The following is a 55,426-nucleotide window of genomic DNA, read 5'->3' as shown; positions in this document are numbered from 1 at the left end:
CCGCCATCACCTCGTCAAATGCCTCTCCCATGACCTCGGTCGATGGGGCAAGGCCGGTGAACAATTCGAAGGCGTCAGCGGCCTGGTAGATCGCGAGCTCCCGCCCGGTCATGATCCGCGCGCCCTTGGCCTGTGCCGCCGCCAGCAGCGGCGTGATCAGCGGCGAATAGACGGCGTCCGCGACCCACATTTTCTCGTGCAGCAAGGCCGCCGGGACCGGCATGCCCCGGTTCGGCAGCATGCCGACCGGCGTGCCGTTGACGAGGCCGGTTGCGCCATCGAGCGCGTCCTCGACGCTTTTCGCCACCGTGGCGCCGCCGTGCCTGGCAAGCAATGAAGCGAGCTTTTCGGCGCGCGCCGTCTCGCTGTCGAAAATGCGGAGGCCGGAGACCTTCAGGCTCGCCAGCGCAAAGGCGATTGCCTTGCCGACGCCGCCCGTTCCGATCACGGCGACTGCATTTCCGGACGGTGCCAACAGCGGCGCGACCGCGCGCGCAAACCCGGTCGTGTCGGTGTTGTGGCCGATCAGCCGGCCGTCCCTGACGACGACGGTGTTGACCGCGCCCATGGCGGCCGCGCCCGGCGCCAGCTCGTCGAGCAGCGGGACCACCGCTTCCTTGTAAGGGTAAGTCACGTTGACGCCGGCAAAGCCGAGCCGCCGCACGCCCTCGAGCATCATGCGGAGCCCGGCCGCATCGGCGCCGGCGACCTCGATGAGCTGGTAGTGACCGCGCAGGCCGAGCGCCTCGGCGGCCCGCTCGTGCATGGCAGGGGAGGCGGAATGCGCGATCGGCGCCCCGATTAGGCCGGTGAGAAGCTTCTTGCTGGCGGCGTATCCGCGCTTGGACATGGTTGGCTATCGTCTCGTTGGGAGCGTTGGGTCCTGGCCATTAGCGGGGAAATCCGCACAATTCCAAGGGGGCTTCCAGTTGCGACGATAGCCTTTCCCGTGCCTAACACAATTACCCATTTATTGGGCAAACCTAACATAATGTTATTTCTTCCGCGCGCGTGCCGGGGCGGCGTTGCCCTCGCTGCGGGACGGCTCCACCGCGCGCATCTCGGCGCGCAGGGACTCGATGAAATACTCGACATGGAGCGACAGCGGCGCGCCGCGCTTCACCGCGATATAGGTCTCGAACCGCGTCGGCTCGGTGATCTTCAACAGCTCGATTCCCGGATAGCCGCCATGGGCCACCGTGAACTGGTCGATGATGGCGATGCCGAGCCCCGCCTTCACCAGCGCACACACCGTGGTGCCGAAGCGCGCGCGGATCGTGATGTTGTAGTCGAGCCGGTGGCGCGCAAAGATCCCGGCCATGATCCGGCCGTAGGGATCGTTGGGATCGATGCCGATCAGCGGATAGCGGGTGATCTCGGCGGCCGAGACCTGCTTGCGGCCGGCAAGCTCGTGACCCGGCGGCACGATGCAATAGAGCTCACCCGAGGCGAGCGGCATGAAGTCGAGCCCGGAATGCTCGAGCCGGTAGCTCATCGCCACGCACTCGCCGCGGCCGAGCAGGAGGTAGTCGATGGCTTCCTCGAGCTTGAGGATGTTGATGTCGATGCCGAGATCGGGATAGCGGCGCCGGACGCGCTCGATCGCGCGCGGCACCATCACCTGGGAGATGCTCGGCACCGAGCCGATGCGCAATTCCGACAAACCGCCGCGGCCGATCTTGGAGATGAGCTCGGAGAGGTCGTCGACCTTCTTGTAGACGCCGTTGATCTGCTCAAAGATGTTCTCGGCTTCCGGCGTCGGGAAATAGCGCCCGTTCTGGCGCTGGAAGAAGCGGATGCCGAGCGTGCGCTCGGTGTATTTGACCAGCCGGCTGATCCCCGGCGCCGACACGTTGAGCAGCTTCGCCGCGCCGCCGATGGTACCCGTCACCATCACGGCACGGATCACTTCAACCTGGCGCAGCGTCATCATGTCGTGGGCATCCCAAAGAGGATCGTGGTGGCGATCATCTCACGAGAGCCGTGATGTCATCCAGCGGCAAGTGTGCGACGGAGCGGGCGGCGCTTCACCCTCCCCCTCCAGGGGAGGGTAAGAGCGCAGCTCGCTCACCGGCAACAATTGCTGATTAACTTCGCAGTCAGAATGTTTCGGCCAAAATCGGCACGTTCGAATGGAAGGGCGCCGCTCGCGCAGAACGTATGCCTCACCTGTAACCGCGTTCTAGCTCGCCGGGCTCTCGGGCGACGCGCTGCCGGGCCGCTCCGCGCGTTCGCGCTGCAGCACTTCGCGCGCGTACTCGATGATCTTCTGCTTGTTTGCCGTTTCGCGGACGGCGAAAAACACGCGGTTGAGTTCCAGGCCGAGCACGCTGTTGAGGGCGATGTCCTCGTCTTCCATCGTGATTTTCCCGCTTCAGACGCCATAGGTGTAACTTGACGTCACTTCCTCCACAAGTAGATTAAATCTCGGGTGCAGACGAGGGCCGGTAAACTACGGAAGCAGCGAATTGAGGCAGCTCCCAAATACGTGCTATACCGACGGCGAGGCTCAGGAAACGCACCGATGTCCGCCGTAGACGCCGTAGATTATGGCCGGGAAGCGCTCGACTTCATCGAAGGCCTGGGGACCTATCGCAAGGTACCGGACGCCATGAATGCGCTTGAGGCGGCGTTCGGTCGCTTCGGCTTCGAGACCATCATCGTGACGGGGTTGCCGAATCCCGATCAGCGGTTCGCGCAGATGGTGCTCGCCAAGCGCTGGCCGGCAGGATGGTTCAATCTCTACACCCAGAACAATTACGACCGCGTCGACCCCGTGGTGCGGCTGTGCCGGCAATCGGTCAATCCGTTCGAGTGGTCGGAAGCGCCCTATGATGCCGAGCTCGAGCCGAGCGCGGCCGAGGTGATGAACCGCGCCGGCGATTTTCGCATGTCGCGCGGCTTCATCGTGCCGATCCACGGGCTCACCGGCTACGAGGCGGCGGTGTCGCTCGGCGGCGTCCATCTCGACCTCAATCCCCGCAGCAAGCCGGCACTGCACCTGATGGCAATGTATGGCTTCGACCATATTCGCCGCCTGCTGGATCCGGCGCCGCATCTGTCGACGCGTCTCACCCCGCGAGAGCGCGAGGTGATCGCCTGGGCCTCGCAGGGCAAGTCGGCCTGGGAGATCGGCGAGATCCTGCACATCACGCAGCGCACCGCAGAAGAGCATCTTGCAACCGCCGCGCGCAAACTCGGCGCCGTCAACCGTACGCATGCGGTTGCACTGGCGATTCGCAACAAGCTCATCAATCCCTAAGCGACGTACTGGGAAATTTCCCAATATCGAACCTGCCTCTTTTCGCAGAGGCTGCCCCTCATTCCGGCTGAATGGGGGTTTTCATGATTCACGCAATTTCTTCGGTCAATCGCCACCTTTACGAAGACGTACTCGAGCAGCACTTCCGACTACGCCACGACATCTTCGTCGAGGAGCGGCACTGGGAGACGCTGCGCCGGCCTGATTGCCGCGAGGTCGATTCCTACGACGACGAGGACACCGTCTATCTGCTCGCGCTGGAAGGCCGGCGCGTCGTCGGCGGTCACCGGCTCTACCCCACCACCAAACCCTCGATGATGAGCGAGGTCTTCCCGCATCTGGCATCGGTTCGCGGCTGCCCTGCGAATCCGCTGGTCTGGGAATGGTCGCGCTACTTTGTCGTGCGCGATCGCCGCGACGGCACTCTCAACCTGCAACTGATGGCAGCGGTGCAGGAGTTCTGCCTCGATCAGGGAATCGCGCAGGTCAGCGCGATCATGGAGACCTGGTGGCTGCCGCGCTTCCATGAGGCCGGCTTCGTCGTGACGCCGCTTGGTCTGCCCGCGCTGGTGGAGAACGCCTGGACCATGGCGGCGACCATCGACATTCGCCGCGAGACCCTCGATGCCCTGCATGATCGCATCGGCATGGATTCGATCGTACAACAAGACGGCCCGCGTCTGGACGCCGTCGCCCGTGCCAACCTCTGCGGCCTTGCTGCCGCACAACGAAAGAGCGCCTGAAATGTCGAACATGATGCGGGACAGCCAGATCATGGCGCAGACCAAGGACGAGAATCTCGGCTACATGTCCGACATGGCGCTCGAGCTGGCGCAGATGGCGGAAGACACCGGATTGGCAACGCTCGCCTATCTGTTCCGTATGGCGGCGCTGGAAGCCTCGACGGCCAACAGCGTGCTGGCCGAGCCGGATGATCTCCCCCGGCAGATGACGTCGCACTAGACGCCTTCTCCTACTTCCGTCGACCTTCGCGCCCTCTCCCAGGCATGCCTGGGGGAGGGCGATCGTTTGGGTGCGGCAGGTTGACCCATCCTGTGCGGCAGCCTTCTTGCAAGGCCAATTTCGATCGCATGCACCGGCATGCAACAAAGTGCATGTCTGGTGTTGAATCGCTCTTGCCTCGGAACGATACTGCCATTACCCATTTTTCCGCCTTGAAGAGGCAGGGGGAGCTCTTTCACTGATGGCGACCGTGTTCGAACATCGGCGCGACACCGCGTGCGCCTGAAAGAGTTTTGATGCTGCTCGTCGTCGAACAGTTCTTGAACGGATTGCAGTTCGGCCTGCTCCTGTTCCTGCTCGCCGCCGGCCTGACGCTGGTGTTCGGGATCATGGATCTCGTCAACCTCGCGCACGGCTCGCTCTACATGATGGGCGCCTATTTCGCCGCGACCTTTGCGGCCTGGACCGGCAGCTTCCTGCTCGGTGCGCTGCTGGCGCTCGGCGCGACTCTGGTGCTCGGCATCGTGCTGGAGATGTCGGCGCTGCGGCATCTCTACGGGCGCGACCATCTCGACCACGTGCTCGCGACCTTCGGCCTGATCCTGTTCTTCAATGAAGCCGTGCGGCTGATCTGGGGTCCGGCCGGGCTTGCGCTGCCGCTGCCGGCCTGGCTCACGGTGCCGGTGCCGATCCTGCCCGGCATCCACTATCCCGCTTATCGTCTCGCCATCATCGTGGTGGCGCTGCTGGTCGCGCTGCTGCTCTATCTCGGCGTGATGCGCACCCGCATCGGCATGCTGATCCGCGCCGGCGCCTCCAACCGCGAGATGATCGGTGCGCTCGGCATCAACATCAAGCTGCTCTATACGCTGGTGTTCGGCCTGGGCGCCGCGCTCGCCGGCCTCGCCGGCCTGATGCAGGCGCCGATCCTCACCGTGCAGATCGGCATGGGCGAGAACATCCTGATCCTCGCCTTCGTCATCATCGTGATCGGCGGCATCGGCTCGATCCGTGGCGCGTTCCTCGCCGCGATCTTCGTCGGCATGATCGACACGCTCGGCCGCGCCTTCCTGCCCAACCTGTTGCGGCAGGTGCTGAGCGGCGCCGCCGCCTCCACCGCCGCGCCCGCACTGTCGTCCATGCTGATCTATCTGCTGATGGCGATCGTGCTGGTGGTGCGCCCGGAGGGGCTGTTTCCGGCCAACCGTCGATGAAGGCTTTCACTGTGAGCAAGGCCGTCACGGCCCTGATGCTGGCGGGCCTCGTGCTGCTGCCGCTCTATTCGCAGCTGTCCGGCAACATCTTCATCCTGACGCTGTTTACCCGCATCGTCATCCTGGCGCTGGCGGCCGCGAGCCTCAACCTCATCATGGGTTTTGGCGGCATGATGAGCTTCGGCCACGCCGCCTATCTCGGCATCGGCGGCTACGCGGTCGGCATGCTCGCGCAGGAAGGCGTCGGAAGCGGCTTCATCCAGTTCCCGGTCGCACTCGCAGCTTCCGCGATCTACGCCCTGGTGATCGGCGCGCTCTCCCTTCGTACGCGTGGCGTCTACTTCATCATGATCACGCTGGCCTTCGCGCAGATGGCCTATTATGTCGCCTCGGGCCTCGCGCGTTACGGCGGCGACGACGGTCTCACCGTCTACAAGCGCAGCGACTTCTCCGGCCTGATCAACCTGTCGAACCGCACGCAGTTCTATTATCTCTGCCTCGCCTGCCTGTTCGCCGTGATCGTCCTGATCTGGCGCATCACCAATTCGCGCTTCGGGCTCGTCTTGCAGGGCCTGCGCTCCAACGAGCAGCGGATGCAGGCGATCGGCTTTCCGGCAAAACGCTACCAGCTCGTCTGCTTCGTCATCTCCGGTATGATGTGCGGCCTTGCCGGCGCACTGCTCGCCAACAACACCGATTTCATCAGCCCGGCCGTGATGTACTGGACCCGCTCCGGCGACCTCATGGTGATGGTGATCCTGGGGGGCATGGGCACGCTGTTCGGCCCGGTGATGGGCGCGGTGGTGTTTTTGCTGCTGGAAGAATTCCTGTCGCAGATCACCGAATACTGGGCGCTGATCATGGGCCCGCTCTTGCTGCTGATCGTGCTGTTCGGCCGCGGCGGCATCATGGGCCTGCTCGGGAGGCTCAATCGTGGCTGAACCGCTGCTCCGCGTCGAAAAACTGGTGCGCCGCTTCGGCGGCATCGTTGCGACGGACAACGTCTCGCTCGACGTAGCTAGCGGCGAGTTGCACGCCATCATCGGCCCGAACGGTGCCGGCAAGACCACGCTGATTAGTCAGCTCACAGGGCACCTCGAACCGCATTCCGGCAGCGTCTCGCTCGGCGGTCGCGACATCACCTATCTGCCGGCCTATCGCCGCTGCGCGCTGGGGCTCGCCCGTTCGTTCCAGATCACCTCGCTGCTGCTCGACTTCACCGCCGCCGACAATGTCGCGCTGGCGGCGCAGGCGCATGCAGGCCACTCGTTCCGCTTCTTCGCCAATGCGCGCAAGGAGAAGGGCCTGCGCGATGCCGCCCATGCCGCGCTCGACCGCGTCGGGCTCGGCCATCGCGCCGATGTCCTGGTGTCCAGGCTCAGCCATGGCGAGCGCCGCCAGATCGAACTCGCGGTCGCGCTCGCGAGCAAGCCGAAGCTGCTGCTGCTGGACGAGCCGATGGCGGGTCTTGGCGTCACCGAATCCCAGCGCATGGTGCAACTGCTTCAGGAGCTGCGGAAGGAAGTCTCGATCGTGCTGGTCGAGCACGATATGCCGGCGGTGTTCGCGCTGGCCGACCGCATCTCGGTGCTGGTCTATGGCCGCGTCATCGCCTCGGGCGATCCGGCCGCGATCCGCGCCAACGAGGACGTCAAGCGCGCCTATCTCGGCGACCAGCACGTGGTGACGCACCATGTCTGAAAAGGCGATGGCTGACACGCTGCTCAACGTCGACGGCATCGAGACCTGCTACGGCCTCTCCCAGGTGCTGTTCGGCCTGTCGCTGTCGATCAAGCCGGGCGAGATGGTCTCGCTGATGGGCCGCAACGGCATGGGCAAGACGACCACCATCCGCTCCATCATGGGCCTGACACCGGCACGATCAGGCACGATCCGCTTCGCCGGCGCAGAAGTGCGGCAGCTTCCATCCTACAGAATTGCAAAACTCGGCGTCGGTCTCGTTCCTGAGGGGCGCCAGATCTTCCCGAACCTCACCGTGCGCGAAAACCTGGTGGCGGCCGCGGCCGATCGCTTCGCTAGCCCCAATCCCTGGACGCTCGCCGCGATCTACGTGATGTTTCCGCGCCTCGCCGAACGTGCCTCCAACATGGGCAACCAGCTCTCCGGCGGCGAGCAGCAGATGCTCGCGATTGGCCGCGCGTTGATGACGAATCCGAAACTGCTGATCCTGGACGAAGCGACCGAAGGCCTTGCGCCGCTGATCCGCGAAGAAATCTGGAATTGCCTGTCGCTGCTGAAGAGCCGGGGACAGTCGATCCTGGTCGTCGACAAGAACGTCGACCACCTCGCCCGCATCTGCGACCGCCACTACATCATCGAGCGCGGCAAGACGGTGTGGAGCGGCACGTCCGTCGAGCTGATGGCCGAGCCGGATCTCCAGCACAAATATCTGGGCATCTGACGCGCTCCTGGATCTGACTGCCGTGCAGGATCGCCGCGCGCGCAGAACCTCGTCGAGGACGTCAGTTTCGAAGCTCTCCAAACTGCGCGCAGAGGTCTTGAGTGCGTTGCCGCCAGCCGCCAATGTCGCGGCGTAGCGGATTCGATGCAGGACTTTTACAATCAAATTGCCGGACGGCCTGACGACGACATCATCGGCTCCGCACAGCGAGGCGCTTCGACAGCGCCTCAGTGGCTGGATTTCCCGGGCTGTGTGTTCATCAGAGGTGAGTTTCGCGCCGATCCCGATCGGCCAGCGATCGTAGGGCCGGGCTTGTTCATCTCCGTTGCGCTCGATGAAGGCGCAGGCCGCGGCATTCTGACGCGCACAACCGGTGCAGGGCAGATGACGGCGATTGCCGTGCGCGAATCCGTCGCCGTAGGAGGCTCGGTTCGCTGCGGCGAACGTCCCGCGATCGGCCTGGCGCTTCCGCAAGCCTCCATCGACGGGCTTGGACTCGGCGACGAGGTTCGGGCGCTGTTCAAGACCGACGCGTTGGGCACGGCCATCGTCTCTGTCACGGCGTCTCCGCGTGTGCAGGCCCTCGCGGCAGAAATGTTCTCGCCACCGGTGGCCGGAAACGCGACGCAATTGCTGCTGTCGGCGCATGCCGCCGAGATCGTGGTCCACGCCTTGTTCGGCAAGCGCGGGATCGCGCTCGATCCTGCAGCCGACCTCCAGCGGGTGCGGTTGCAATCGGTCAAGGCGCGCATGGATGCCGATCTCGCTTATCCCTGGAGCATCGACGAACTGGCGCGGAATGCGGGGCTGAGCCGCCGGTCCTTCAACCAGAAATTCCAGATGGCGTATGGCGAGAGCGCGATCGACTATTTGCGGGCCCGCCGACTCGATGCCGCACGTGACCTTCTGATTCATCAACGGTTGTCGGTCACCGAGGCGGCCTTTCGGGTCGGCTATGCCCATCCGGCCAATTTCGCGACGGCATTCCGCAGGCACTTCGGCTATTCGCCGAGCCACTGTCAGTAAACTTGAACGCCTCCACGTGCGATCAAAGGTGATTTGCGCGCGCGCAAAGGCGGTGTGCGCCTCGATCTGGTTACTCCCGGGTTGTTCGAACACGGAACTCGGGGAAGACAATGACGCGCAACGACGGGCGGATGCTCGGCTGGGAACGGATGGCGAGAACTGGTCTGGGAGCGGCCGGCCTGGGAATAGTCCTGCACGCAACGCCGTCGGTCGCACAGACCTCCGGGACCAATGCAACGTCGACGGCGGCGACATTGCCTCCCGTCACGGTGGAGGCACCGATCCAGGCGCGTCCGCGCACCCAGCCCGCTCAGCGAGCTTCGCAGTCGTCGCGCGGCCGCATCGCGACGCAACGCAATGCCGGGCCCGCGCCAGCCAGAAATTCGGGCGCGCGCGAGGCCGGTGCCGGTCGCGCCAACGCGTCGAGCGAGAGCAGCTATGTTGCAGACAGCAGCTCGGCGGGTACCAAGACCAACACGCCGTTGCTCGAGACGCCGCAGTCGATCTCGGTCGTGACGCGCAAGGAACTCAACGACCGCGCCGTCCAGACGCTGACGGAGGCAGTTGGCTATGAACCCGGCGTCCGCATCGATGCTTCAGGCTACGATCCGCGTTTCGACGCGATCGCGATCCGCGGCTTCGACATCACTTATAACGGCGTTTATCTCGACGGATTGCGCCTCGTCGGAGCAGGTCTCAGCGTGTTCAAGACCGAGCCTTATGGGGTCGACAGCATCACCGTGGTCCGTGGGCCGAGCTCGGCACTCTACGGGCTCGGCTCGCCGGGCGGACTGATCGATCTGTCGAGCAAGCTGCCGACCAGCCAGCCGTTTCACGAGGTGCAAACGGTGTTTGGCGACCGCGATCGCGTCCAGGGCAATTTCGATCTTTCGGGTCCGGTCGATGCCAACGGTCAGTTTTCGTATCGGCTGACCGGCGTGATGCGTGACGCGAACGTGTTCGTGCCCGGCGGCAAGGATAACAGGACCTACATCGCGCCCGCCGTCACCTGGAAGCCGGATCAATCGACGACCCTGACGATTCTCGGGTCCTATCAGAAGTCGAAGACGCCCGGATCCATGTTCACCTACTCCACGGGCACCGGCACCGCCACGGACATCTTCACGGGCAGCCCGTCCTACAATTCGCTCGACCAGGAGCAGGGACGCGTGGGCTATCTGTTCGAGCATGCGTTCAACAACGCCGTGACCGTCCGCCAGAAATTCCGCTACGTCGATGTCGACGCGGTCACCCGCTATGTGGGCTTTCTCGGCGCGCCGGTGGGCAATGTCGTCTCACGCTACACCGGCTACGTCCACGACACGCTGCAATCGGCCATTATGGACAACCAGGTCGAGGCCAGGCTATCGACCGGGCCCGTGCAGCACACGCTCCTGGTCGGCACCGACTACACCGCGTCGAAGTTCAACGACAAGCAGGGATTCGGCTTCGGCGTCTCCGATCTCAACCTGGCCGCGCCGGTCTACGCGCCGGAATCCATTCCCGATCCCGCGATCTCGTCCTCGACGGCCCAGCGGCAAACCCAGTCCGGCGTGTATGTTCAGGACCAGGCCAGGCTCGATCACTGGATCCTGACATTGAGCGGCCGCAGCGACTGGGTCAGCACCACGGGCGAGGATCTGTTCGCGCTGACGCGGCAGACGCAGTCCGATCAGGCCTATAGCGGGCGAGCCGGGCTGACCTATGTGTTCGATTCCGGTGTTGCGCCTTACGTTGCCTATTCGACCTCGTTCTTTCCCAATCTCGGCGTCGATCCGTCGGGCGCCTTCTTCAAGCCGACCACCGGCAAGCAGACCGAAGTCGGTGTGAAGTACCAGCCGCAGGGCACGAGGAGCTTCATTGCCGCGGCGGTGTTCGATTTGACCCAGGACGGCGGCCTGGTCACGACGGGGACGGGCGTGACGGTCCAGCGTGGCGAGATTCAAAGCCGCGGCTTCGAATTGCAGGCGCTTGCCAGCCTGGGCGGTGGTTTCGACATCACCTCGTCGTACACCTATCTCGACATGGTGACCAAGCAGGCCGCTGACGACTCGCTGATTGGCAAGTTTCCCTCGGGCAATCCCCCGCATACCGCGACGCTGTGGGCGAACTACGCCCTGCCGCTGGCCGGACCGTTTGCAGGATTGAGCGTCGGTGGCGGCGCGCGTTACATGTCCTGGAGCTACGGCGATGATGCGAACACGTTCAAGAACAGCTCGGTAACCCTGATCGACGCGGCGCTGAAATATGATTTTGGCCAGGCGATGAAGGAGCTGAAGGGCCTCCAGTTCCAGGTCAATGCCAAGAACCTGTTCAATCTGCACTACACCACGTGCCAGGTCGGTTACTGCTACCGCGGCGCGCCGCTGACCGTCATCGCAACGCTCGGCTATCGCTGGTGAACCAGCTTGCGCCTGAGAAGCCCGGTTATCCGGTCAATATGTCTTACCCAAATCGCTGGCGCCGGCGACTAACGCGCCAGGTGGTGGGTGCCGATTTCAACCAAGGTGGTCCGGCAGGACAGGCGGTAGATCAGGCTGAACAATTGAACCCACATGATCGAACTCCACTGTTGATCATATGCAGGATATTAGGCCCCCAGTCTTTCCGGCCGTTTTCGAGGGACAGGGAAAATGGCTTCGTCGGCGAGCGCCGTGATGTCGTCGGAACAGACCGGACGAAGTTGCCTCACGCGGGCGTGAGACGTATCTCCCTCAAAACACCTCGAAATATTCGCGGTGCTCCCAGTCGGTCACCTCTGACAGGAAGCGGTCGATCTCGGCATTCTTGATGTGGGTGTAGTAGTCGACGAACTCAGGCCCGAACTTCTCGCGGAAGAACGGATCGTCCTTCAGCGCGGCGACCGCATCGCGCAAGCTCTTCGGCAACGGCGGCGCCTTGGTCTCGTAGGGCGTGTCGGCGGACGGGCCGGGGTCGAGCTTGCGGTCGACGCCGTCGAGGCCCGAGAGAATCTGGGAGGCCATGTAGAGATAGGGATTGGCGGCGGGCTCGCCGATGCGGTTCTCCAAGCGCGTTGCGGCATCATTGGCGCCGCCGAGCACGCGGATCATCACGCCGCGATTGTCGCGGCCCCAGATCGCCCGGTCCGGCGCCAGCGAATAGGAGCGGTAGCGCTTGTAGCCGTTGATGGTCGGGGTGGTGAACACGGTCGAGGCGCGGGCGTGGTCGAGCAGGCCGGCAAGGTACGCCCGGCCGAACGCGCTGAGCGGCTCGCTGCCGTCCTTCGTCATGAACTGATTTTCGCCAGACGCGCGCGAGACGATCGACTGGTGCAGGTGCCAGCCGCTCGCGAACATATTCGGCAGTTTCGGCCGACACATGAAGGTGGCGTGATAGCCGTGGCGGCGCGCGATCTGCTTCACGGCAGAGCGGAACAGCACCATGTTGTCGGCGGGCTCCAGCCCCTTCTTCGGCGCGAAGGTGAATTCGCACTGGCTCGGCCCGAACTCGACCTCGACCGAGCGCAAGGGCAGTCCGAGCGCGACGATATCGCGGCGCAGGATCTCCAGCACCGGCTCCATCTGATCGAAGCGCTGCTCGGTGAGGTATTGATAGCCGTGGCTGAGCAGGCTCACCGACGGCGGCGTGCCGGGCTGGCCGGCATCCTCGGGCCGCATATGCGCGTCGTCGAGCTTGAAGATGTGGAATTCAACCTCGAGGCCGGCGACGAAATCGTGGCCGCGGCCGCTGAGATCATCGAGCACCTTGCGATAGAGGCCGCGGGTCGCGAACGGCACGGGACGGCCGTCGCCAAAATAGAGATCGCAGAGCACCCAGCCCGTCGCGGGCGCCCATGGCAGCACGCGGAACGTGGTTGGGTCGGCGACCATCAACACGTCGGCCGCGCCCTCCATCTCCTTCATGCCGAATCCGCCGCCTGACGTGAACACCGGAAACACCGTGCGGTGCGAGGTGTCCTTGGCGAGCATGGTCGTGGTGATGGAGCAGCCGCTCTCCAGCGAGGCGATCGCCTCGGCGGCGATGATGGTCTTGCCGCGCAAAATGCCGTGCTGGTCCGGGAAGGCGAGGCGGATGACCTCGAGGTTCTTTTCCTCGACGATGCGGCGCAGGCGCGCTGCGGCGTCCCTCTGCTCATCCGACCACAGCGCATGACGCGCGACGAAAGTCACTCGGTTGCTCCTTCAGTCCGTGCTGTCATCGCCCGCGAAGGCGGGCGATCCAGTATTCCAGAGACGGCGACGTGTCCACGAGAGGCCGCGGCGTACTGGATGCCCCGCCTTCGCGGGGCATGACAGTGAAGTATGTGGCGCCCGCCGCTGATTGACGGCATTATCACTCCGCCGCCGTCAGCCGGTGCACGTTGTCCGCGATCTCCTTCGGCACCGGCGCGGCCCAAGGTGCGCCGCGGCGGCGCTTGACGTCGACCTCCATCCAGTAGAGCTCCCAACCCTGGGTCGGCCCGATGCCGTCCATGGTGGCCGGTCCCTGGATGCTGCGCGCCCTGCTCTCGTCCAGGAACAGCATCGGCTTTTCGCCGCCGCCGACCTTTTCGATCTCAGCCCGTAGCAGGCGGCGGTACTGCACGATCGCCTTGTCGCTGGAGCCGAGATGCTCCTTGGTGCGGTCCTGGATCGCGCCCATCGATTCCACCGCCCACTGGTCGTGCACGTTGATGTCGTTGCCCATGCCGGTGTAGGTCGCGGTCGCCTGCTCGTGCGGATCGAAGCCGTAATCGTTGCCGCGGTTCTTGCGCGACTTGTAGTCGGGCAGCTCATAGAGCTCGAGCCGCTGATCGCGCATCTTCTGCTTGTCGACCGGGTTGGTGTAGCTGGTGAAGATCGCGTACCAGTAGCAGTTCTCGTCGTCGACCGGCACGTGCCACTGCGTGATCGTCATTTCCGTGCTCATGGGGATGACGAAGCCGTGCGGGAAGAGCTGGTTGGTGACGCGCACATGGGTGCGCTCCTCGTCGATCTCGCGCAGCGCGATCAGCCGCAGGCCATATTCGGTGTGTTCGACATTGATGATCGGCCGGTCGTATTCGCGCAGGATCTTTGTCATCGGCAGATCAGAGCCGGCGGAGGCGCCGCGGAACTGCTTGCCATAAGCCGTCGACGTATCCTCGTCCTCGAAGAAGCGGTGCAGATAGGAGGCGTGCGCGGGATCGATGCCGACCTCCAGCGCCTGAAGCCAGTTGCAGGCCATGTGGCCCTTGAACGCAAAAGTGTGCGTGCCGGGCGCGACAAAGCAGTCGAGCTCCGGAAACGCCGGCGGCTCACCCTCGCCGAGATAAGCCCAGAGGATGCCGCTCTTCTCGACCACGGGATAGGAGCGCTGGCGGATGTTCTGGCAGAGTTTTGAATCCTTCGGTTCGGCCGGCGTCTCGATGCACTGGCCGGTGGCGTCGAACAGCCAGCCATGGAAGGCGCAGCGCAGGCCGTCATGTTCGAGACGTCCGAAGGCGAGGTCGGCGCCGCGATGGGCGCAGTGACGGTCGATCAGGCCGTAGCGTCCGCTCTCGTCGCGGAACAGCACCAGATTCTCGCCGAGCAGTTTGACGGGACGGATCGGGCGCGCGCCCTCCAGCTCGTCGACCAGCGCCGCCGGCTGCCAGTAGCTCCGCATCAGCTTGCCGCAGGGGTCCTTCGGACCGGTACGGGTGATCAGGTCGTTCTGCTCCTGGCTCATCATGGCGGGTGCGTCCTTTGTCGGAGAGGCGTTTGTTCGCCTATTGAACGAATGGGCGAATTATGCCATGCCTTGGTCCGGCGGCAAGCAATATTTTGCAGGATGTTCCCGGACCTATGCCCAAGCTGAAGCGAAGCGAAAGCGAAGAGCGGGCGACGGATTTCGTCGAGAGCCTCGATCGCGGCCTGCGCCTGCTGCAATGTTTCGGCACGACCACCGGCCCGATGACGCTGAGCGATCTCGCCCGGGCGGCAGAGCTGCCGCGCGCCACCGCGCGCCGCATGCTGTTCACGCTCCAGCGCGGCGGCTTCGTCGCCGGCGACGGAAAGCTGTTCTCTCTGACCCCGCACGTACTGACGCTCGCGGCGTCCTACCTGCGCTCCAGCCACCTCGTCGCCGTGCTTCAGCCGGTGCTCGATCGCGTCGCCACGGCAGCGCAGGAAATCGCCTCGCTCGCGGTGCTCGACGGCGACGACGTCGTGTTTGTCGCACGCAGCAGCCCGGCGCGGATGTTTTCGGGGGGGCTCGAGATCGGCTACCGGCTGCCGGCGTTCTGCACCTCGGTCGGCCGCGCCATGCTGGGGCAGTTCGATGATGCAGCGCTTGCCGCACGCCTGAAGACAACGAAGCGCGAGATGTTGACGCCGCAGACGGTGACCGATCCGAAGGCGCTGCTGGCCAGCATCACAGCCGATCGCGAGCAAGGCTATTCGCTGGTCGATCGCGAGGCAGAGCCGCATTTCCGCTCGATCTCGGTTCCGGTGCGCCGCTACGACGGCGTGATCGTCGCCGCCATCAACATGGGCGCCCATGTCGACCGCGTGCCGGCAGGGGAGCTGATCGACCGGTTGCTCCCGCTGCTCCGCGAAGGCGCGGAGTCCGTGCGGTCGCAGCTGTTATAGCAACGATCGTTGGCGCCGCGCGTCCGCGGGCCTATAATCTCGTCACGCAAGACAACAGGGAGGACGCCATGAAACACACCATGGTTCCCAGTGATCGCGTGGAGCACGTCTGCGTCTACGGGCGCGACGGCGCGAAGCTCGGCTCGATCGAGCGGCTGATGCTCGACAAGGTGACCGGCACGGTCGCCTACGCCGTGATCAGGACCGGCGGGCTGCTCGGCACGCACCACCATTATCCTGTGCAGTGGGGCGCGCTGAAATACGATCCCGCGCGGCAGGCTTTTCGTGTCGAGGTGACGCAGGACGAACTCGCCAGCGGACCGAGCGAGTTCGACGGCGACGAATTCGACTGGGGCGATCGTTCGCGGCCCTACGCGCACCCAAATTATTGGTCGATCTGACGGCGCGATTGCGGCAGGCGTCGCGCGCTGAGCCGCCTCACTTGGTCGCGGTGCGCCGGCGCGCGCGCTGTGTCAAAAGGCAAAAATGCCGCATGACACACCTCTCATCGCCACCATCGTCGTCGGACTTGGACTAGCTTTCGTACTCGGAACTATAGCGCAGCGGTTCCGCATTCCGCCGCTTGTCGGCTACCTGCTCGCCGGCGTTGCCGTCGGGCCGTTCACGCCAGGCTTCGTCGCCGACCAGGCGCTTGCGACCGAGCTTGCCGAACTCGGCATTATCTTGCTGATGTTCGGCGTCGGCCTGCATTTTTCGCTCCAGGATCTGCTGAGCGTCCGGCACATCGCCGTTCCGGGCGCCGTCGTGCAGATTGCGGTCGCCACACTGATGGGACTCGGCCTTTCATGGCTGATGGGCTGGAGCGTCGGTGCGGGACTCGTGTTCGGACTGGCGTTGTCGGTCGCGAGCACTGTGGTCCTGCTTCGCGCGCTGCAGGAGCGGCGCCTGATGGAGACCGATCGCGGCCGCATCGCGGTCGGCTGGCTCATCGTCGAGGACCTCGCGATGGTGCTCGTGCTGGTGCTGTTCCCGGCGATCGCAAGCCTTCAGGGCGCCAGCGGTGACAAGCCAGCCTTCGAGCCGCTGGCCGCGCAGGCCGGCTTCGGGCTTGCCGGCATCGTGATGCTGACCCTGGCCAAGATCATCGTGTTCATCGGGCTGATGCTGGTGGTGGGGCGCCGGGTGATTCCCTGGATCCTGCACTACATCGCGCATACCGGCTCGCGCGAATTGTTCCGTCTTGGCGTGCTTGCGATCGCGCTGTGCATCGCATTCGGGGCGACGAAGCTGTTCGACGTGTCGCTGGCGCTGGGCGCGTTCTTCGCCGGCATGATGCTGCGGGAATCGCCGCTCAGTGCACGCGCCGCGCAGGAATCGCTGCCGCTGCGCGATGCCTTCGCCGTGCTGTTCTTCGTCTCGGTCGGCATGATGTTCGATCCGATGAGCGTGGTCCGCGAGCCCTGGCCGCTGCTGGCGACGCTGGCGATTATCATGCTCGGCAAATCACTCGCGGCGTTCCTGATCGTGGTCCTGTTCCGGCATCCGGTCGCGACCGCGCTGACGATCTCGGCGAGCCTGTCGCAGATCGGCGAGTTCTCGTTCATCCTGGCCGAGCTCGGCGTCGCCTCGCAGATCCTGCCCAGCGACGGCCGCGACCTGATCATGGCTGGCGCGATCCTCTCCATCATGCTCAACCCGCTGATGTTCGCGGCCGCCACCTGGCTCGCGCCGCGTCTCGACCCGCGCCGGGATTCACCGCAGGCCGCGGCCGCCGTGCCCGAACCGATCCGCACCACGGACCTGACCGACCATACGATCGTGATCGGCTATGGCCGCGTCGGCGCGCTCGTCGGCGATGCCCTGAAGCAGCGGCAATTGCCGTTCCTTGTCGCCGAGGTCGGCGAGAGTGCACTGGCGAAGCTGAAGCAGGGCGGCATCGAGACCGTCATGGGCAATGCCGCGCAGCCCGAAATTCTCGGCGCCACCAATCCGTCACGGGCGCGGCATCTCGTCATCGCGATCCCCGAGGCGTTCGAGGCAGGGCAGATCGTGCAGCAGGCGCGTGCGGCCAATCCGGACATCCGCATCATCGCGCGAGCGCATGCGGATGCCGAGGTCGATCATTTGAAGGGGCTGGGGGCGGATGTCGTCATCATGGGCGAGCGGGAGATCGCGCGCGGCATGATCGAGGAGCTGGAGAGGAGAAATCCGGATGCTGCCCAGCAAGATCCACGTGCGCTCGCGGTCGGTTCGGTCGTTTGACCTGATCACGCCGAAGGGCCGGACCTACCGCTTTCCGCCGCCGACATTGTTGCAGCGGTTGTTGCGGTGGGGGCTCGCGCATGCGGAGACAATGGCGATCTCCGCGGCGATCCTGGCATTGATTTATGTGGCGGGCTTTGTGGCCGAGGCGCTGGATCGCTCGGTGTTTGACGCGTGCAATGACAGGGCTGGGGTGCGCAGGGTGGGTTAACCTGCAGCTGCGCGAAGCGCAGTCCGCTGGAGTAGCCCACCGCGTCCCCGCCTCGCGTTCTGTGTCACTGCCGATTGCGCATCCAGTCGGCAAGGCCCGATATCGCCTTGTCGAGGTCCTGCCGCGCGGCGGCGTCCGTGACCGTCTCGTCCAGCGCGCCGCGCATGCAGAGCAGCCACGCATCGCGCTCGGCGTCGCCAATGGCAAAGCCGATATGCCGCTGCCGCAGCCGCGGATGGCCCTTCTCGACGGAATAGAGTTTTGGGCCGCCGGTCCATTCGGTGAGATAGCGCTTCAGCACGTCCCTGATCAGTCCGAGGTCATCCGCGTGCATCGCGCGGATTATTTTCGCCTCCGGCAGCGTGTCCATGCGCTCGTAGAAACGGTCGACCAGAGAGTCGATCGTCGCGCTGCCGCCGATCCGCTCGAACATGGAGGTGGTGACGTCGCTGGAGGTCATCGTGAGTCCTGTCTGGTGCAAGGCTCTTCATATCGTCTCCCTTTGCGAAACGAAAAGGGGACGCATGGCGTAGCTGCGCGCTCAGCTCTGCTCCCTCCTCCCTTGCGGGGGAGGGCAGGGGAGGGGTCGCCCAGGAAATGGTGTTGGTTGTCGCGAAGAAGAAGCGCGTTGCGCGAGTGATGGAGTCCCCGTGTGGCACCCCTCTCCCTAACCCTCCCCCGCAAGGGGGGAGGGAACGCAGCGAGCGTGCCGTGAGAGATCGCCTTACAGCGCCACGCTGCGCAGGCCGAAACTCCGCGCTTCGTTTTGCAGCACCGGCCGCACCGCATCGATCAGCCGTGCAGCCGCCGCATCGACCGACAGCCCTGCCGTATCGACCACCGCCGTCGCGCGCGAATACAACGGTTCGCGGCTCAGCAAGATGTTGCGCAGCTCGGCCATTGCGGAGCGGTCGTCCGCCATCGGGCGCAGGTCGCCCTGGCGGCGAACGCGGGCCATGTGCTCCTCGGGCTCGGCCTTCAGCCAGATCGTGTAGAACGACGACAGGATCTGGTCGAAGGTCAACGGCTCCGACACGATGCCGCCGCCGGTCGCCAGCACCATCAGCTCGTTGCGCGCGAGCAGCTGTTGCAGCGCTGCCTGCTCCATGCGGCGAAAGCCTTCCTGGCCGTAGAGCGCGATGATCTCGGCGACCGAGAGCCCGTTCTGCTGCTCGACCTCCTTGTTGAGCTCGACGAAACTCCAGCCGACCTTCTTCGCCAGCATCCGCCCAAGTGTCGATTTGCCGGCGCCGCGCAGGCCGATCAGCGCGATGCCGCAGAACGGTGCGCGCCGCGGCGCCGACGCGCTGCCGCCGGCGAGAACGTCCTTGGCCTGAGCGATTTGCGCCGGCGTCGCCTTGCGCAGGAGATCGCGAAACATCTGCCAGTCCGGCGTCGGATCGGCCGAGGGAAGCAGGTCTTCGAGATGCGCACCCATCGCATCGGAGACGCGGCGCAGCAACACGATGGAGACGTTGCCCTTGCCGCTCTCGAGCTGCGCGATGTAGCGCTCCGAAATTCCCGATACCTTGGCGAGCACCTTGCGCGACATGCCGCGCAGCGCGCGCATGGTGCGCACGCGCTGGCCGAGCTGTTCGAGAAATCGGGATTCGGCGTCGGGACTGTCGGTCATGGACTGCAGATCATGGGCCTTCTTTAGTTGATGCCCTGCGGCGCGTTTTAATGAAACATAGTGCCTGCCAGCATTGACAGCAAGCCGCCGCGGTGTCTTTCTATGAATTATAATTCTAAAATCGGGGGAGAAGTCCGTGAGCGAGGGATCCTATAACGCGGTGACCTGGCTGCTCGACCGCAACGTCGAGGACGGCAGGGGAGGAAAGCTCGCCTTCGACGACACCGTCTCGCGGCTCACCTATGGCGAGCTCCAGCGCGAGACCCGGCGCGCCGCCAACATGCTGCGCCGGCTCGGGGTCCGCCGCGAGGAGCGCGTGGCGATGATCATGCTGGACACGGTCGATTTCCCGATCGTGTTTCTGGGCGCGATCCGCGCCGGCATCGTGCCGGTGCCGCTGAACACGCTGCTGACATCAGATCAATACGCCTACATCCTCGCCGATTGCCGCGCGCGCGTGCTGTTCGTCTCCGAAGCACTCTATCCCGTCATCAAGGACGTCGTCGGCCGCATGCCGGATCTCGAGCATGTCGTGGTCTCCGGCGCCAAGATGAACGGCCACAAGCAGCTCGCGGAAGAGCTCGCCGGCGAGAGCGACCAGTTCACGACCGCCGCGACGCATCCCGACGAGCCCGCATTCTGGCTGTATTCGTCGGGCTCAACCGGCATGCCCAAGGGCGTGCGCCACATCCATTCGAATTTGCAGGCGACCGCGGACACCTATGCGAGCCAGGTGCTCGGCATCCGCGAGAACGACGTCTGCCTGTCTGCGGCAAAACTGTTCTTCGCCTATGGCCTCGGCAATGCGCTGACTTTTCCGATGTCGGTCGGCGCCACCGTGGTGCTGAACAGCGAGCGCCCGACGCCGGCGCGCATGTTCGACCTGATGAACAGGTACAATCCCTCGATCTTCTACGGCGTGCCGACGCTGTTCGCGGCGATGCTCAACGACGAGACGATGAAGGCCGAGCGCGGCGGCAAGTCGCTCCGCATCTGCACCTCGGCCGGCGAGGCGTTGCCGGAATCCGTCGGCAACAGCTGGAAGGCGCGCTTCGGCGTCGACATCCTCGACGGCGTCGGCTCGACCGAGCTCTTGCACATCTTCCTGTCGAACGCGCCCGGCGACATCAAATACGGCTCCTCGGGCAAGCCGGTGCCGGGCTATGCGGTGCGGCTCGTCAACGAGGCCGGCCAGGATGTCGCCGACGGCGAGGTCGGCGAGCTGCTGGTCGATGCGCCCTCCGCCGGCGAGGGCTACTGGAACCAGCGCCACAAGAGCCGCCGCACGTTTGAAGGGCCATGGACCCGCACCGGCGACAAATATGTCCGCGATGGCGAAGGCCGCTACACCTTCTGCGGCCGCGCCGACGACATGTTCAAGGTCTCCGGCATCTGGGTCTCGCCGTTCGAGGTCGAGAGCGCGCTGATCACGCATCCCGCCGTGCTGGAAGCGGCCGTCGTGCCCGAAGCCGATCCGGAAGGCCTGCTGAAGCCGAAGGCCTTCGTCGTGCTGCGTCCGGGCGCGGCGACGGCGGACTTGCAGGAGATGCTGAAGGAGCACGTCAAGCAGAAGATCGGCCCGTGGAAATATCCGCGCTGGATCGACGTGGTGGAGTCACTGCCGAAGACGGCGACGGGGAAGATCCAGCGGTTCAAATTGCGCGAGGGCGCAAACTAGCAATCGGTCGTCATGGCCGGGCTTGACCCGGCCATCCACGTGCATCCGCGATTGAGGAAAGGCGTGGATGCCCGGGTCAAGCCCGGGCATGACGACGGAGAGAGAAGAGCGAAGAAATGACCAACCTCACCCCCACCGGCTTCCTGACCATCGGCAGCGCCAGCCTCGAATACAAATGGCTCGCCCCGCAGGACGCCGATGCACCCACCATCGTCATGCTGCATGAAGGCCTCGGCTCCGTCGGCCTGTGGGGCGACTTCCCCGAGAAGCTCCAGCTAGCCACCGGCGCCGGCATCTTCGTCTATTCGCGCGCGGGCTACGGCCAATCCAGCGCGGTCACGCTGCCGCGGCCGCTCGATTACATGCAGCGCGAGGCGCTGGATGTGCTGCCGAAGATCCTCGACGCGATTTCCTTCAAGCGCGGCCTCCTGCTCGGCCATTCCGACGGCGCCTCGATCGCGACGATCTATGCCGGTGCGCATCAGGATCACCGTCTGCAAGGCCTCGTGCTGATGGCGCCGCATTTCATCGTCGAGGACATCTCGGTGAAATCCATCGCTGCGATCAAGACGACCTTCGAGACCACCGACCTCAAGGCGAAGCTGGCGCGCTGGCACAAGGATGTCGACAACGCCTTCTACGGCTGGAACCGTGCCTGGCTCGATCCGAAATTCCGCGACTGGGACATCTCGGAATACCTCGCCTACATCCGCGTTCCCATCCTGGTCGTGCAGGGCAAGGACGACCAATATGGGACACTGCGACAGGTCGATATTGCGCAGGAAGAGTGTTATTGTCCGGTAGATTTGAAAATTATTTCAGACGCGGGACATTCCCCGCATCGTGAAGCGCCGGGGGCGACGCTTGACGCGATTGAGCAATTTGCAAGAGCGGCCCTGCGCGACGATCAGGGACTTCAAGGACGCGCCGCATGATTCTGCGAAGGCACATCCATGAATGTGCCTTCGGATGCAAGCGGCCCGTTGCCGTGGCCGCGATGGGCCTATGTGCCGGGCGAGACCGACGGGGTCGACGCGGATTACGAGACGCTTGACCTGGCCAAGGTGCTGGTGCCCTCGGCCTTCCGCGGCTACGTGCCGGCGCGCCATCCGGCGCTGCGCTACGGGCTCGCGCTCAACGACCGCGGCTATTTCTGGGAATCGCAGGAGGTGCTGGAAGCGGTGTGGGCCGCAGCCCCGCAAGGCGGCCGCGAGCGTATTCTGCTGCGCGCCTGCATTCACATCGCCAATGCCAATTTGCGACTGCGCATGCAGCGGCTGCATTCGGCCGCGCGCCTGTTCGGCGACGCGCAGGCAGAGTTACGGGCGCTGAACTCGCGCAAGGCAGCCGCGGGCGGCGACGGCTTTGTCGAGAGCTTCCCCATTCCGGCGCTGACGGCTCTGCTCCAGGCCAAGCTGGGCCGTTCCGAACTCTCGAAGGCGGACTGGATCACCCTCGGCGCCATTGTGCGGTCTCAATAGGCCTCATGAAACAAAGTGCATGCGATGGCCGTTAAGGGCTAGACGCTTTCGAAAAGATGCACTATTGTGCATCTAACGCTACAGCCAAAACGCATAACCAAGCTCAAGGGTGGCCCATGGCCGGGGAAGATCGGCGCCTCGCAGGCGGCGCGACATTCATCGATTTCCAGACCGTCCCGTCCCGCTACAAGCACTGGAAGCTTGCGGTCGATGGCGACGTCGCCACCCTGACCATGGACGTCGACGAAAATGGCGGCCTGTTCGAAGGCTATCTGCTCAAGCTCAATTCCTACGATCTCGGCGTCGACATCGAGCTGGCGGACGTCGTCCAGCGCCTGCGTTTCGAACACCCCGAGGTGAAGGTCGTGGTGATGCGCTCGGCCAAGAACCGCGTGTTCTGCGCCGGCGCCAACATCCGCATGCTTGCGGGCTCGACCCATGCCCACAAGGTGAACTTCTGCAAATTCACCAACGAGACCCGCAACGGCATGGAAGATTCGTCGGAGAATTCCGGCCAGCGCTTCATCACGGTGGTGAACGGCTCGGCCGCCGGCGGCGGCTATGAGCTGGCGCTCGCGACCGACCACATCATCCTCGCCGATGACGGCTCGTCGGCCGTTGCGCTGCCCGAAGTGCCGTTGCTCGCGGTATTGCCGGGCACCGGCGGCCTCACCCGCGTCGTCGACAAGCGCAAGGTGCGCCGCGACCACGCCGATTTCTTCTGCACCATCGAGGAAGGCGTGAAGGGCAAGCGCGCCGTGCAGTGGCGCCTCGTCGACGAGATCGCGCCGAACTCGAAGCTCGAGGCCAAGATCGCCGAGCGCGCCAAGGAGTTCGCAGGCCAGTCGAAGCGCAAGGGCAGCGGCAAGGGCATCGCGCTGACGCCGCTCAGGCGCGTCATCGACGAGACCAGCATCCGCTACGGTTTTGTCAGCGTCGACATCGATCGCACGGCGCGCATCGCCACCATCTCGATCAAGGCGCCGGAGGCCGCTCCGCCGGCCGACGTCGACGGCGTGATGGCGCAGGGATCTTCGTTCTGGCCGCTCCAGGTCGCGCGCGAGCTCGACGACGCCATCCTGCATCTGCGCATCAACGAGCTCGAGATTGCGATGCTCGTCTTCAAGAGCCATGGCGACCGCGCCCATGTGCTGGCATCCGATGGCTTCCTCGAAGCCAACAAGGCGCACTGGCTGGTCAACGAAATCAGGCACTATTGGAAGCGCGTGCTGAAGCGCATCGACGTCACCTCGCGCACGCTGGTGACGCTGGTCGAGCCCGGCTCCTGCTTTGCCGGCACGCTCGCCGAGCTCGTCTTCGCCGCCGACCGCTCCTACATGCTGATCGGCACGCGCCAGGGCGACAACCGTCCGCCGCCGTCGATCGAATTGTCGGCCATGAACTTCGGTCCGTATCCGATGAGCCACGGCCTGACCCGGCTGGAATCGCGCTTCCAGGCCGATCCGTCCGACGTCGAGCGTGCGGAAGCCACCATGGGCACCGCGCTCGACGCCGAGCAGGCGGAAGAGCTCGGCCTCGTCACCTTCGCGCTCGACGACATCGACTGGGACGACGAGGTGCGCGTGTTCCTCGAGGAGCGCGCCAGCTTCTCGCCCGACAGCCTCACCGGCATGGAAGCCAGCCTGCGCTTCGTCGGCCCCGAGACGATGGAATCAAAAATCTTCGCGCGCCTCACCGCGTGGCAGAACTGGATCTTCCAGCGCCCGAACGCGGTCGGCGAGGAAGGCGCGCTGCGCCGCTACGGCAGCGGCCAGAAGCCGAAATTCGATATGACGAGAGTTTAGCGAGTAGGAGTGGTGAATGGCGAATAGGGATTTCCATTCGCTACTCACCATTCGCCATTCGCAAGCTCACGGTTCGATGCCAATCGTTGAATGAATCAGTCCCCCACGGGAGGTCCACCATGAACATCATGAACGTCGACTACTCGACCAAGATTCCGAACAACGTGAATCTCGCCGAAGACCGCCAGGTGCTGAAGGCGCTGGAAGGCTGGCATCCCGGCTATATGGACTGGTGGAGCGACATGGGGCCGGAGGGCTTCCAGGAGTCGCTGGTGTACCTGCGCACCGCCTATTCCGTCGATCCGCGCGGCTGGGCCAAGTTCGATTACGTCCGCATGCCCGACTATCGCTGGGGCATCCTGCTTGCGCCGCAGGAGGAGAACCGCGTCGTTCCGTTCGGCGAGCATTTCGGCGAGCCTGCGTGGCAGGAAGTCCCGGGCGAGTATCGCGCCATGCTGCGCCGCCTGATCGTGATCCAGGGCGACACCGAGCCGGCTTCCGTCGAGCAGCAGCGCCACCTCGGCAAGACCGCGCCCTCGCTCTACGACATGCGCAATTTGTTCCAGGTCAATGTCGAGGAAGGCCGCCACCTCTGGGCGATGGTCTACCTGCTCCAGAAGTACTTTGGCCGCGACGGCCGCGAGGAAGCGGATGACTTGCTGCGCCGTCGCTCGGGCGATGCCGATGCGCCGCGCATGCTCGGTGCCTTCAACGAGGCGACGCCGGACTGGCTGTCCTTCTTCATGTTCACCTACTTCACCGACCGCGACGGCAAGATGCAGCTGCACTCGCTCGCGCAGTCGGGCTTCGATCCCTTGTCGCGCACCTGCCGTTTCATGCTGACGGAAGAAGCGCACCATATGTTCGTCGGCGAGACCGGCATCACCCGCGTCGTGCAGCGCACTTGTGACGCGATGCGCGAAGCCGGCATCACCGATCCCACCGACATCGCAAAGGTTCGCGCGCTCGGCGTGATCGACCTGCCGACGATCCAGAAGAAGCTGAACCTGCACTACACGCTGTCGCTCGACCTGTTCGGCTCGGAGGTCTCGACCAACGCGGCCAACGCCTTCAACACCGGCATCAAGGGCCGTTATCACGAGACCCAGATCGACGACGATCACCAGCTCAAGAACGCCACCTATCCGGTGCTCAAGTTCATCGACGGTGAGATCAAGCTGGTCGACGAGCCGGCGCTGACGGCGCTCAACATGCGCCTGCGCGACGATTACAGCCAGGACTGCGTCAAGGGCATGCTGCGCTGGAACAAGGTGATCTCGACCGCCGGCTATAACTTCCAGCTCAAACTGCCCAACGTCGCTTTCCATCGCCATATCGGCGAGTTCAAGGGCATCCATGCGACGCCGGATGGTCTTTTGATCGACGATGCCATTTGGGCGAAGCGCAAGGACGAGTGGCTGCCCTCGACCGCCGACGGCGACTTCATCACCTCGCTGATGCAGCCCGTCACCGAGACCGGCCAGTTCGCCTCCTGGATCTCGCCGCCGAAGGTCGGCATCGACAACAAGCCCGGCGATTTCGAGTACGTGAAGATCGAGTCGTAAGAGTCAGGGTTCGACCCTCGCACAATGCAAATGGTGTCATCACCCGCGAAAGCGGGTGATCCAGTATTCCAGAGGCGGCAGAGATAGATCGAGACGCTGCAGCGTACTGGATGCCCCGGTCAAGCCGGGGCATGACTGCGGAGTGTGACGCGCGCTCTGTGCTGAAACGCCCCGCCTACCCGGCGATCTCCAGCCCCGCATTGGCGTACACCACGCCGCCATCCACCGCGATGGTGTTGCCGACCACGTAATCACCCGCGCGCGAGGCGAGGTAGATCGCGACGCCGGCCATGTCCTCATCGGTTCCGATACGCCGCGCCGGAATGCGCTTTGCGACCTCGTCCGCATGGTCGCGCGCAGCGCGGTTCATGTCGGACTTGAACGCGCCCGGCGCGATCGCGGTGACGTTGATGTTGTCCTTGATCAGCTTCGTCGCCATGCGCCGTGTCAGATGGATCACGGCGGCCTTGCTGGCGGCGTAGGAATAGGTCTCGCTGGGATTGACGAAGATGCCGTCGACCGAGGCGATGTTGATCACCTTGGCTGGCCGCTCGTGCGAGGCCGCCGCGCGCAACGGCTTTGCCAGCGCCTTGGTCAGGAAGAACAGCGACTTGACGTTGAGGTCCATCACCTTGTCCCAGCCGCTCTCCGGGAATTCGTCGAAATCCGCGCCCCAGGCCGCACCCGCATTGTTGACGAGGATGTCGAGCTTCGGCTCCAGCTTGATGATTTCGGAGGCCAGCCTGTCGCAGCCCTCGATGGTCGAGATATCGATCGGCAGCGCGACGCATTCGCCGTCATATTGGGCGGAGAGCTCTTTCGCCGTCGCCTCGCACGGCCCGGCCTTGCGCGCGGTGATGTAGACCTTCGCCGCGCCTTGCGCGAGGAAGCCCGCCGCGATCATCTTGCCGATGCCGCGCGACCCGCCGGTCACGAGCGCGACACGGCCTTTGAGCGAGAACAGATCGTTGAACATGGTGCCTCCCTTGGTTGACGCCGTTTTGAGCGCGGCCGAGAGGGGAGTCAAGGAAGGCGCTGGCCAGCTCCGCCCTCATCCTGAGGAGCGCGTCAGCGCGTCTCGAAGGATGCGGGCGGCCATCCTTCGAGACGCGCTCCTTTGGAGCGCTCCTCAGGATGAGGTCTGAGTGTGTTGATGGATCAGGCCGCCGCGATCCGGCGAAAGCCGTTCCACATTGCGGTCGCGGCGCCTGAGGTCAGCACCGGCAAAATTCGCGCGTCCTGGTAATTGCCGTTGAGCGAGACGCGCGGCAGCGCGGTCATGTGGCCGGCGTTCTCGGCGAACAGCATGCCGGGCCGGGTCGTCACCGCGGTCTTGAAGCCGGCCGATGCAGCGAGAGCGAATTCGCGCTCGCCCGCCGCTTCGCGGTCGCCATAGGGGTAGGCGAAGTGCAGCACGGTACGGCCGAGCGCCTGCTCGATCCGCGCGCGGCTTACCGCCATCTCCTGTGCGGCGATCCCCTCGCTCTGCCTGGCGAGATTGCAATGGCTGATGGTGTGCGCGCCGATCGTGACCAGCGGATCGGCGGAAAATGCCTTCACCTCGTCCCAGGACAGGCACAGGCTGCGGCACAGCGCGGCCATGTCGACGTCGTATCTGGCGCAGAGCGCCTCGATCTCGCGCTTGAGATCATGTTCGCCCGGCAGCGCGCGCAGCCAATCGTGCAGGCGGTCGAACGCAACCTGTTTTGCAGCAGGGGTCGTTGCATCCAGCCGAAGCGCGGAATTGCCGATCTGGATGTCGATCTGTTCGGCCTTGGCGATCACGGTTTCCAGCGCGGTCCACCACAGACGTCCGGTGCCCTCGGCAAACTCGCTCGCGACATAGACGGCCAAGGGCGCGTCAAATTCGCGCAGAACCGGCAGCGCGAATTCGAGATTGTCGCGGTAACCGTCGTCGAGGGTGAAGGCGGCGAAGGGGCGGGTGAAGCGGCCCTGCACCAGCCGCTCATGCAGCTCGTCCATGCTGACGATGTCGATCCCGCGCGAGCGCAAATGGCTCAGCGTGGCGCGCAGGAAATCGGGGGTGACTTCGAGGTGCCGGTTCGGCTGGAACGCGGCCTCGCGGGCCGGCCGCACATGGTGCAGCATGAAAATGGCGCCGACGCCCGACAAGAGCGGGCGCAACAGGTGGTGCGCCCCGCTGAAATAGAGTGCCCCCAGCCCGGCGCGGATGACGTTGTTTCGGAGTTGTTTCATGACCGGCTGGCGAACTCTGGCATTCCACTTTCAACTTACGGAAGAACCCTTGAAGAAAAAGTTATTCCAATTGTCGACGCATGGCCTTCGGAAGGGCATCATTTCCGGTTTGACAGCCCGCCAAGGGTTTGTTTTGTCTCCGGTTCCAGAGTTCGGGTCGTTGAATGCAGAAGCTTTTCAGGTGGGCCAGCAAATGGTGGCCAGGGCTGATCCCCCTGGCCGTCATGTGGGGATTTGCGGCCTGGAATAATACCTTGCCGGTCGAGGCGGACCTGTCCGCCCGCAGCTCGGCGGCGCTCAAGGAGACCGTTCTGGACAAGACCCGGATCGCGGTGGACGGCCGGGACGTCGGCCTGGCCGCGGACGCCTTTTCCGAGGAGGGGCGCCGCGATGCCGTGATGGCGGTCGAGCTCGTCCCGGGCGTGCGCCTGGTCGACGACCGGACCCGCCTTGTTCCCGAAGCAACGCCCTTCGTCTGGAATGCCGAGCGTGACGTGGTGCGGGTGACGCTGTCCGGCTCCGCGCCCCTGCCGTCGATGAAGGCGCGCCTGACCGAGGCCGCGCGCAAGGAGGTCAACGGGACCGAGGTCGCCGATCAGATGGGCCTGGCCAGGGGCGCACCGCCGCGGTTCGAGGCCGCAGCGATGCTGCTGCTCGACCAGATCGGCAAGCTCAAGGACGGCAAGATCACGATCACCGACACCAAGGTCAATCTGTCGGGCATGGCGCGCGACCTCGGCGGCCGTGAGGCGATCGCGGCCGCGCTCAAGAACCTGCCGGAGGGCTTTTCGGTCGCCGCCAACGATGTCAAGGCGCCGCCCTACATCTTCCAGGCCTACAAGGACCCGGTTGCTGCGACGGTGACGCTGACGGGCTACGTGCCTGACAACAACGTGCACGCGGCCATTGCAACGAGTGCCTCGCGAAAGTTCTTCACCGAAAAGGTCGTCGACAATCTCAAGGCCAGCGTCGGCGCACCCGGCTCCTTCAATACTGCCGTGGTCGCAGCGCTAGGCGGGCTGTCGCGGCTGTCGACCGGTACGCTCGTGGTGTCCGATCGCGAGGTGAAGCTGTCGGGTGACGCGCTCTACGAAGGGGCCGCCAACGACATCCGCGCAGGCCTCGGCAAGGACTTCCCGAAGAACTGGCAGTACAAGCCGGAGATTACGGTGAAGCCTGCCGCGGGCCCGGTCGACGGCACGGTCTGCCAGCAATTGTTCACGGAGCTCCTGAACAAGGGCAAGATCCGCTTCGCAACGAAACGCGCCGACATCGACCCGGATTCCGCCGGCATTCTCGACCACCTGATCGAGACGGCGCTGCGCTGCCCCACCACCAATATCGAGGTGGCCGGGCACACCGATGCCGACGGTGAGGACTCCTTCAACCAGGCTCTCTCGGAGAAGCGCGCGCAGGCCGTGATCGACTATCTGGTCAAGGCCGGGCTGCCGGCCACCCGCTTCACCCCGGTCGGCTATGGCGCCACGCAGCCCCTCGCCGGCAATGACACCGACGAAGGCAAGGCGCAGAACCGCCGCATCGAATTTCTGGTGAGGTGACGATGCCCTATCTCGTCTCATTCCATCTGGGCTGGCTGATCGGCTCGCTGCTGCTGGGCTTTTGCATGGGCTGGATCTCGGTGGTCCAGCGCGGCAACGGTACCTCGAAGGTGACCGCGCGCTGGCTCGCCGTGCTTGCCGCCGCCCTGGTCGCAGCCTCCTTCGCGCATGTGGTGCCCGGCCGCTTCGGCTATTGGCTCGATCTCGGGCTGGTCATGTTCGCCTGCTACCTAGTCGGCTGCACCATCGGCGCCTGGCTTCGCGACAGGGTGGTCTCGCGGAGCCAGCCGGCGGCCTGAGTCCTTGGGCTCTCTCGGAGGGCGGGCCTCTATCCAACATTGCGATAACGGCCTGATCGGCAAGCAAATTGCTGAACGATCAGAATGCGCTTGACATTAATACGTACGTACGTATTAATTCCCTCGTGCCAAAGCCCTCACTCAAAGACGCCATCCTCGATGCCGGCCTGAAGGTCATGTTCAGGACCGGCTATCACGGCACCAGCGTGCGCGACGTCACCGCTGCGGCAGGCGCGCCGCAGGGGTCCTTCACCAACCATTTTCGCTCCAAAGAGATATTCGCCTCCGAGGTGCTCGACCGCTACTTCGACACCACGAGGGGACTGGTCGCGCAGGCACTCGACGACACCTCGCTGACGCCGCGCGCGCGGCTGCGGCGCTATCTCGACATCATCACCGGCCGGCTCGAGGCCGACGGCTATGGCCGCGGCTGCCTGATCGGTGATCTCAGCCTGGAGGCATCGGCCAGCAGCGAAATGCTGCGTGTACGTCTCGCCGAAATCTTCGCCCAATGGCGCGCGCCGTTCGCCGCTTGCATCAGGGACGCCCAGACGTGCCGCGAGATCGCATCCGATTTCGAGCCCGAAGAGCTTGCCGATTTCCTGCTCGCGTCCTGGCAGGGCGCGATCCTGCGCATGAAGGTCGACCGAAATCCCAACGCCCTCGAACGTTTCAAGACCATCGCCTTTCAAACCGTCTTCAGGGAGCTGACATGAGCAAGCCAACTGAAATCGAGATTCTCAAAACGTCTGTGCTGGGAGGCACGATGGCCTATCGCGAGGCGGGAGATCGCGATGCGCCCGTTGCCCTGTTCTTGCACGGCAACCCGACGTCGTCACATATCTGGCGCAACATCCTGCCGCTTGTATCGCCGGTCGCACATTGCATCGCGCCCGATCTCGTCGGCTTCGGCCAATCCGGCAAGCCCGACATCGGCTATCGCTTCGTCGACCACGTCCGCTATCTCGATGCATTCATCGAACAGCGCGGCATCAAATCGGCCTACCTCGTCGCGCAGGACTGGGGCACCGCGCTCGCGTTCCATCTCGCCGCGCGCCGGCCGGATTTCGTGCGCGGCCTTGCCTTCATGGAGTTCATCCGCCCGATGCCGACCTGGCAGGACTTTCACCACACCGAGGTCGCGGAGGAGCAGGACCACGCCGAGGCGGCGAGGGCGGCGTTCCGCAAATTCAGGACGCCGGGCGAGGGCGAAGCGATGATCCTCGAGGCGAACGCGTTCGTCGAACGCGTGCTGCCCGGTGGCATCGTTCGCAAGCTCGGCGAGGACGAGATGGCGCCTTACCGTGCGCCATTCCCGACGCCGGAGAGCCGCCGGCCCGTTCTCGCCTTTCCCCGCGAACTGCCGATCGCGGGTGAGCCTGCCGACGTCTACGAGATGCTCCAATCCGCGCATGCGGCGCTGGCTGCATCGTCCTATCCGAAGCTGTTGTTCTCGGGCATGCCCGGCGCGCTCGTCGCGCCCGAATTCGCCGAGCGGTTCGCAGCCTCGCTGAATCACTGCGCATTGGTGCGCCTCGGACCTGGGCTGCACTTTCTCCAGGAGGATCACCCCGAGGCGATCGGCCGCTCCGTCGCCGGCTGGATCGCCGGCATCGAGGCCGTGCGCCAGCAGCGCGCTGCCTGAAGGCGGGCGAGATGGCTGATGTGACCATCATCTATTGTCGTCCCTGCGGCTACGAGAAGCGCGCCAAGGACGCCGCTGCTGCGCTGCGGCAGCATCTGGCGCTGGAGGCGGCTCTCGTGCCCGCCAAGGGTGGGATCTTCCAGGTCAAGGTCGGCGACAGCATCGTCGCCAGCCGCAGGAAGGGCCACTTTCCCGGTACCGACGAAATCGTGGCCGCCGTCACTTCCGCGTGGCACTGATCCGGGGCGGATTCCGATCGCTTCCTGAGGCCGCTACCGTCGCCGCGGCCTTTCGGCCCACCTGAATCCCTGAACAACAGCGCCGGCCACCCCCTCTTTCGCCAGGCGGGGGCGGCCCATGGATTGACGTCGGCTTAAGTCGTGACGGAACATTGTGCGGTCGAAATCATCAAAACTTCATGGCGCCTGCGCAGGATTGCCATGGAGATTCGCGTCAGTCTTGCCGCCGAAAGCGCCAATCCGTGCATCAGGAGCCCGCAACCCTGCCTAAAATATTGAAGGCACGAGTTTTTGTTCGAATTGCTGAATTCCACTCCGCCCCAAAACGCGCTAGTGGAAGGGCATGGGGCATGCGCGATGCCGGAGCCGGCGGCAAGGGTTCGTTGAATGCCTGTGCGTCGTCCGCCTGTCCGCCGGCCACCCCGGCCGCTGAAGCGTTGTTCGAGGTCTAGATGCTGGAAGCCATACGCAGGGCGATGACGTTTCTGCGCCAGAAGCAAGTCCTGCATAAGCTTGGAGTTGTGATCAGCGTCGCGGTCATCGGCATCGCTTGCTATGTGCTCTACCACATGCTGCGGGGCATCGACGTCAACGAGGTCCTCGAAGCGATCAAGAGCACCGAGCCGAGCCAGATCGCGATGGCGGCGCTGTTCGTGGCCGCGGGCTATTTCACCCTGACCTTCTACGATCTGTTCGCCGTGCGCGCGATCGGTCACGCCCATGTGCCCTACCGCATCAATGCGCTTGCCGCCTTCACCAGCTATTCGATCGGCCACAATGTCGGCGCCAGCGTCTTCACCGGCGGCGCGGTGCGCTACCGCATCTATTCGGCCTATGGCCTGAACGCGATCGACGTCGCAAAGATCTGCTTCCTCGCCGGCCTGACCTTCTGGCTCGGCAATGCCGCGGTGCTCGGCCTCGGCATCTCCTACCATCCGGAAGCCGCTGCCGCGATCGACCAGCTTCCGCCCTGGCTGAACCGGATGCTGGCGATGATGATCATCGCGGGGCTGGTCGCCTATGTGGTCTGGGTCTGGACCCAGCCGCGGGTGGTCGGCCGCGGGCCCTGGACCGTGGTGCTGCCGGGCGGCCCGCTGACGCTGCTCCAGATCGCCATTGGCATCATCGATCTCGGCTTCTGTGCGCTGGCGATGTACGTGCTGGTCCCGGACGAGCCCAATCTCGGCTTCGTCGTGGTGGCGGTGATCTTCGTCTCGGCGACGCTGCTCGGTTTCGCCAGCCACTCGCCGGGAGGGCTCGGCGTGTTCGATGCCGCCATGCTGGTCGGCCTCTGGCAGATGGACCGCGAGGAACTGCTGGGTGGCATGCTCCTGTTCCGCGTCCTCTATTATCTCTCCCCCTTCGTCATATCTGTAATCTTGCTGACGTTTCGCGAGGTTATAATCGGCGCTCGATCGAAGCGCTTGCAGCAGGCGGCGCTCAAGCTCGACCCCGGCCCGGCGCGTGAAGCCGCCTATGTGAGAGAGCGCAGCGACACCGGCGCCTGACCGGCGCATCCCCTTAGGAGAAGCCCGCCCCGATGGCGATCGACGCCCCATCTTCTCCCTCCGCGCAGCCCTGGTCCGACCGGCTGCGGCACTCGACCGTCATCCTGATCGCCGCGGCGCTGGCGCTGTCGGTGGTGGTCTCGCTCGGCGAATTGTCGGTGATGCGGGCGGCGACGGTGTTCCTCTGCATCGCGGCCGCAGCGCTGATCCCCTGGCGGCTGCACGACAATGCCGCCTCGCGCGACGACACCCGCCGCGTCAACCCGGTCGAGAGCGCGGCGGTGGCCGCGGTCGTCGCCGGCATGCCGGATCCGGCGGTGCTGCTCGACCGCGCCGGGCGTGTCATCCATCTCAATGCCGCCGCCGCCCAGCTGGCGCCGGCACTGCGCAAGAACGAGCTCGCCCAGTTCGCGCTGCGCTCGCCGGAGATCATCACGGCGCTGCGGGAGTCGATCGCGACCACCGAGCCGCGGCGCACGACCTATCTCGACCATGTGCCGGTCGACCGCTGGATGGAGCTGACCATCACACCGGTGCCGGTGCCGACCTCCTTCGGCGGCGCCGACAAATGCATGCTGATGACATTCCACGACCAGACGCCGCTGCGCCGGGTCGAGGAGATGCGCGCAGACTTCGTCGCCAATGCCAGCCACGAGCTGCGCACGCCGCTCGCCGCGCTGTCGGGTTTCATCGACACGCTCCAGGGCCAGGCCAAGGACGATCCCAAGGCACGCGAGCGGTTCCTCGGCATCATGCACAACCAGGCGACCCGGATGGCGCGCCTGATCGACGATCTGCTCTCGCTGTCGCGGGTCGAGCTGTCGGCCCATGTGCGGCCCGACACCCTGGTCGACCTGCTGCCGATCATCTTCCAGGTCGCCGACGGGCTCGAGCCGCTGGCGCGGGAGCGCCAGGTCGAGGTCGAAACCCATCTGCCTGAGACCCCGGTGATGATCGCGGGCGATCGCGAGGAATTGCTCCGCCTGTTCGAGAACCTGATCGAAAACGCCCTCAAATACGGGGCGTCGGGCGGACGTGTCATCGTGTCGCTGGCCGCCGCGGCAGCCACTGATGGAACTCAGGAAATCCGGGTCCTGGTCCGCGATTTCGGACCCGGCATCGCGCCCGAGCATCTGCCGCGACTGACCGAGCGGTTCTACCGGGTCGACGTCGGCGACAGCCGCTCGCAGGGCGGGACGGGGCTCGGATTATCGCTGGTGAAACATATTCTTAACCGCCATCGCGGCCGGCTTTTGATCGAGAGCGTGCCCAAGCAGGGCGCCGTTTTCACGGCCTGTTTTCCCCAGGCGAAGACCGCGGCTTCAACCTGATATTCAAGCGATTTCAATCGCTTGGCCGTGTCATCCAGCTGTCACGAAACCTTCGTAAAAGCACAGCCGACCGCTCCTAAAGGGGCGGCACGGGGAGCGCGATCGGGCGCGGATGGCGCTTCGCTCCCCTGTATGGAGACCACCATGAATTTCATCAAAACTATCGTCGCTGCCGGCTTGGTCGCCGCATCGGCGACGGCGGCGTTTGCTGCCGACATCACGGGTGCCGGTGCGACGTTCCCGTTCCCGATCTATTCCAAGTGGGCTGACGCCTACAAGAAGGAGACCGGCAACGGTCTGAATTACCAGTCGATCGGCTCGGGCGGCGGCATCAAGCAGATCCAGGCCAAGACCGTGACCTTCGGCGCCAGCGACGCGCCGCTCAAGGCCGAGCAGCTCGAGAAGGACGGCCTCGTCCAGTGGCCGATGGTGATGGGCGCCATCGTTCCGGTCGTCAACATCGAGGGCGTGAAGCCCGGCGAGCTGGTGTTCGACGGCGAGACCCTGGCCAGCATCTATCTCGGCAAGATCACCAAGTGGGACGACGCCGCGATCAAGAAGCTCAATCCGAACGTGAAGCTGCCGTCGGACGCGATCACCGTGGTCCGCCGCTCGGATGGTTCGGGCACCACCTTCAACTTCACCAACTACCTCGCCAAGGCCAGCGCGGACTGGAAGAGCAAGGTCGGTGAGGGCACGGCGGTCGAGTGGCCGGTCGGCGTCGGCGCCAAGGGCAACGAAGGCGTGTCGGGCAACATCAGCCAGACCAAGAACTCGATCGGCTACGTCGAGTACGCCTATGCCAAGCAGAACAAGCTGACCTACACCGGTCTCGTCAACAAGGCCGGCAAGCCGGTGCAGCCGACCGTCGAGGCCTTCCAGGCCGCGGCTTCCAATGCCGACTGGGCCAAGGCGCCCGGCTACTACGTCATCCTGACCGACCAGCCCGGCGACAAGTCCTGGCCGATCACGGCGGCGACCTTCATCCTCATGCACAAGGATGCCACCGACAAGGCAGCCTCGCAGGAAGCCATCAAGTTCTTCCGCTGGGCCTTCAAGAGCGGCGGCAAGGCGGCTGAAGAACTCGACTACATCCCGATGCCGGACCCGGTCGTCCAGCTGATCGAGAAGACCTGGGCTGCCGAGATCAAGAGCTAAGCGCTCTTGTCCCGGACTGGGCGCCGGGATCTCACAAGACCTCCGCTCCGGATCGGCCTCGCGCCGCATCCGGAGCGCAAGACCAACAACAAGACCGACAACAAGCGTATATCAAACGGGCACAGGGGATCGGCGTGGCAGAGATGGCCGTTCAGAGCGATGTAATCGACGACGCCGGACCGTATGACCGCGCCAAGGCCTTGGGCGCCTTCAAGCTCGGCGACCTCACCTTCTACTGGATCACGCGGCTGTCCGCGATCTCGGTGCTCCTCATCCTCGGTGGCATCATCATCTCGCTGATCGTCGGCGCGTTCCCGGCGATGAAGGAATACGGCTTCGCCTTCCTGTGGACGCAGCGCTGGGCGCCGTCGGCAGATCCGCCCGTGCTCGGCGCGCTCGGCCCGATCTACGGCACGCTCATCACCTCCTTCATCGCGATGGCGATCGCCATTCCGGTCGGTCTCGGCATTGCGATCTTTCTGACCGAGCTCTGCCCGCAATGGGCGCGCCGCCCGATCGGCATGGCGATCGAGCTGCTCGCCGGCATTCCCTCGATCATCTACGGCATGTGGGGCTTCTTCGTGCTCGGCCCGTTCCTGGCCAACACGTTCCAGCCCTTCATGATCAAGATCTTCGACGGCGTCCCCGTGCTGGGCGCGATCTTCGCAGGCCCGCCGTCCTATCTCAGCCTGTTCAACGCGGCGCTGATCCTCGCCATCATGGTGCTGCCCTTCATCACCTCGATCTCGGTCGACGTGTTCAAGACGGTCCCGCCGGTGCTCAAGGAAGCCGCCTACGGCGTCGGCTGCACCACCTGGGAAGTCGTGCGCAGCGTGGTGATCCCCTACACCCGCGTCGGCGTCATCGGCGGTGTCATGCTGGCGCTCGGCCGCGCGCTCGGCGAGACCATGGCGGTGACCTTCATCATCGGCAACTCGTTCCGCATCTCGTCGTCGATCTTTGCCCCGGGCACCACGATCTCGGCGGCGATCGCATCGGAGTTCGCCGAGAGCGACGGCCTGCACCAGTCCGGCCTGATCCTGCTCGGCCTGCTGCTGTTCGTGCTGACATTCTTCGTGCTCGCGGCTGCACGGTTGATGCTGATGCGTCTTGAAAAGAAGGCGGGGAAGTAACATGAACCCGATCTACGCACGCCGCCGCCGCATGGACATCGTCATCCGTGTGCTCTGCCTGGCTGCCGCTGCCTTCGGCGTCACATGGCTCGCGCTGATCCTGATGACGCTGCTCTACAACGGCATTGCCGGCCTGAACCTGGAGCTCTTCGTTGCGGACACGCCGCCTCCGGGCTCGACCGAGGGCGGCCTGCGCAACGCCATCGTGGGTTCGATCATCATGACCGTGCTCGGCGTCGGCATCGGCGCGCCGCTCGGTCTGTTCGCCGGCACCTATCTCGCCGAGTACGGCCGCAACGACCGCCTGACCTCGGTGATCCGCTTCATCAACGACATCCTGCTCTCGGCGCCCTCGATCATCATCGGCCTGTTCATCTATGGTGCGGTGGTGGTGCCGATGCGCGGCTTCTCGGCGATTGCCGGCTGCCTCGCGCTTGCGGTGATCGTCATCCCGGTGGTGCTGCGCACGACCGAGGACATGCTGCTGCTGGTGCCGAACGCACTGCGTGAGGCGGCCTCGGCGCTCGGCCTGCCGCGCTCGCTGGTGATCAAGCGCATCGCCTATCGCGCGGCGCGCTCGGGCCTCATCACCGGCGTGATGCTGGCCACCGCCCGCGTCGCCGGCGAGACCGCGCCGCTGCTCTTCACCGCGCTGTCGAACCAGTTCTTCAGCCTGGGTCTGAACAAGACGATGGCGAACCTGCCGGTCACCATCAATAATTTCGTGCAGAGCCCCTACGCCTACTGGAAGCAGCTCGCCTGGAGCGGCGCGCTGCTCATCACCCTGACCGTTCTTGCCCTGAATATTGGCGCGCGCATTCTGAGCGCCGAGAGGACCGCAAAATGAGTGATCTTTCCGTATCGATGAGCGCGGCCGGTGGTTTGCCCCAGGCGCCGGTGCTGCCCGAAGCTCCGGCCAAGGTGACGGTGCGCAACCTCAATTTCTATTACGGCGAGCACCACGCGCTGAAGAACATCAATCTGGCGCTCGGCACCAACCGCGTCACGGCGTTCATCGGCCCGTCGGGCTGCGGCAAGTCGACCCTGCTGCGCATCTTCAATCGGATGTACGACCTCTATCCGGGCCAGCGCGTCACCGGTCAGCTCATGCTCGACCAGACCAACGTCCTCGACCCCAAGCTGGACCTCAATTTGCTGCGCGCCCGCGTCGGCATGGTGTTCCAGAAGCCGACGCCGTTCCCGATGACGATCTACGAGAACATCGCCTTCGGCATCCGCCTTTACGAGAAGATCTCGAAGTCCGAGATGGACGACCGCGTCGAGAAGGCGCTGCGCGGTGGCGCGCTGTGGAACGAGGTCAAGGACAAGCTCAACGCCTCCGGCCTGTCGCTCTCCGGCGGCCAGCAGCAGCGCCTCTGCATCGCCCGCACGGTCGCGGTGCGGCCCGAGGTGATCTTGTTCGACGAGCCCTGCTCGGCGCTCGACCCGATCTCGACCGCCAAGGTCGAGGAGCTGATCCAGGAGCTGTCCGAGAACTACACGATCGCGATCGTCACCCACAACATGCAGCAGGCGGCGCGCGTCTCCGACAAGACCGCCTTCATGTATCTCGGCGAGCTGATCGAGTTCGACGACACCAGCAAGATCTTCACGTCGCCGACCGACCGGCGCACGCAGGATTACATCACCGGCCGGTTCGGCTGAGGAGACGGAACATGGGTTCTGAACATACCGCAAAGGCCTTCGACACCGACCTCCAGGAGCTCACGCGCCTGGTCGCCGAGATGGGCGGCATCGCCGAGCGCATGATCGTCGATTCCGTCGACGCGCTTATCCGCCGCGACGTCGCGCTCGGCCAGCGCGTCGTGACCATCGACGCCGAGCTCGACGCGCTCCAGAAGAAGATCGAGGAGCGCGCCGTTCTCACCATCGCGCGCCGCCAGCCGATGGCGGTGGATCTGCGCGAGATCGTCGGCGCCATGCGCGTCGCGACCGATCTCGAGCGGATCGGCGACCTCGCCAAGAACATGGGCAAGCGCGTCGCGGCGCTGGAGACGGATTTCCATCCGCTCAAGCTGTTCCGCGGTCTGGAGCACATGACCGACCTCGTGCAGCAACAAGTCAAGTCGGTGCTGGATGCCTATGCCGCGCACGATCTGCCGGCGGCGATGGCGGTGTGGAAGGGCGACGAGGAAGTCGACGCCATCTGCACCTCGCTGTTCCGCGAGCTCCTCACCTACATGATGGAGGATCCGCGCAACATCTCGTTCTGCATCCATCTGATGTTCTGCGCCAAGAACATCGAGCGCATCGGTGACCACGCCACCAACATCGCCGAGACCGTGTTCTACATGATCGAGGGCCAGGCGATCACCGACAAGCGGCCGAAGGGCGACATGACGACCTTCGCCACGACGGTCCCGAACACTTAAGGAGCGACGAACACCATGGGCGCACGCATTATGGTGGTTGAGGACGAGGAAGCTCTCACCGAGCTTCTCCGCTACAACCTCGAAGGCGACGGCTATGACGTCGAGACGGTGATGCGCGGCGACGACGCCGACACCCGCCTCAAGGAGCACATCCCCGATTTGATCGTGCTCGACTGGATGCTGCCGGGCCTCTCCGGCATCGAGCTGTGCCGGCGGCTGCGCACCCGGCCCGAGACCAAGCAGCTCCCGATCATCATGCTCACCGCGCGCGGCGAGGAGAGCGAGCGGGTGCGGGGCCTTGCGACCGGCGCCGACGACTACATCGTCAAGCCGTTCTCGGTGCCGGAGCTGCTGGCACGCGTGAAGGGCCTGCTCAGGCGCGCCAGCCCCGAGCGGCTCGCCACCGTGCTCGCCTATGGCGACATCGAGCTCGACCGCGACAAGCGCCGCGTGGCGCGCTCGGGCCGGCCGATCGATCTCGGTCCGACCGAATATCGCCTGCTGGAGTTCTTCCTGGAGCATCCCGGCCGCGTGTTCTCGCGCGAGCAGCTGCTCGACAGCGTCTGGGGCCGTGACATCTACATCGACGAGCGCACCGTCGACGTCCATATCGGCCGCCTGCGCAAGCTGCTCAATCTCGGCCGCGAGCAGGACCCGATCCGCACCGTCCGCGGCGCGGGCTACGCACTGGACGATCGCTTTGCGAAGGCGGAGCAGGCGTAGCTCGGTGAGCTGCGGCCACACTCTCGGTGTCGTCCCGGACAAGCGCAAGCGCGGGTCCGGGACACCCACAGCGAGCGGTTATTTTGTGAAAAGGTAACTCCGAGTCCCCGTAGCCACATCTTGCGGTGGTTAAGGGTCCCGGATCTGCGCGCGCTCGAGGCGCGCTTGTCCGGGACGACATCGGATTTGTTGAGCCGCCATCGTGTGACGGCTCCTTTCTGAGCTCAGAACGACTTCAGCGCGGACCCGGCTTCGCCGGCGCGCGCCGGCGATCGGCCGCGGGCTGATACGCCACGCGCGAGTGCTGGGCGCAGTAGGGCAGGCCGGAGAGCGCCTTGCCGCCGCAGAAGAAGAAATCCGGGCTCGAGGGATCGCCGACCGGCCAGTGGCAGGTGGCCTCGTTCAGCTCCAGCAGCGACAGCCGCTGGCTCATCGGCACGACGTTGTCGTAGGTGACCGGTTCGGCCTCGACCTCGACTTCGAAGGCCTGCGCCAGCGCGGTGTTGCCGCGCGCGATCGGGCGTGTCACCCGCATCATGTGCTGGGCGGGGCGCGCCTTGCGCGGCCGCGGCGCTGCCGATGAAGGGCTCTTGGCGCGGCCCGACAGGCCGAGCCGGTGCACTTTGCCGATTACGGCATTGCGGGTCACATTGCCGAGTTCAGCGGCGATCTGGCTGGCCGAAAGTCCGGCCTCCCAGAGCTTTTTCAGCTGCTCGACGCGATCATCCGACCAGGTCAAAACGGTCATTGCACCCTTTCCTTCGCCGGCGCCTGCCATCCTGGCGGCCGCACGGCGAATGCCTAAGCTTCGAAAAACCCGTGCCGCCAGAATCCCTTAAGGCTCGCCGGGCGCACCAGATGCGCCCGAACGCTTACGCCGGTACATGAGGACTTCGAGGATCAGAACTGCTGCACGAGATGTCGTATCTGACAAGCCAAACGCTACAATATGGCGTGACTCACGCGCAAGAGTCCGCCGACTCGCTTCCACATGTTCCGTGGCGGAAATACGCAAAATCGCCACCGCAAGACTACGGATTCTGCGTTTCGCGAGGCTTTCCGGGCGGCATTGACACCGGTTTCACCAGGCATAAGATAGTCAGGCGTGCCGCCCTTAAAAGGCGGCACGTTTCGTTTTCCGGGCCGGTCAATGGTGCGTTGCGCAATGCACGCTCACACCGTCCGCAACATTCAAGTGATCGTCATGACTAACAGCGCAGCGCCGCATTTGCTCCCCGTTTTCGCCAGGTCCGACCTCGGTTTCGAGCGCGGTGAAGGCTGCTGGCTGATTGCGACCAATGGCGATCGCTATCTCGATTTCACCTCGGGTGTGGCGGTGAATGCGCTCGGCCATGCTCATCCTGCGTTGGTCAAGGCGTTGCAAGAGCAGGCCACCAAACTCTGGCACATGTCGAACCTGTTCCAGAGCCCGGACGGCGAGAAGCTCGCCGCGCGTCTGTGCAACGAAAGCTTCGCGGACTTCGTGTTCTTCTGCAATTCCGGCGCCGAAGCGCTGGAAGGTGTGATCAAGCTGGTCCGCCATCATCACTTCTCCAAGGGTCATCCGGAACGTTACCGCATCATCACCTTCGAAGGCGCCTTCCACGGCCGCACGCTGGCAACGCTCGCCGCGACCGGTTCGGCAAAATATCTCGAAGGGTTTGGCCCGCCGATGGACGGCTTCGACCAGGTCCCGCATGGCGATATCGAAGCCGTCAAGAAGGCGATCGGTCCGCAGACCGCCGGCATCCTGATCGAGCCGATCCAGGGCGAGGGCGGCGTGCGTTCGGCAACGCCCGCCTTCCTGAAGGCGTTGCGCCAGCTCTGCGATGAGAAGGGCCTGCTGCTCGCGTTCGACGAGGTGCAGACTGGCATGGGCCGCACCGGCGATCTGTTCGCGCATCGCCGCACCGGCGTCACGCCTGACGTGATGTCGCTGGCCAAGGCGCTCGGTGGTGGCTTCCCGATCGGCGCGGTGCTGGCGACCGCGGACGCGGCTGCCGGCATGGGGCCCGGCTCGCACGGCTCGACCTTCGGCGGCAATCCCCTCGCGATCTCGGCTGCCAATGCCGTGCTCGACGTCATGCTCAAGCCCGGCTTCTTCGACCACGTGCAGAAGATGTCGCTGCTGCTCAAGCAGAAGCTCGCCTCCGTGATCGATCGTTATCCCGACATCGTCAGCGAAGTGCGCGGCGAAGGCCTTCTGATCGGCATCAAGGCCGTGGTGCCATCCGGCGATCTTGGCGCGGCGTTGCGCAACGAAAAATTGCTCACGGTCGGCGCCGGCGACAATGTCGTGCGCTTCCTGCCGCCCTTGATCGTCACCGAAGCCGAAATCGAGGACAGCGTCGGGCGGCTCGAGCGCGCCTGCGCCGCGATCTCGTCCAGTCAGACCAAGCGGGCGGCGAGCTGATGAGCAAGTCCCCGAAGCACTTTCTGGATATCAACGAGCTCCCGTTGTCGGAGCTCAAGAGCATGCTCGCGGCCTCCTCCGCCATGAAGGCGAAGCAGAAAGCGCACCAGCCGGTGAAGCCGCTGGAAGGCAAGACGCTGGCGATGATCTTCGAGCGTCCGTCCACCCGCACCCGCGTCTCGTTCGACGTCGCCATGCGCCAGCTCGGTGGCGAGCCGATCATGCTGACCGGCGCCGAGATGCAGCTCGGCCGCGGCGAGACCATCGCCGACACGGCGCGCGTGCTGTCGCGCTATGTCGACGCCATCATGATCCGCATCCTCAATCACGAGGCCCTGCTGGAGCTGGCGGAATATGCGACGGTGCCCGTCATCAACGGCCTGACACGGCGCTCGCACCCTTGCCAGGTGATGGCCGACCTCATGACCTACGAAGAGCATCGCGGCCCGATCGAGGGCAGGACGGTGGCCTGGACCGGCGACGACAACAACGTGCTGGCGTCCTGGGCGCATGCCGCCGAGCGTTTCAAGTTCAAGCTCAATGTCGCGACGCCGCCGGAGCTTGCGCCGAAAAAGGTGATGCGGGACTTCATCAAGGCCACCGGCGCGCCGATCGTGCTCGGCACCGATCCCGAGGCTGCCGTGAAGGGGGCCGACTGCGTCGTCACCGACACTTGGGTGTCGATGGGCGACAAGGAAGGCGAGCACCGTCACAACGTGCTCAAGCCCTATCAGGTCAATTCGAAGCTGATGTCGCTGGCCAAGCCCGATGCGCTGTTCATGCATTGCCTGCCCGCCCATCGCGGCGAGGAAGTCACGGACGAAGTGATCGACGGCCCGCAATCGGTCGTGTTCGACGAGGCCGAAAACCGCCTGCATGCGCAGAAGGGCATTCTGGCCTGGTGCTTTGACGCGGTGAAGTAACGCGACGGTGGAGCGGGTGGCCGCGCTGGCGGCCGCATCCACCGCTGTCGTCCCGGACCAGCGCCGCACAGCGGCGCGCCGATCCGGGACCCTTAACCACAGGAAGTTGTTTGGCGAGGACGCGGAGTGGTCGTCGCCGGTTACATTGCAATCCTGTGGTTATGGGTCCCGGGCTCGCGCTTTGCGCACCCCCGGGACGACCCTGAGTTTGTCGTGCTTTCGTGCGATCTTTTCTGCATGCCGGGGAGCGTTCCGCGCCCTCTTCCATTTTCCTCCATCGACCCCAGATAAAGCGCCATGGTTTCCCAATCCCCTGACATGAAAACCGGGCCTGAAGGCCCGGTTCGCGCGCCATCAGCGGTTCCCATCGATGACGCCGTGCTGCCTTACGAGGTCGACGCACTCGACGTGCGCGGTCGCCTGGTGCGGCTTGGTCCCGCGCTCGACGAGATCCTGACCAAGCACGATTATCCCGCTGCCGTGGGCAAGCTGCTCGGCGAGGCCATCGTGCTGACGACGCTGCTCGGCTCGGCGCTGAAGTTCGAGGGCCGCTTCATCCTCCAGGCCCAGACCGACGGTCCGGTGTCGTTCCTGGTCGTCGACTACATGGCGCCGGATCGCCTGCGCGCCTATGCGCGCTACGATGCCGAGCGCCTCGGCGAGACAAAAGATTCCGGCACGCTCCTCGGTAACGGTCATCTCGCCATGACCATCGACCAGGGTCCCGACATGAGCCGCTACCAGGGTCTGGTCGCGCTCGACGGTGGCAGCCTGGAAGATGCCGCCCACGAATACTTCCTGCGCTCCGAGCAGATCCCGACGCGCGTGCGTCTAGCCGTCGGCGAGGAGTGGCGCTCGAACGACGGCGGCAAGCATCGCTGGCGCGCCGGCGGCATGCTGATGCAGTTCCTGCCGAAGGCGCCCGAGCGCGCGCGTCAGGCCGATTTGCATCCCGGCGATGCGCCCGAAGGCGCGGAGGTGCATGCTGTCGCCGAAGACGACGCCTGGGTCGAGGCGCGTTCGCTGGTCGAGACCGTCGAGGACGTCGAGCTGATCGACCCCGAACTCTCCGGCGAGCGGCTGCTGTTCCGCCTGTTCCACGAGCGCGGCGTGCGCGTGTTCAATCCGCTGGTTCTGAAGGCGCAATGCTCCTGCTCGCGCGACGCGGTTGGTGCGATGCTGAAGAGCTTCTCGCCCGACGACCGCGCCGCGATGGTCAAGGACGACAAGGTCGTCGTGACCTGCGAATTCTGCTCGTCGGTGTACCAGTTCACGCCGCACGAGGCGGGCGTGGAAGACGCGTAGGCGTCGCATCCTCCGTCGTTGCAAGCCACACACTCGGTGTCATCGCCCGACTTGATCGGGCGATCCAGTACTCCGAAACTGTTGTGATGGATTCGAAAAGCCGCGGCGTACTGGATGCCCCGGTCAAGGCCGGGGCATGACAGTTGTGGGTGTTCGCACGAAATCGCCTGCCCCTAGTTCAACACCCGCTTGTTGTCCGGGCTGTCCAGCGAGAACGTCGGCACATCGATCTCGAAGCGTTCGCCGCTTTCGCTGACCATCTGGTAGCGGCCGGTCATGAAGCCCGAGGCGGTCGCGAGCGGCACGCCGGAGGTGTATTCGAAGCGCTCGCCGGGAGCCAGGGTCGGCTGCTCGCCGACGACGCCCTCGCCCCTGACCTCCTGCTGGCGGCCGGTGGCGTCGGTGATGATCCAGTGCCGCGTCTTCAGCTGCACGGTTTCGTCGCCGGAATTGGTGATGACGATGGTGTAGGACCAGAAATAGCGGGAGCGGTCAGCCGACGACTGCTCCGGAACAAAGTTCGGCTCGACGGTCACTTCGATCTGGCGGGTCACGGCGCGATACATGGCTGCCATCATAACGAAAACCCGGCCGGGAACCAACGCCCGCAGGCGGTTTTGGTGACATCGTGCCGCCAGAATTGCCGAGGAAGTAGACCCAATGTGATCCGGCCGCTTTGCGAGACGACGGCCGGACCTGTACACTCCATGACACGTCGCGATTTGCGGAAGGGTTTCGAACCCCCGATGACCATTGCCGACCAAGTGACGGGATCGACGATCGCGGGAACCGGCAAGCCTGCGGAGGCCAGACCTGCGGAGGCGAAGCTGCGCTCCGCCGCGCCGGCCATCACGCTGCCCGCCATCGGCGAGCGCGAGCTCCGGCTCGACCTGTTCCGCGGGCTCGCACTGTGGCTGATCTTCGTCGACCATCTGCCGCCGAGCCTTTTGACCTGGTTCACGATCCGCAATTACGGCTTCAGCGACGCCACCGAGATCTTCATCTTCATCTCCGGCTACACCGCGGCGTTCGTCTACGGTCGTGCCATGCTCGAAAGCGGCTTCGTCGTCGCTACCGCGCGCATCCTGCGGCGCGTCTGGCAGATCTATGTCGCCCACGTCTTTCTGTTCACGATCTTCCTCGCCGAAATCTCCTACGTTGCGACCAGGTTCGAGAACCCGCTCTACACCGAAGAGATGGGCATCATGGATTTCCTCAAGCAGCCCGACGTCACGATCGTGCAGGCGCTGCTGCTGCGCTTTCGTCCGGTCAACATGGACGTGCTGCCGCTCTATATCGTGCTGATGCTGGCGCTGCCCTTGATCTTGTGGCTGATGAAATGGCGGCCCGACGTGACGCTCGGCCTCTCGGTTCTGCTCTACGCGGTGACCTGGGAATACGACCTGTATCTGTCGGCCTATCCGAACGGCTTCTGGGCGTTCAATCCCTTCGCCTGGCAATTGCTTTTCGTATTCGGCGCATGGTGTGCGCTCGGAGGTGCGCGACGCATGTCGCGCATCCTGGCGTCCCGCGTCACGATGTGGATATCGATCGCCTATCTGGTCGCGGCGTTCTACGTGACGCTGACCTGGTATGTGCCGCAGCTCTCCCACTTCATGCCGAGGCGGCTCGAGCAGTGGATGTATCCGATCGACAAGGCCGATCTCGACGTGCTGCGCTTCACGCATTTCCTGGCGTTCGCCGCACTCACCGTTCGCTTCCTGCCCCGGGAATGGCCGGGCCTGAAATCGCCCTGGCTGCGGCCGCTGATCCTCTGCGGCCAGCATTCCCTGGAGATCTTCTGCCTCGGCGTCTTCCTCGCCTTCGCCGGCCATTTCATCCTGGCCGAAGTCTCCGGCGGCGCAGCCATGCATGCGCTGATTAGTCTCTCCGGAATCCTGATCATGTGGGGCGTTGCCTGGGTGATTTCGTGGTACAAGCGCGTGGCTGACAAGAGCGGTGCGAAAACCAAAAACGCCGTCGGCAACGCCGATCTGGCGGGAGGGGGCTGATGAAGGCGAAGGTTCTCCTGAGCCTGGTCCTGCTGTGCGGTAACCTCGCCGCGCCCCTGGCGCGCGCGGGCGATGCCGTGCCGGCTGCTCCGGCCGCGCCCCCGGCCTGCGAATTGCCATCCTATCTGCTCACCACTGAAAGCCAGCTTCCGAGGGTCGCCGATGCCATCAAGGCCGGCAAACCGCTCGAAATCCTGGTCATTGGCAGCCGTTCGACCACGATTCCGGCCTCGGAGGACAGCTCCTACCCGGCGCGCATGCAGGCCATCCTGCAGGACAGGCTGCTGCCGTCGGAGACCGTGCACGTCTCCGTAGAAATACAGAGCAAGAAGACGGCCGAGGAGGCGGCCGCGACCTTCGTTAAGCTGATGGAAGCAAAAAGGCCTACTTTGGTCATCTGGCAGACCGGGACTGTGGATGCTATCCGAGCGATTGATCCCGATGATTTTCGCGGGGCGGTGACCGAAGGGGTTTCCGCGCTGCAAAAAGCAGGGGCTGACGTTGTGTTGATGAACTTGCAGTACAGCCCGCGTACCGAAACCATGATCTCGGTGCCGCCCTATCTCGACAATATGCGGGTGGTGGCGCAGGAGCATGACATCCCGCTGTTCGACCGTTTCGCGATCATGCGGCAGTGGAATGATCAGGGTCAGTTCGACCTGTTCAGCCCGTCCCGTGGGCCAGAGCTGGCGAAACAGGTCCATGACTGCCTTGGCCGGGCGTTGGCACAGTTTGTGATCGACGCAGCCCATCTGGGGCCGGCCCAGCAGCAAAATTGAGGTCTAGCGTTAATGAGTTCTCTCCGCCCTTTTTGGTTGACGGCATGGCTGGCTGCGCCCGCGGCGGCTCTGCTGCTCCTGACGCCGATGTCGCTGGCACCAGTGCAGGCGCAGGCCACGCAGGCAACGCCCGCGCCGCAGCAGGCCGCTAGTCCGGCTTCCGCTTCGCCCTCCCAGACCACCGTCGCCGCGACGTCCCACGAGCAGCGCGGCGTGACCGCCCGCGCCATCGACAAGGTGAAGCAGGTCGCGAAATCCGCCGGGGACATTTTCAGCCGCGTGCCCTGCCTCACGCCGAAGGGTGGCTCGAAGGCGATGGGCTCGCTGCCGCATGTCGCGGGCAAGCTCGTCGCCGGCAAACCCGTCGTGATCGTCGCGTTCGGCTCGTCGTCGACGGCGGGCTATGGCGCGAGCTCGCCCGATTTCAACTATCCGAACCGTCTCGCCGCGCAGCTCCGCCGGCAATATCCGACCGCCGACATCACCGTGATCAACGCCGGCGTCGGCGGCGAGGACGCGCCCGAGATGATGAAGCGCCTCCAGAAGGAGGTGATCGACGTGCATCCGGATCTCGTGATCTGGCAGGTCGGCACCAATGCGGTGCTGCGCAATCTCGATCCCGGTGACACCGCCAAGATGGTCGAGGACGGCATCTCCCGCATCCAGGCCGCTGGCGGCGCCGACATCGTGCTGGTCGATCCGCAATATTCGCCAGCCGTCAACCAGCGCAAGGAGAGCGCCGGCAAGATGGTGCACCTGCTCGGGAAGGTCGCCGAGCTCCGTCACGTCGGCATCTTCCCCCGCTTCGAGGTGATGCGCGACTGGCACGAGAATCAATCGATCCCGGTCGAGAGTTTCGTGATCGCCGACGGCCTGCATATGAACGATTGGGGCTATGCCTGCTTCGCGCAGATCCTCGGCGACGACATCATCCGCTCCGTCGGCCAGATCAAGCTCGGCGTCAACGTGCCCGCGGACGTGCGAACGTATCGGCCGATGTAGGCTCGGTGCCGTAGGGTGGGCAAAGGCGCGCTCTTCGCGCGCCGTGCCCACCATCTATCGGCGATATGATCGTGAATGGTGGGCACGCTTCCGCCTTCGCTCTTCGAGCTACGGCGGACAAGTCGCTTTGCCCACCCTACAAGAGCCCAATCGCCTCACGCCTTCTCCAGCGCCGCGGTCAGATCCTCGATCAGATCGTCCACATGCTCGAGCCCCGCCGAGAAGCGGATGAAGCCCTCGCTGATGCCGAGCGCGGCGCGGTCTTCCGGCTTGAGGCGCTGATGCGTCGTGGTCGCCGGATGCGTGACGAGGCTCTTGGCATCGCCGAGATTGTTCGAGATTTTTGCAAGCTTGAGCTCGTTGAGCACGCGGAACGCACCCTGCTTGCCGCCCTTGACCTCGAAGCCGACCAGCGTCGAGCCGCCGCGCATCTGCTTCTTCACGAGAGCTGCCTGCGGATGATCGGCGCGGCCGGGATAGACCAGCCGCGAAATCTTCGGATGGCTCGCCAGCACGTCGGCGATGCGTCCCGCCGTCTCGGTCTGCGCGCGCACGCGTACGCCCAGCGTTTCCAGGCCCTTGAGCAGGACCCATGCGTTGAACGGCGAGATCGACGGGCCGGTCTGGCGCATGAAATTGTGGATGTGCTCGGCGATGAACGCTTCCGACGACAGGATGATGCCGCCGAGACAACGGCCCTGGCCGTCGATGTGCTTGGTCGCGGAATAGACGACGACGTCTGCCCCTAGCGCGAGCGGGCTCTGCCAGATCGGCGTCGCGAACACGTTGTCGACGACGAGCCGCGCGCCGCCGCTGTGCGCGATCTCGGCGATCCCTGGAATGTCGAGCACGTCGAGCGTCGGGTTGGTCGGGCTCTCCAGGAAAAACGTCTTGGTGTTCGGCCTCAAGGCGCGCTGCCACTGGTCGAGATCGGCTCCGTCGACCAGCGTGGTCTCGATGCCGTAGCGTGGCAAGAGATCCTGAATGACGTAGAGACACGAGCCGAACAGGGCACGGGAGGCCACCACATGATCGCCGGCCTTCAGCGGCGCCAGGATCGCGGTCGTCACCGCGGCCATGCCGGTCGCCGCCGAGCGGGCGGCTTCGGCGCCTTCGAGCTCGATCATGCGGCGCTCGAACATCGAGATGGTCGGGTTGGAATAGCGCGAATAGATGAAGCCGGGGTCCTCGCCCTTGAACCGCGCCTCGCACTCCTCGGCGCTGTTGTAGACGTAGCCCTGGGTCAGGAACAGCGCCTCCGACGTCTCGCCATATTGCGAGCGCAGGGTGCCGGAATGGACCAGTCGGGTTTCGGGACGGTATTGCGTGGTGGACGCCGGGGACTTCGACATAGGACCTCCTCTGCGTGACCATCGAAAATGGTCACAAAAAAACCGGCCTGGATAACTTCCACGGGCCGGGATCACAGAGGTCCCCGGCCTGTTTAGCGACTTATTTAACGTGGCTGCAAGCCGGCCGGCTCAAATCACCACGGGATAAGTGATGCTCATATTCCGCAATGGCCTTTCCGTCAAGGCGTCCATCGGATAGCCGTAAAAGGCTGCTATTTCCCGCATGTCCGGATGCATTTGACCCCTGACGAGGACCCCCGGTTGAGCTTCACGGTTGCCGCCGACGCCAATGGTATCCTGCCCGACCGCATGATCGCGGCGATGGCGAAGGCGGGCCTCATCCTGCCCGCTTATGACTTCGTCGAAAGCCAGATCCAGCCGGCGAGCCTCGACCTTCGCCTCGGCGACATCGCGTATCGCGTTCGCGCCAGCTTCCTGCCGGGTCCCGGCGCGACCGTCGCCGAGCGCATCGACGAGTTGAAGCTGCACGAGTTCAGCCTCGCCGATGGCGCGGTGCTGGAGACCAACTGCGTCTACATCGTGCCGCTCCTGGAAAGCCTGGCGCTGCCGCCGGAGATCGTCGCCGCCGCCAACCCGAAAAGCTCGACCGGCCGGCTCGATGTCTTCACCCGCGTCATCGCCGACGGCACCCGCCGCTTCGACATGATCGGCGCCGGCTATCACGGCCCGCTCTACGCCGAGATCAGCCCGAAGACGTTTCCGGTGCTGGTCAGTGAGGGCTCGCGCTTGAGTCAGGTGCGCTTCCGCACCGGAGATGCGATCCTCAACATCGACGAGCTCGAGGCGCTGCATGCGACTGAGCGTCTCGTCGATCTCGATGATGCCGATCTCACCGGCGGCGTCGCCGTCTCCGTCGATCTCTCCGGCGAGAAGGCCAACGGCTTCGTCGGCTATCGCGCCAAGCGCCACACCGGTGTCGTCGACGTCGACCGCCGCTCCGGCTATGCGGTGGAGGATTTCTGGGAACCGATCTCGGCGCGTCCCGACGGCAGCCTGATCCTCGATCCCGGCGAGTTCTACATCCTCGCCTCCAAGGAAGCCGTGCAGGTGCCGCCCGATTACGCCGCGGAGATGGTGCCGTTCGATCCCCTGGTCGGAGAGTTCCGCGTGCACTATGCCGGCTTCTTCGATCCCGGCTTCGGCTATGCCGGCGCTGGCGGGCAGGGATCGCGCGCCGTGCTCGAAGTGCGCTCGCGCGAGGTGCCGTTCATCCTCGAGCACGGCCAGATCGTCGGCCGTCTCGTCTACGAGAAAATGCTGTCGCGCCCCGACGCGATGTACGGCCAGCGCATCGGCTCGAACTACCAGGCGCAGGGGCTCAAACTATCGAAGCATTTTCGGGTGTAGCTACACACCCTACTGTCATGCCCCGGCTTGACCGGGGCATCCAGTACGCCGCAGCCTCTCGATTGACTACTGCCGGGATGCAAGCTGAAATCCGGCTGCATGCGAGGTGGCGAGATGAGTGTTCAATCCGAACTCGACGCAAGGATCGTCGACGACGTCGCGGACGCGCTGATCTATTCGGATCGCTCCGGCACCATCACGCGCTGGAATCGCGCATCGACCACACTGTTCGGCTTCTCGGCGGACGAGGCGCTCGGCCAGAACCTCGATCTGATCATTCCCGAACATCTGCGTGCCGCGCACTGGAAGGGCTTCGAAGCTGCGCTTGCCACCGGGGCGATGAAGCTCGCGGGCAGGCCGACGCTGACCCGCGCGTTGCACAAGAGCGGACGCAAGCTCTACATCGAGATGACCTTCGCGCTGGTGCGCGATGCCGGTGGTGCCGTGGTCGGATCGGTCGCGATGGCGCGCGACGTCACCGAACGCGTCGAGCGCGAGCGCGCGGCCAGGCTTGCGCAAAATTCGTGATGCGGAATTGACGGGCTGGCGTGCAGGGCGCTCTGCTTGAGCGTCAGGTTGCCTCGTACAGGGCGCAGTGACACACTCGATCAAAACAACGATCGGGAGCGAACATGACCGCCGCAACAGACGCAGCAGAGGAAGCGCAATGGAAGCGCTGGCGTGCGGTCGCCGACCTCTATCACGCCTATTTCACCGGACTCATCCTCACCGTCGTCACACGGCGCGGCACGGCGGATGCTGCCGAATTCGTCTTCCGCGTGTTTCGCCGCCAGCAGCAGGAGCGCTTCCTGCCGGGGCTCGAAAAGCTCGGTCTCAGTCATCTGCCGCCTGCGGTGGCCGCCGCGCAATATCACTATCTCTCCAACTGGATCGGCGGCGTGCATGTCGAGTACATGTATGAGAGCGATCGCAAAGCCTGGATCCGCTATCCGCCGCCGCGCTGGATCTGGAAGGGCACCGCGATCTGCGGCGTGCCGGGTGAGGTCAGCCGCGCGATGCTGCGCGGCTGGCACGCCAACAATGGCGTCGCGCTCGGCGATACCAGGCTCGGCTTCGTCTGCACCAAGCAGAGCGTCGACGGTCAGGATGGGCTCGAAGGCTATTATTATCAGTACGACCACCCGCTCGAGCTGGATCAGCGCCTGGTCTTCGCGCGTCATCTGGAAGCGCCGCTGTTCGATGCGAAGAGTGCGCCTGCGCTACCTGTTTCGAGCTGGCCAAAACCGCGGCTGGAAAAAGCCTATCGCAACTACGCGATGGAATATGTGCGCACCGCCGCGCCCGTGATGGTGCAATTGTTCGGCCCGGAAGACGCCGGCTATCTCCTGCACCTCACCGGCAAGCTGATCGGGATGCAGTATTTTGACGAGGTCGCGGCGGCACTGTCCATGAGCCGCGGTGGCGCCAGCGAGTTCGCAGCGTTCCTGAATGCGCTGATTGCCGCGCAGGATGACTCTGCCGAGACGACCGCGTCAGAAGGCACGTTTGAATTTCGTCAGCAGAGCTGGAAGCTGATGGATGACGTCGCCGACTATCATCGCGCCTGCACCAAGGTGCTGGAAGGGTTGTTCGAGGGGCTCGCTGCCGGATGCGGGCGGCACATCGGCGTGCACCTGCGCCCGACAGCGGGCGGTCGGCCGCCGCTGGTGTGGACCATTGAGTAATTCCACCACTTGAAATGCGCTGCCGCAGGGCACGCCTGCATCCGGCGCAGGAGGAATCGGCAATTGCCGTGCTAAGCCTGTCGCCGCGCCTTCCGCGCGACGAAATTTATTGGCACACCTACGCATTGCCGCGCCGCGAATGGCCTGCGCCCGGGAGAGGACATGTCCGACATCGCCGAAATCCCGGTCGATGAACAAGAGCGTCCGTTGCCGCCGCCTCCGCGGCCGGTACGAAGCGCGCTGATGGACGGGCCGATTCTGCGCACGCTGCTCGGCCTCGCCTGGCCGAACGTGGTCGCGCTGTCGGCCGGCACCTGTGTGGTGATCGCGGAGACCTCCTATATCGGCCGGCTCGGCGTCGAGGCGCTGGCGGCAATGGCGCTGGTGTTTCCGACAGTGATCCTGACCATGACCATGTCCGGCGGGGCCATGGGCGGCGCCGTGGCGTCGGCCATCGCGCGGGCGCTCGGCGCAGGCGACCGCGAGCGCGCCGGCACGCTCGCCGCACATGCGCTGCTGATCGGCATCACCTTCGGCCTCGTCTTCATGCTGGGCATGCTGATCTTCGGGCCGCGCGTTCTGGAAATGCTCGGCGGACGGGGGGATGTGCTGACGCATGCGGTCGCCTACACACAGGTGTTTTTTGGCGGGGCCGTGCTGCCGTGGCTGCTCAACACCATGGCGGGCGTGTTGCGCGGCACCGGCAACATGAAGCTGCCCTCGCTGTTGATGCTGAATTCCGCGGTCATGCAGGTTGTGCTTGGCGGCACGCTGGGCCTCGGGCTCGGGCCCGTGCCGCAGTTCGGCATGCGCGGCGTCGCGGCCGGCTCGCTGATCGCCTATTCCGTGAATATCTGCGTGATGGGCTGGTACCTGTTATCCGGCCGCGCCCGAATCGTGCCGAAACTGCGCGGGCTTCGCGTTCAATGGGCGATGTTCTTCGATATCCTGAAGGTCGGCGCCATCGCCTGCTTCTCGCCGCTGCAATCGGTGCTGACGATCTCGATCTTCACCCACATGCTGGCAAAGTTCGGCACTGCGATCCTCGCCGGCTACGGCATCGGCGCGCGGCTGGAATTTTTGCTGACCTCGATCGCGTTCTCGTTCGGCATCGCTTCGGTGCCGATGATCGGCATGGCGATCGGCGCGGTGCGCATCGCGCGCGCCCGGCGCATCGCCTGGATCGCCGGTGCGAGCGCGTTCGTCGCCGTCGGCGCGCCGGCGTGCCTCGTCGCGCTGTTCCCGGATCTCTGGGTCAACATCTTCACCGACAGCGCAACGGTGCGTGCGACCAGCCATCAATATCTGTCGACGGTGGCGCCGTTCTACGCCTTCATCGGGCTCGCCTCGACAATGTATTTCTCGTCGCAGGGCGCGGCCAAGGTGATCGGGCCGGTGCTGGCGCAGACCGCGCGCCTGATCTACATCGCGGCGATCGGCTGGTGGCTGTCGACGCACGACGCCACCGCGCAGAGCTTCTTCTGGCTGGCCGCGAGCTCGATGGTCGTGCTCGGCCTGCTCTCGAGCTCCAGCGTGGTGCTGACACGCTGGGGGCCGCGCGAGAGCAAGCCTGCGATCAGGCCGGCTCTGTCGGCTGCCGATTAGCGGTGCCTGTGGCGGCGATGGCCGCCACCGCCGCCGACATTGGCGAGCCGCATCAGCTGCGGAATCATCGCCATCATGTCGCCGCCGCCGGAACCACCCAGCATACCCATGATGTCGCCGCCACCCATGCCGCCCATTCCGGTCGGCATGTAGCCGCCTGCGCCCATCGGCGTGTAGCCGCCGTAGTTCGGCGCGCCGAAGCCACCGCCGAAATTGCCGCCACTCAGGCTGCCGCCGCCCCCCATCATGCCGCCGAGCCCGCCGCCGCCGTTCTCCATCATGCGGCTCATCATCGGACCCATGGTCTGCATCAGCATGGCGAAGCGGCGCTTGCCCATCTTCGCCTTCATCATCTCCAGCATCGGCGCCATCTGGGTCATCATGTCCTCGCCGCCGGCGCCTCCGCCGCCGAGGAACTGCGCCTTTGCCGGCGCGCTCGAGATCGAAAACAGCAGCAGCACGGCGGCCGCCTGGCAGATCACCTTATCCGCACCTCTCATGGCCTGCTCCTCGCGTGCGTGGCTCCGCCGGGAGAGCGGAGCCAACCGGACGCACGCGGCCATGGTTAGGGCCGGCGAGGGCAGGGCTCTGTGCGAAAGATCACGCAGCCACGGCCGGGAACGCCCGGTGTATTGCGGCGACGGCGTCCCTGGTCTGCCCCTGGACATAAGCCGCAAGCTCGTTCGGCAGCATGTCGATGATCCAGACAAGGCGGCAGCTCG

55 protein-coding genes and 1 riboswitch (2 of these 56 running past the window's edge) are annotated in these 55,426 nt (G+C 64.8%); of the genes, 41 read left to right on the top strand and 14 right to left on the bottom strand.

The annotated features are described in order from the left end of the window. From ACVJ5M_RS01950 to ACVJ5M_RS01940, 3 genes are all read right to left on the bottom strand, one after another. Window positions 1-850: the 5' portion of a shikimate dehydrogenase gene (locus tag ACVJ5M_RS01950; protein WP_063979907.1), read on the bottom strand. Its footprint begins 29 nt before the window's first position; 850 of the gene's 879 nt are visible here — the first part of the coding sequence; its start codon is at window positions 848-850; the stop codon falls past the left edge of the window. 144 nt (window positions 851-994) lie between these two features. Further along, window positions 995-1,933, bottom strand: coding sequence for a LysR family transcriptional regulator (locus ACVJ5M_RS01945; protein WP_063979906.1), 939 nt, complete (start codon window positions 1,931-1,933; stop codon window positions 995-997). 249 nt (window positions 1,934-2,182) lie between these two features. Then, window positions 2,183-2,359, bottom strand: a complete 177-nt coding sequence (locus ACVJ5M_RS01940) for a hypothetical protein (RefSeq protein ID WP_014491261.1) — start codon at window positions 2,357-2,359, stop codon at window positions 2,183-2,185. Between the two features lie 165 nt (window positions 2,360-2,524). Between ACVJ5M_RS01940 and ACVJ5M_RS01935 the strand changes: the two genes are divergently transcribed. The 9 genes from ACVJ5M_RS01935 (at window position 2,525) to ACVJ5M_RS01895 (ending at window position 11,289) form a co-directional block, all read left to right on the top strand. Next, entirely contained in the window at window positions 2,525-3,262 is a 738-nt protein-coding gene (locus ACVJ5M_RS01935; RefSeq protein WP_063979905.1) for a helix-turn-helix transcriptional regulator, read from the top strand. Window positions 3,263-3,345: 83 nt separating this feature from the next. Further along, a complete protein-coding gene (locus tag ACVJ5M_RS01930) occupies window positions 3,346-4,005 on the top strand; it encodes an acyl-homoserine-lactone synthase (protein WP_063979904.1) in 660 nt (219 codons plus the stop codon). Window position 4,006: 1 nt separating this feature from the next. After that, on the top strand, window positions 4,007-4,225 hold the full coding sequence (locus tag ACVJ5M_RS01925) for a hypothetical protein (protein ID WP_008540920.1): 219 nt from the start codon (window positions 4,007-4,009) through the stop codon (window positions 4,223-4,225). A 296-nt stretch (window positions 4,226-4,521) separates the two neighbouring features. Continuing rightward, on the top strand, window positions 4,522-5,439 hold the full coding sequence (locus ACVJ5M_RS01920; RefSeq protein ID WP_008143427.1) for a branched-chain amino acid ABC transporter permease: 918 nt from the start codon (window positions 4,522-4,524) through the stop codon (window positions 5,437-5,439). Continuing rightward, window positions 5,436-6,380 (top strand): branched-chain amino acid ABC transporter permease, encoded by a 945-nt coding sequence (locus tag ACVJ5M_RS01915; protein ID WP_063979903.1) that lies wholly within the window; start codon window positions 5,436-5,438, stop codon window positions 6,378-6,380. Before ACVJ5M_RS01920 ends, ACVJ5M_RS01915 begins: the two co-directional genes overlap by 4 nt. Then, window positions 6,373-7,140: an ABC transporter ATP-binding protein gene (locus ACVJ5M_RS01910; RefSeq protein ID WP_063979902.1), complete on the top strand. Its 768-nt coding sequence runs from the start codon at window positions 6,373-6,375 to the stop codon at window positions 7,138-7,140. The genes ACVJ5M_RS01915 and ACVJ5M_RS01910 overlap by 8 nt, the downstream gene beginning before the upstream one ends. After that, window positions 7,133-7,861: an ABC transporter ATP-binding protein gene (locus ACVJ5M_RS01905; protein ID WP_063979901.1), complete on the top strand. Its 729-nt coding sequence runs from the start codon at window positions 7,133-7,135 to the stop codon at window positions 7,859-7,861. Before ACVJ5M_RS01910 ends, ACVJ5M_RS01905 begins: the two co-directional genes overlap by 8 nt. Window positions 7,862-8,173: 312 nt before the next feature. Beyond that, on the top strand, window positions 8,174-8,887 hold the full coding sequence (locus ACVJ5M_RS01900; RefSeq protein WP_245328506.1) for a helix-turn-helix transcriptional regulator: 714 nt from the start codon (window positions 8,174-8,176) through the stop codon (window positions 8,885-8,887). Window positions 8,888-8,997: 110 nt separating this feature from the next. After that, window positions 8,998-11,289 (top strand): TonB-dependent siderophore receptor, encoded by a 2,292-nt coding sequence (locus tag ACVJ5M_RS01895; RefSeq protein ID WP_084794898.1) that lies wholly within the window; start codon window positions 8,998-9,000, stop codon window positions 11,287-11,289. A gap of 312 nt (window positions 11,290-11,601) precedes the next feature. On the opposite strand, the gene ACVJ5M_RS01890 is transcribed toward ACVJ5M_RS01895, so the two are convergent. Continuing rightward, window positions 11,602-13,038, bottom strand: coding sequence for a glutamine synthetase family protein (locus ACVJ5M_RS01890; protein WP_063979899.1), 1,437 nt, complete (start codon window positions 13,036-13,038; stop codon window positions 11,602-11,604). A gap of 163 nt (window positions 13,039-13,201) precedes the next feature. Further along, window positions 13,202-14,560 (bottom strand): aromatic ring-hydroxylating dioxygenase subunit alpha, encoded by a 1,359-nt coding sequence (locus tag ACVJ5M_RS01885; protein WP_063979898.1) that lies wholly within the window; start codon window positions 14,558-14,560, stop codon window positions 13,202-13,204. 113 nt (window positions 14,561-14,673) lie between these two features. Here ACVJ5M_RS01885 and ACVJ5M_RS01880 point away from each other — a divergent pair, with 113 nt between their 5' ends. The 4 genes from ACVJ5M_RS01880 (at window position 14,674) to ACVJ5M_RS01865 (ending at window position 17,893) form a co-directional block, all read left to right on the top strand. After that, entirely contained in the window at window positions 14,674-15,459 is a 786-nt protein-coding gene (locus ACVJ5M_RS01880; protein ID WP_063979897.1) for an IclR family transcriptional regulator domain-containing protein, read from the top strand. A 68-nt stretch (window positions 15,460-15,527) separates the two neighbouring features. Further along, on the top strand, window positions 15,528-15,860 hold the full coding sequence (locus ACVJ5M_RS01875) for a PRC-barrel domain-containing protein (RefSeq protein ID WP_063979896.1): 333 nt from the start codon (window positions 15,528-15,530) through the stop codon (window positions 15,858-15,860). Window positions 15,861-15,945: 85 nt separating this feature from the next. Continuing rightward, on the top strand, window positions 15,946-17,682 hold the full coding sequence (ybaL, locus tag ACVJ5M_RS01870; protein WP_231143701.1) for a YbaL family putative K(+) efflux transporter: 1,737 nt from the start codon (window positions 15,946-15,948) through the stop codon (window positions 17,680-17,682). Continuing rightward, complete coding sequence (locus ACVJ5M_RS01865) at window positions 17,633-17,893, top strand: hypothetical protein (RefSeq protein WP_063979895.1); 261 nt, start codon at window positions 17,633-17,635, stop codon at window positions 17,891-17,893. The genes ybaL and ACVJ5M_RS01865 overlap by 50 nt, the downstream gene beginning before the upstream one ends. Window positions 17,894-17,957: 64 nt before the next feature. On the opposite strand, the gene ACVJ5M_RS01860 is transcribed toward ACVJ5M_RS01865, so the two are convergent. After that, window positions 17,958-18,353, bottom strand: coding sequence for a group II truncated hemoglobin (locus tag ACVJ5M_RS01860; protein ID WP_063979894.1), 396 nt, complete (start codon window positions 18,351-18,353; stop codon window positions 17,958-17,960). A gap of 264 nt (window positions 18,354-18,617) precedes the next feature. Beyond that, entirely contained in the window at window positions 18,618-19,634 is a 1,017-nt protein-coding gene (locus tag ACVJ5M_RS01855; RefSeq protein ID WP_256376492.1) for a helix-turn-helix transcriptional regulator, read from the bottom strand. A 28-nt stretch (window positions 19,635-19,662) separates the two neighbouring features. On the opposite strand from ACVJ5M_RS01855, the gene ACVJ5M_RS01850 reads away from it, so the two are divergent. The 5 genes from ACVJ5M_RS01850 (at window position 19,663) to boxB (ending at window position 26,055) form a co-directional block, all read left to right on the top strand. Then, the gene (locus ACVJ5M_RS01850; protein ID WP_063979893.1) at window positions 19,663-21,204 is read left to right on the top strand and encodes a benzoate-CoA ligase family protein; all 1,542 of its coding nucleotides are present in this window, start codon (window positions 19,663-19,665) and stop codon (window positions 21,202-21,204) included. Window positions 21,205-21,320: 116 nt separating this feature from the next. Beyond that, a complete protein-coding gene (locus ACVJ5M_RS01845; RefSeq protein WP_063979892.1) occupies window positions 21,321-22,139 on the top strand; it encodes an alpha/beta fold hydrolase in 819 nt (272 codons plus the stop codon). A gap of 18 nt (window positions 22,140-22,157) precedes the next feature. Beyond that, entirely contained in the window at window positions 22,158-22,685 is a 528-nt protein-coding gene (locus tag ACVJ5M_RS01840; RefSeq protein WP_063979891.1) for a DUF309 domain-containing protein, read from the top strand. A gap of 116 nt (window positions 22,686-22,801) precedes the next feature. Next, window positions 22,802-24,490 carry a 2,3-epoxybenzoyl-CoA dihydrolase gene (boxC, locus tag ACVJ5M_RS01835; RefSeq protein ID WP_063979890.1) on the top strand — a complete coding sequence of 563 codons (1,689 nt, stop codon included), beginning with the start codon at window positions 22,802-22,804 and terminating at the stop codon, window positions 24,488-24,490. Between the two features lie 128 nt (window positions 24,491-24,618). Further along, a complete protein-coding gene (gene boxB / locus ACVJ5M_RS01830) occupies window positions 24,619-26,055 on the top strand; it encodes a benzoyl-CoA 2,3-epoxidase subunit BoxB (protein ID WP_063985931.1) in 1,437 nt (478 codons plus the stop codon). A gap of 175 nt (window positions 26,056-26,230) precedes the next feature. On the opposite strand, the gene ACVJ5M_RS01825 is transcribed toward boxB, so the two are convergent. Next, window positions 26,231-27,031 (bottom strand): SDR family oxidoreductase, encoded by an 801-nt coding sequence (locus ACVJ5M_RS01825; protein WP_063979889.1) that lies wholly within the window; start codon window positions 27,029-27,031, stop codon window positions 26,231-26,233. A 182-nt stretch (window positions 27,032-27,213) separates the two neighbouring features. Beyond that, window positions 27,214-28,272, bottom strand: coding sequence for a polysaccharide deacetylase family protein (locus ACVJ5M_RS01820; RefSeq protein WP_063979888.1), 1,059 nt, complete (start codon window positions 28,270-28,272; stop codon window positions 27,214-27,216). Between the two features lie 164 nt (window positions 28,273-28,436). On the opposite strand from ACVJ5M_RS01820, the gene ACVJ5M_RS01815 reads away from it, so the two are divergent. The 13 genes from ACVJ5M_RS01815 to phoB all read left to right on the top strand — a co-directional run bounded on the left by ACVJ5M_RS01815 (window position 28,437) and on the right by phoB (window position 40,260). Beyond that, window positions 28,437-29,831: an OmpA family protein gene (locus tag ACVJ5M_RS01815; RefSeq protein ID WP_063979887.1), complete on the top strand. Its 1,395-nt coding sequence runs from the start codon at window positions 28,437-28,439 to the stop codon at window positions 29,829-29,831. Between the two features lie 2 nt (window positions 29,832-29,833). Further along, window positions 29,834-30,130, top strand: a complete 297-nt coding sequence (locus tag ACVJ5M_RS01810) for a hypothetical protein (protein WP_063979886.1) — start codon at window positions 29,834-29,836, stop codon at window positions 30,128-30,130. A gap of 125 nt (window positions 30,131-30,255) precedes the next feature. Next, on the top strand, window positions 30,256-30,846 hold the full coding sequence (locus ACVJ5M_RS01805; RefSeq protein ID WP_166348139.1) for a TetR/AcrR family transcriptional regulator: 591 nt from the start codon (window positions 30,256-30,258) through the stop codon (window positions 30,844-30,846). Then, on the top strand, window positions 30,843-31,775 hold the full coding sequence (locus ACVJ5M_RS01800) for a haloalkane dehalogenase (protein WP_063979884.1): 933 nt from the start codon (window positions 30,843-30,845) through the stop codon (window positions 31,773-31,775). Before ACVJ5M_RS01805 ends, ACVJ5M_RS01800 begins: the two co-directional genes overlap by 4 nt. Window positions 31,776-31,786: 11 nt before the next feature. Then, the gene (locus ACVJ5M_RS01795; protein ID WP_063979883.1) at window positions 31,787-32,014 is read left to right on the top strand and encodes an Rdx family protein; all 228 of its coding nucleotides are present in this window, start codon (window positions 31,787-31,789) and stop codon (window positions 32,012-32,014) included. Window positions 32,015-32,466: 452 nt separating this feature from the next. Continuing rightward, window positions 32,467-33,522 carry a putative bifunctional lysylphosphatidylglycerol flippase/synthetase gene (locus ACVJ5M_RS01790; protein WP_063979882.1) on the top strand — a complete coding sequence of 352 codons (1,056 nt, stop codon included), beginning with the start codon at window positions 32,467-32,469 and terminating at the stop codon, window positions 33,520-33,522. Between the two features lie 32 nt (window positions 33,523-33,554). Continuing rightward, window positions 33,555-34,853, top strand: a complete 1,299-nt coding sequence (locus ACVJ5M_RS01785; RefSeq protein ID WP_063979881.1) for an ATP-binding protein — start codon at window positions 33,555-33,557, stop codon at window positions 34,851-34,853. A 144-nt stretch (window positions 34,854-34,997) separates the two neighbouring features. Then, window positions 34,998-36,011: a phosphate ABC transporter substrate-binding protein PstS gene (pstS, locus tag ACVJ5M_RS01780; protein WP_063985930.1), complete on the top strand. Its 1,014-nt coding sequence runs from the start codon at window positions 34,998-35,000 to the stop codon at window positions 36,009-36,011. A 143-nt stretch (window positions 36,012-36,154) separates the two neighbouring features. Next, complete coding sequence (gene pstC / locus ACVJ5M_RS01775; protein WP_063979880.1) at window positions 36,155-37,144, top strand: phosphate ABC transporter permease subunit PstC; 990 nt, start codon at window positions 36,155-36,157, stop codon at window positions 37,142-37,144. Window position 37,145: 1 nt separating this feature from the next. Next, on the top strand, window positions 37,146-37,991 hold the full coding sequence (gene pstA / locus ACVJ5M_RS01770) for a phosphate ABC transporter permease PstA (protein ID WP_063979879.1): 846 nt from the start codon (window positions 37,146-37,148) through the stop codon (window positions 37,989-37,991). Then, on the top strand, window positions 37,988-38,809 hold the full coding sequence (pstB, locus tag ACVJ5M_RS01765) for a phosphate ABC transporter ATP-binding protein PstB (RefSeq protein WP_063979878.1): 822 nt from the start codon (window positions 37,988-37,990) through the stop codon (window positions 38,807-38,809). The genes pstA and pstB overlap by 4 nt, the downstream gene beginning before the upstream one ends. An 11-nt stretch (window positions 38,810-38,820) precedes the next feature. Beyond that, complete coding sequence (gene phoU, locus ACVJ5M_RS01760) at window positions 38,821-39,537, top strand: phosphate signaling complex protein PhoU (RefSeq protein ID WP_028155152.1); 717 nt, start codon at window positions 38,821-38,823, stop codon at window positions 39,535-39,537. A 15-nt stretch (window positions 39,538-39,552) separates the two neighbouring features. Beyond that, window positions 39,553-40,260: a phosphate regulon transcriptional regulator PhoB gene (phoB, locus tag ACVJ5M_RS01755; protein WP_014491300.1), complete on the top strand. Its 708-nt coding sequence runs from the start codon at window positions 39,553-39,555 to the stop codon at window positions 40,258-40,260. A 235-nt stretch (window positions 40,261-40,495) separates the two neighbouring features. Here phoB and ACVJ5M_RS01750 read toward each other — a convergent pair whose 3' ends face one another. Then, window positions 40,496-41,008, bottom strand: a complete 513-nt coding sequence (locus ACVJ5M_RS01750) for a GcrA family cell cycle regulator (protein ID WP_014491301.1) — start codon at window positions 41,006-41,008, stop codon at window positions 40,496-40,498. Window positions 41,009-41,464: 456 nt separating this feature from the next. Between ACVJ5M_RS01750 and ACVJ5M_RS01745 the strand changes: the two genes are divergently transcribed. From ACVJ5M_RS01745 to ACVJ5M_RS01735, 3 genes are all read left to right on the top strand, one after another. Continuing rightward, entirely contained in the window at window positions 41,465-42,673 is a 1,209-nt protein-coding gene (locus ACVJ5M_RS01745; protein WP_063985929.1) for an aspartate aminotransferase family protein, read from the top strand. Next, a complete protein-coding gene (argF, locus tag ACVJ5M_RS01740) occupies window positions 42,673-43,596 on the top strand; it encodes an ornithine carbamoyltransferase (RefSeq protein ID WP_014491303.1) in 924 nt (307 codons plus the stop codon). The genes ACVJ5M_RS01745 and argF overlap by 1 nt, the downstream gene beginning before the upstream one ends. Before the next feature lie 297 nt (window positions 43,597-43,893). Next, entirely contained in the window at window positions 43,894-44,901 is a 1,008-nt protein-coding gene (locus ACVJ5M_RS01735) for an Hsp33 family molecular chaperone (protein ID WP_063979877.1), read from the top strand. Between the two features lie 173 nt (window positions 44,902-45,074). On the opposite strand, the gene apaG is transcribed toward ACVJ5M_RS01735, so the two are convergent. Continuing rightward, a complete protein-coding gene (apaG, locus tag ACVJ5M_RS01730) occupies window positions 45,075-45,467 on the bottom strand; it encodes a Co2+/Mg2+ efflux protein ApaG (RefSeq protein ID WP_014491305.1) in 393 nt (130 codons plus the stop codon). Between the two features lie 180 nt (window positions 45,468-45,647). On the opposite strand from apaG, the gene ACVJ5M_RS01725 reads away from it, so the two are divergent. Genes ACVJ5M_RS01725 through ACVJ5M_RS01715 form a run of 3 tightly spaced genes read left to right on the top strand, consistent with a single transcriptional unit; the run spans window position 45,648 to window position 48,694 of the window. Continuing rightward, window positions 45,648-46,913 (top strand): OpgC domain-containing protein, encoded by a 1,266-nt coding sequence (locus ACVJ5M_RS01725; protein WP_063979876.1) that lies wholly within the window; start codon window positions 45,648-45,650, stop codon window positions 46,911-46,913. Beyond that, complete coding sequence (locus tag ACVJ5M_RS01720) at window positions 46,913-47,692, top strand: SGNH/GDSL hydrolase family protein (protein ID WP_063979875.1); 780 nt, start codon at window positions 46,913-46,915, stop codon at window positions 47,690-47,692. The genes ACVJ5M_RS01725 and ACVJ5M_RS01720 overlap by 1 nt, the downstream gene beginning before the upstream one ends. A 12-nt stretch (window positions 47,693-47,704) precedes the next feature. Then, entirely contained in the window at window positions 47,705-48,694 is a 990-nt protein-coding gene (locus ACVJ5M_RS01715; protein WP_063979874.1) for an SGNH/GDSL hydrolase family protein, read from the top strand. A gap of 155 nt (window positions 48,695-48,849) precedes the next feature. On the opposite strand, the gene ACVJ5M_RS01710 is transcribed toward ACVJ5M_RS01715, so the two are convergent. Then, window positions 48,850-50,046: an O-succinylhomoserine sulfhydrylase gene (locus ACVJ5M_RS01710; RefSeq protein ID WP_063979873.1), complete on the bottom strand. Its 1,197-nt coding sequence runs from the start codon at window positions 50,044-50,046 to the stop codon at window positions 48,850-48,852. Between the two features lie 71 nt (window positions 50,047-50,117). Further along, a riboswitch (SAM riboswitch) is annotated at window positions 50,118-50,197 on the bottom strand. Window positions 50,198-50,277: 80 nt separating this feature from the next. On the opposite strand from ACVJ5M_RS01710, the gene ACVJ5M_RS01705 reads away from it, so the two are divergent. The 4 genes from ACVJ5M_RS01705 (at window position 50,278) to ACVJ5M_RS01690 (ending at window position 54,704) form a co-directional block, all read left to right on the top strand. Then, window positions 50,278-51,414 carry a 2'-deoxycytidine 5'-triphosphate deaminase gene (locus ACVJ5M_RS01705; protein WP_371496797.1) on the top strand — a complete coding sequence of 379 codons (1,137 nt, stop codon included), beginning with the start codon at window positions 50,278-50,280 and terminating at the stop codon, window positions 51,412-51,414. 114 nt (window positions 51,415-51,528) lie between these two features. Continuing rightward, window positions 51,529-51,942 (top strand): PAS domain-containing protein, encoded by a 414-nt coding sequence (locus tag ACVJ5M_RS01700; RefSeq protein WP_063985928.1) that lies wholly within the window; start codon window positions 51,529-51,531, stop codon window positions 51,940-51,942. A 104-nt stretch (window positions 51,943-52,046) separates the two neighbouring features. Next, window positions 52,047-53,099: a hypothetical protein gene (locus ACVJ5M_RS01695; protein WP_063979871.1), complete on the top strand. Its 1,053-nt coding sequence runs from the start codon at window positions 52,047-52,049 to the stop codon at window positions 53,097-53,099. A gap of 162 nt (window positions 53,100-53,261) precedes the next feature. Beyond that, a complete protein-coding gene (locus ACVJ5M_RS01690) occupies window positions 53,262-54,704 on the top strand; it encodes an MATE family efflux transporter (protein WP_231143699.1) in 1,443 nt (480 codons plus the stop codon). Here ACVJ5M_RS01690 and ACVJ5M_RS01685 read toward each other — a convergent pair. Both ACVJ5M_RS01685 and ACVJ5M_RS01680 read right to left on the bottom strand, forming a co-directional pair. Then, the gene (locus ACVJ5M_RS01685; RefSeq protein WP_063979869.1) at window positions 54,701-55,204 is read right to left on the bottom strand and encodes a hypothetical protein; all 504 of its coding nucleotides are present in this window, start codon (window positions 55,202-55,204) and stop codon (window positions 54,701-54,703) included. The genes ACVJ5M_RS01690 and ACVJ5M_RS01685 overlap by 4 nt on opposite strands. Before the next feature lie 100 nt (window positions 55,205-55,304). Then, window positions 55,305-55,426, bottom strand: the 3' portion of a protein-coding gene (locus tag ACVJ5M_RS01680) for an SRPBCC family protein (protein ID WP_028148013.1). The gene runs 280 nt beyond the window's last position; the window shows 122 of its 402 coding nt (coding positions 281-402); the start codon falls outside the window, past its right edge — the gene reads right to left on this strand; its stop codon occupies window positions 55,305-55,307.

The sequence above is a fragment of the Bradyrhizobium sp. S3.7.6 genome (genome assembly GCF_054061875.1).
Note: the sequence above shows the minus strand (reverse complement) of the source record. Positions and strands in the feature narration are given on the sequence as shown.

What these genes read in the sequence shown, in the direction of transcription:
- ACVJ5M_RS01720 (WP_063979875.1), top strand. Translation starts at nt 46,913, where the DNA reads ATGAAGGCGAAGGTTCTCCTGAGCCTGGTCCTGCTGTGCGGTAACCTC.
- ACVJ5M_RS01925 (WP_008540920.1), top strand. Translation starts at nt 4,007, where the DNA reads ATGTCGAACATGATGCGGGACAGCCAGATCATGGCGCAGACCAAGGAC.
- ACVJ5M_RS01895 (WP_084794898.1), top strand. Translation starts at nt 8,998, where the DNA reads ATGACGCGCAACGACGGGCGGATGCTCGGCTGGGAACGGATGGCGAGA.
- ACVJ5M_RS01825 (WP_063979889.1), bottom strand. Translation starts at nt 27,031, where the DNA reads ATGTTCAACGATCTGTTCTCGCTCAAAGGCCGTGTCGCGCTCGTGACC.
- ACVJ5M_RS01920 (WP_008143427.1), top strand. Translation starts at nt 4,522, where the DNA reads ATGCTGCTCGTCGTCGAACAGTTCTTGAACGGATTGCAGTTCGGCCTG.
- boxB (WP_063985931.1), top strand. Translation starts at nt 24,619, where the DNA reads ATGAACGTCGACTACTCGACCAAGATTCCGAACAACGTGAATCTCGCC.
- ACVJ5M_RS01940 (WP_014491261.1), bottom strand. Translation starts at nt 2,359, where the DNA reads ATGGAAGACGAGGACATCGCCCTCAACAGCGTGCTCGGCCTGGAACTC.
- ACVJ5M_RS01685 (WP_063979869.1), bottom strand. Translation starts at nt 55,204, where the DNA reads ATGAGAGGTGCGGATAAGGTGATCTGCCAGGCGGCCGCCGTGCTGCTG.
- ACVJ5M_RS01705 (WP_371496797.1), top strand. Translation starts at nt 50,278, where the DNA reads ATGCATTTGACCCCTGACGAGGACCCCCGGTTGAGCTTCACGGTTGCC.
- pstC (WP_063979880.1), top strand. Translation starts at nt 36,155, where the DNA reads ATGGCCGTTCAGAGCGATGTAATCGACGACGCCGGACCGTATGACCGC.
- ACVJ5M_RS01845 (WP_063979892.1), top strand. Translation starts at nt 21,321, where the DNA reads ATGACCAACCTCACCCCCACCGGCTTCCTGACCATCGGCAGCGCCAGC.
- ybaL (WP_231143701.1), top strand. Translation starts at nt 15,946, where the DNA reads ATGCCGCATGACACACCTCTCATCGCCACCATCGTCGTCGGACTTGGA.
- ACVJ5M_RS01750 (WP_014491301.1), bottom strand. Translation starts at nt 41,008, where the DNA reads ATGACCGTTTTGACCTGGTCGGATGATCGCGTCGAGCAGCTGAAAAAG.
- pstS (WP_063985930.1), top strand. Translation starts at nt 34,998, where the DNA reads ATGAATTTCATCAAAACTATCGTCGCTGCCGGCTTGGTCGCCGCATCG.
- ACVJ5M_RS01905 (WP_063979901.1), top strand. Translation starts at nt 7,133, where the DNA reads ATGTCTGAAAAGGCGATGGCTGACACGCTGCTCAACGTCGACGGCATC.
- ACVJ5M_RS01840 (WP_063979891.1), top strand. Translation starts at nt 22,158, where the DNA reads ATGAATGTGCCTTCGGATGCAAGCGGCCCGTTGCCGTGGCCGCGATGG.
- ACVJ5M_RS01915 (WP_063979903.1), top strand. Translation starts at nt 5,436, where the DNA reads ATGAAGGCTTTCACTGTGAGCAAGGCCGTCACGGCCCTGATGCTGGCG.
- ACVJ5M_RS01885 (WP_063979898.1), bottom strand. Translation starts at nt 14,560, where the DNA reads ATGATGAGCCAGGAGCAGAACGACCTGATCACCCGTACCGGTCCGAAG.
- ACVJ5M_RS01815 (WP_063979887.1), top strand. Translation starts at nt 28,437, where the DNA reads ATGCAGAAGCTTTTCAGGTGGGCCAGCAAATGGTGGCCAGGGCTGATC.
- ACVJ5M_RS01935 (WP_063979905.1), top strand. Translation starts at nt 2,525, where the DNA reads ATGTCCGCCGTAGACGCCGTAGATTATGGCCGGGAAGCGCTCGACTTC.
- phoB (WP_014491300.1), top strand. Translation starts at nt 39,553, where the DNA reads ATGGGCGCACGCATTATGGTGGTTGAGGACGAGGAAGCTCTCACCGAG.
- ACVJ5M_RS01930 (WP_063979904.1), top strand. Translation starts at nt 3,346, where the DNA reads ATGATTCACGCAATTTCTTCGGTCAATCGCCACCTTTACGAAGACGTA.
- ACVJ5M_RS01820 (WP_063979888.1), bottom strand. Translation starts at nt 28,272, where the DNA reads ATGAAACAACTCCGAAACAACGTCATCCGCGCCGGGCTGGGGGCACTC.
- pstB (WP_063979878.1), top strand. Translation starts at nt 37,988, where the DNA reads ATGAGTGATCTTTCCGTATCGATGAGCGCGGCCGGTGGTTTGCCCCAG.
- ACVJ5M_RS01880 (WP_063979897.1), top strand. Translation starts at nt 14,674, where the DNA reads ATGCCCAAGCTGAAGCGAAGCGAAAGCGAAGAGCGGGCGACGGATTTC.
- ACVJ5M_RS01875 (WP_063979896.1), top strand. Translation starts at nt 15,528, where the DNA reads ATGAAACACACCATGGTTCCCAGTGATCGCGTGGAGCACGTCTGCGTC.
- ACVJ5M_RS01860 (WP_063979894.1), bottom strand. Translation starts at nt 18,353, where the DNA reads ATGACCTCCAGCGACGTCACCACCTCCATGTTCGAGCGGATCGGCGGC.
- ACVJ5M_RS01745 (WP_063985929.1), top strand. Translation starts at nt 41,465, where the DNA reads ATGACTAACAGCGCAGCGCCGCATTTGCTCCCCGTTTTCGCCAGGTCC.
- ACVJ5M_RS01785 (WP_063979881.1), top strand. Translation starts at nt 33,555, where the DNA reads ATGGCGATCGACGCCCCATCTTCTCCCTCCGCGCAGCCCTGGTCCGAC.
- ACVJ5M_RS01810 (WP_063979886.1), top strand. Translation starts at nt 29,834, where the DNA reads ATGCCCTATCTCGTCTCATTCCATCTGGGCTGGCTGATCGGCTCGCTG.
- ACVJ5M_RS01725 (WP_063979876.1), top strand. Translation starts at nt 45,648, where the DNA reads ATGACCATTGCCGACCAAGTGACGGGATCGACGATCGCGGGAACCGGC.
- ACVJ5M_RS01790 (WP_063979882.1), top strand. Translation starts at nt 32,467, where the DNA reads ATGCTGGAAGCCATACGCAGGGCGATGACGTTTCTGCGCCAGAAGCAA.
- pstA (WP_063979879.1), top strand. Translation starts at nt 37,146, where the DNA reads ATGAACCCGATCTACGCACGCCGCCGCCGCATGGACATCGTCATCCGT.
- boxC (WP_063979890.1), top strand. Translation starts at nt 22,802, where the DNA reads ATGGCCGGGGAAGATCGGCGCCTCGCAGGCGGCGCGACATTCATCGAT.
- phoU (WP_028155152.1), top strand. Translation starts at nt 38,821, where the DNA reads ATGGGTTCTGAACATACCGCAAAGGCCTTCGACACCGACCTCCAGGAG.
- ACVJ5M_RS01690 (WP_231143699.1), top strand. Translation starts at nt 53,262, where the DNA reads ATGTCCGACATCGCCGAAATCCCGGTCGATGAACAAGAGCGTCCGTTG.
- ACVJ5M_RS01715 (WP_063979874.1), top strand. Translation starts at nt 47,705, where the DNA reads ATGAGTTCTCTCCGCCCTTTTTGGTTGACGGCATGGCTGGCTGCGCCC.
- ACVJ5M_RS01735 (WP_063979877.1), top strand. Translation starts at nt 43,894, where the DNA reads ATGGTTTCCCAATCCCCTGACATGAAAACCGGGCCTGAAGGCCCGGTT.
- apaG (WP_014491305.1), bottom strand. Translation starts at nt 45,467, where the DNA reads ATGTATCGCGCCGTGACCCGCCAGATCGAAGTGACCGTCGAGCCGAAC.
- ACVJ5M_RS01700 (WP_063985928.1), top strand. Translation starts at nt 51,529, where the DNA reads ATGAGTGTTCAATCCGAACTCGACGCAAGGATCGTCGACGACGTCGCG.
- ACVJ5M_RS01800 (WP_063979884.1), top strand. Translation starts at nt 30,843, where the DNA reads ATGAGCAAGCCAACTGAAATCGAGATTCTCAAAACGTCTGTGCTGGGA.
- ACVJ5M_RS01795 (WP_063979883.1), top strand. Translation starts at nt 31,787, where the DNA reads ATGGCTGATGTGACCATCATCTATTGTCGTCCCTGCGGCTACGAGAAG.
- ACVJ5M_RS01695 (WP_063979871.1), top strand. Translation starts at nt 52,047, where the DNA reads ATGACCGCCGCAACAGACGCAGCAGAGGAAGCGCAATGGAAGCGCTGG.
- ACVJ5M_RS01710 (WP_063979873.1), bottom strand. Translation starts at nt 50,046, where the DNA reads ATGTCGAAGTCCCCGGCGTCCACCACGCAATACCGTCCCGAAACCCGA.
- argF (WP_014491303.1), top strand. Translation starts at nt 42,673, where the DNA reads ATGAGCAAGTCCCCGAAGCACTTTCTGGATATCAACGAGCTCCCGTTG.
- ACVJ5M_RS01945 (WP_063979906.1), bottom strand. Translation starts at nt 1,933, where the DNA reads ATGATGACGCTGCGCCAGGTTGAAGTGATCCGTGCCGTGATGGTGACG.
- ACVJ5M_RS01865 (WP_063979895.1), top strand. Translation starts at nt 17,633, where the DNA reads ATGCTGCCCAGCAAGATCCACGTGCGCTCGCGGTCGGTTCGGTCGTTT.